The 55039-nt window shown below is 72.6% G+C and carries 54 protein-coding genes and 2 pseudogenes (2 of these 56 only partly in view); 19 read left to right on the forward strand and 37 right to left on the reverse strand.

Features of this window, described 5'->3' with window-relative positions:
* The 7 genes from yicI to ACZ6TB_RS19610 form a co-directional block, all read right to left on the reverse strand.
* Positions 1–1101: the start of an alpha-xylosidase gene (yicI, locus tag ACZ6TB_RS19580; RefSeq protein ID WP_465555931.1), read on the reverse strand. Its footprint begins 1143 nt before the window's first position; only the first 1101 of its 2244 coding nucleotides appear in the window; the start codon lies at positions 1099–1101; its stop codon lies off the left edge, out of view.
* Between the two features lie 9 nt (positions 1102–1110).
* Positions 1111–1992 (reverse strand): carbohydrate ABC transporter permease, encoded by an 882-nt coding sequence (locus ACZ6TB_RS19585; protein ID WP_465555932.1) that lies wholly within the window; start codon positions 1990–1992, stop codon positions 1111–1113.
* Between the two features lies 1 nt (position 1993).
* A complete protein-coding gene (locus ACZ6TB_RS19590; RefSeq protein ID WP_465555933.1) occupies positions 1994–2887 on the reverse strand; it encodes a carbohydrate ABC transporter permease in 894 nt (297 codons plus the stop codon).
* A 100-nt stretch (positions 2888–2987) separates the two neighbouring features.
* The gene (locus ACZ6TB_RS19595; protein ID WP_465555934.1) at positions 2988–4301 is read right to left on the reverse strand and encodes an ABC transporter substrate-binding protein; all 1314 of its coding nucleotides are present in this window, start codon (positions 4299–4301) and stop codon (positions 2988–2990) included.
* A gap of 800 nt (positions 4302–5101) precedes the next feature.
* The gene (locus tag ACZ6TB_RS19600) at positions 5102–6109 is read right to left on the reverse strand and encodes a LacI family DNA-binding transcriptional regulator (RefSeq protein WP_465555935.1); all 1008 of its coding nucleotides are present in this window, start codon (positions 6107–6109) and stop codon (positions 5102–5104) included.
* Between the two features lie 71 nt (positions 6110–6180).
* Positions 6181–8997 carry a beta-galactosidase gene (locus ACZ6TB_RS19605; RefSeq protein ID WP_465555936.1) on the reverse strand — a complete coding sequence of 939 codons (2817 nt, stop codon included), beginning with the start codon at positions 8995–8997 and terminating at the stop codon, positions 6181–6183.
* Positions 8998–9064: 67 nt separating this feature from the next.
* Positions 9065–11992, reverse strand: a complete 2928-nt coding sequence (locus ACZ6TB_RS19610; protein WP_465555937.1) for a glycoside hydrolase family 3 protein — start codon at positions 11990–11992, stop codon at positions 9065–9067.
* 947 nt (positions 11993–12939) lie between these two features.
* Between ACZ6TB_RS19610 and ACZ6TB_RS19615 the strand changes: the two genes are divergently transcribed.
* The gene (locus ACZ6TB_RS19615; protein ID WP_465555938.1) at positions 12940–13557 is read left to right on the forward strand and encodes an ATP-binding protein; all 618 of its coding nucleotides are present in this window, start codon (positions 12940–12942) and stop codon (positions 13555–13557) included.
* The gene (locus ACZ6TB_RS19620; protein ID WP_465555939.1) at positions 13523–13843 is read left to right on the forward strand and encodes an STAS domain-containing protein; all 321 of its coding nucleotides are present in this window, start codon (positions 13523–13525) and stop codon (positions 13841–13843) included. The genes ACZ6TB_RS19615 and ACZ6TB_RS19620 overlap by 35 nt, the downstream gene beginning before the upstream one ends.
* A gap of 42 nt (positions 13844–13885) precedes the next feature.
* Here the strand turns inward: ACZ6TB_RS19620 and ACZ6TB_RS19625 are convergent, their stop codons facing one another.
* From ACZ6TB_RS19625 to ACZ6TB_RS19660, 8 genes are read right to left on the reverse strand one after another with little or no spacing between them, the layout of a single operon-like run.
* On the reverse strand, positions 13886–14326 hold the full coding sequence (locus tag ACZ6TB_RS19625; RefSeq protein ID WP_465555940.1) for an SRPBCC family protein: 441 nt from the start codon (positions 14324–14326) through the stop codon (positions 13886–13888).
* A 24-nt stretch (positions 14327–14350) separates the two neighbouring features.
* The gene (locus ACZ6TB_RS19630; RefSeq protein WP_465555941.1) at positions 14351–15370 is read right to left on the reverse strand and encodes a sensor histidine kinase; all 1020 of its coding nucleotides are present in this window, start codon (positions 15368–15370) and stop codon (positions 14351–14353) included.
* Positions 15367–16056, reverse strand: coding sequence for a response regulator transcription factor (locus tag ACZ6TB_RS19635; protein WP_465556060.1), 690 nt, complete (start codon positions 16054–16056; stop codon positions 15367–15369). The genes ACZ6TB_RS19630 and ACZ6TB_RS19635 overlap by 4 nt, the downstream gene beginning before the upstream one ends.
* Before the next feature lie 10 nt (positions 16057–16066).
* A complete protein-coding gene (locus tag ACZ6TB_RS19640; RefSeq protein ID WP_465555942.1) occupies positions 16067–16459 on the reverse strand; it encodes a hypothetical protein in 393 nt (130 codons plus the stop codon).
* Positions 16456–17739, reverse strand: a complete 1284-nt coding sequence (locus tag ACZ6TB_RS19645; RefSeq protein ID WP_465555943.1) for a molybdopterin-dependent oxidoreductase — start codon at positions 17737–17739, stop codon at positions 16456–16458. The genes ACZ6TB_RS19640 and ACZ6TB_RS19645 overlap by 4 nt, the downstream gene beginning before the upstream one ends.
* Positions 17712–18329: a class I SAM-dependent methyltransferase gene (locus ACZ6TB_RS19650; protein WP_465555944.1), complete on the reverse strand. Its 618-nt coding sequence runs from the start codon at positions 18327–18329 to the stop codon at positions 17712–17714. The genes ACZ6TB_RS19645 and ACZ6TB_RS19650 overlap by 28 nt, the downstream gene beginning before the upstream one ends.
* Positions 18326–18988, reverse strand: coding sequence for a TIGR04282 family arsenosugar biosynthesis glycosyltransferase (locus tag ACZ6TB_RS19655; RefSeq protein ID WP_465555945.1), 663 nt, complete (start codon positions 18986–18988; stop codon positions 18326–18328). Before ACZ6TB_RS19655 ends, ACZ6TB_RS19650 begins: the two co-directional genes overlap by 4 nt.
* Positions 18985–19644, reverse strand: a complete 660-nt coding sequence (locus ACZ6TB_RS19660; protein WP_465555946.1) for a glycosyltransferase family 2 protein — start codon at positions 19642–19644, stop codon at positions 18985–18987. The genes ACZ6TB_RS19655 and ACZ6TB_RS19660 overlap by 4 nt, the downstream gene beginning before the upstream one ends.
* 113 nt (positions 19645–19757) lie before the next feature.
* Here ACZ6TB_RS19660 and ACZ6TB_RS19665 point away from each other — a divergent pair, with 113 nt between their 5' ends.
* Positions 19758–20807: an NAD-dependent epimerase/dehydratase family protein gene (locus ACZ6TB_RS19665; protein ID WP_465555947.1), complete on the forward strand. Its 1050-nt coding sequence runs from the start codon at positions 19758–19760 to the stop codon at positions 20805–20807.
* Positions 20804–22156, forward strand: coding sequence for a hypothetical protein (locus ACZ6TB_RS19670; protein WP_465555948.1), 1353 nt, complete (start codon positions 20804–20806; stop codon positions 22154–22156). Before ACZ6TB_RS19665 ends, ACZ6TB_RS19670 begins: the two co-directional genes overlap by 4 nt.
* Here the strand turns inward: ACZ6TB_RS19670 and ACZ6TB_RS19675 are convergent.
* Positions 22143–22691, reverse strand: coding sequence for a CGNR zinc finger domain-containing protein (locus ACZ6TB_RS19675; protein WP_465555949.1), 549 nt, complete (start codon positions 22689–22691; stop codon positions 22143–22145). The two genes, ACZ6TB_RS19670 and ACZ6TB_RS19675, sit on opposite strands and share 14 nt — an antisense overlap.
* Positions 22692–22778: 87 nt before the next feature.
* Between ACZ6TB_RS19675 and ACZ6TB_RS19680 the strand changes: the two genes are divergently transcribed.
* Complete coding sequence (locus tag ACZ6TB_RS19680; RefSeq protein ID WP_465555950.1) at positions 22779–23699, forward strand: DMT family transporter; 921 nt, start codon at positions 22779–22781, stop codon at positions 23697–23699.
* A gap of 101 nt (positions 23700–23800) precedes the next feature.
* A pseudogene (locus ACZ6TB_RS19685) lies at positions 23801–24307 on the forward strand (GNAT family N-acetyltransferase); the annotation flags it as partial.
* A gap of 177 nt (positions 24308–24484) precedes the next feature.
* On the opposite strand, the pseudogene ACZ6TB_RS19690 reads toward ACZ6TB_RS19685, so the two are convergent.
* A pseudogene (locus ACZ6TB_RS19690) lies at positions 24485–25321 on the reverse strand (helix-turn-helix transcriptional regulator); the annotation flags it as partial.
* 20 nt (positions 25322–25341) lie between these two features.
* Here ACZ6TB_RS19690 and ACZ6TB_RS19695 point away from each other — a divergent pair.
* Complete coding sequence (locus tag ACZ6TB_RS19695; protein ID WP_465555951.1) at positions 25342–26064, forward strand: SDR family oxidoreductase; 723 nt, start codon at positions 25342–25344, stop codon at positions 26062–26064.
* 103 nt (positions 26065–26167) lie between these two features.
* On the opposite strand, the gene ACZ6TB_RS19700 is transcribed toward ACZ6TB_RS19695, so the two are convergent.
* Positions 26168–26632 (reverse strand): hypothetical protein, encoded by a 465-nt coding sequence (locus tag ACZ6TB_RS19700; RefSeq protein WP_465555952.1) that lies wholly within the window; start codon positions 26630–26632, stop codon positions 26168–26170.
* A 263-nt stretch (positions 26633–26895) separates the two neighbouring features.
* Here ACZ6TB_RS19700 and mraY point away from each other — a divergent pair, with 263 nt between their 5' ends.
* The gene (mraY, locus tag ACZ6TB_RS19705; RefSeq protein WP_465555953.1) at positions 26896–27999 is read left to right on the forward strand and encodes a phospho-N-acetylmuramoyl-pentapeptide-transferase; all 1104 of its coding nucleotides are present in this window, start codon (positions 26896–26898) and stop codon (positions 27997–27999) included.
* Between the two features lie 58 nt (positions 28000–28057).
* Here the strand turns inward: mraY and ACZ6TB_RS19710 are convergent, their stop codons facing one another.
* Positions 28058–29248: a PP2C family protein-serine/threonine phosphatase gene (locus tag ACZ6TB_RS19710; RefSeq protein WP_465555954.1), complete on the reverse strand. Its 1191-nt coding sequence runs from the start codon at positions 29246–29248 to the stop codon at positions 28058–28060.
* Between the two features lie 166 nt (positions 29249–29414).
* Between ACZ6TB_RS19710 and ACZ6TB_RS19715 the strand changes: the two genes are divergently transcribed.
* Positions 29415–30869, forward strand: coding sequence for a hypothetical protein (locus tag ACZ6TB_RS19715; protein ID WP_465555955.1), 1455 nt, complete (start codon positions 29415–29417; stop codon positions 30867–30869).
* A gap of 73 nt (positions 30870–30942) precedes the next feature.
* On the opposite strand, the gene ACZ6TB_RS19720 is transcribed toward ACZ6TB_RS19715, so the two are convergent.
* Entirely contained in the window at positions 30943–32073 is a 1131-nt protein-coding gene (locus tag ACZ6TB_RS19720) for a hypothetical protein (protein ID WP_465555956.1), read from the reverse strand.
* Between the two features lie 104 nt (positions 32074–32177).
* Between ACZ6TB_RS19720 and ACZ6TB_RS19725 the strand changes: the two genes are divergently transcribed.
* Positions 32178–33365, forward strand: coding sequence for a hypothetical protein (locus tag ACZ6TB_RS19725; protein WP_465555957.1), 1188 nt, complete (start codon positions 32178–32180; stop codon positions 33363–33365).
* 20 nt (positions 33366–33385) lie between these two features.
* Here the strand turns inward: ACZ6TB_RS19725 and ACZ6TB_RS19730 are convergent, their stop codons facing one another.
* The 3 genes from ACZ6TB_RS19730 to ACZ6TB_RS19740 all read right to left on the reverse strand — a co-directional run bounded on the left by ACZ6TB_RS19730 (position 33386) and on the right by ACZ6TB_RS19740 (position 35793).
* Positions 33386–33874, reverse strand: a complete 489-nt coding sequence (locus ACZ6TB_RS19730) for a hypothetical protein (protein WP_465555958.1) — start codon at positions 33872–33874, stop codon at positions 33386–33388.
* 72 nt (positions 33875–33946) lie between these two features.
* The gene (locus ACZ6TB_RS19735; RefSeq protein WP_465555959.1) at positions 33947–34612 is read right to left on the reverse strand and encodes a response regulator; all 666 of its coding nucleotides are present in this window, start codon (positions 34610–34612) and stop codon (positions 33947–33949) included.
* Positions 34609–35793 (reverse strand): sensor histidine kinase, encoded by a 1185-nt coding sequence (locus ACZ6TB_RS19740; RefSeq protein ID WP_465555960.1) that lies wholly within the window; start codon positions 35791–35793, stop codon positions 34609–34611. Before ACZ6TB_RS19740 ends, ACZ6TB_RS19735 begins: the two co-directional genes overlap by 4 nt.
* Before the next feature lie 144 nt (positions 35794–35937).
* Between ACZ6TB_RS19740 and ACZ6TB_RS19745 the strand changes: the two genes are divergently transcribed.
* The 3 genes from ACZ6TB_RS19745 to ACZ6TB_RS19755 all read left to right on the forward strand — a co-directional run bounded on the left by ACZ6TB_RS19745 (position 35938) and on the right by ACZ6TB_RS19755 (position 39257).
* Positions 35938–36594, forward strand: coding sequence for an ABC transporter ATP-binding protein (locus ACZ6TB_RS19745; protein WP_465555961.1), 657 nt, complete (start codon positions 35938–35940; stop codon positions 36592–36594).
* Positions 36591–38924: an ABC transporter permease gene (locus ACZ6TB_RS19750; protein WP_465555962.1), complete on the forward strand. Its 2334-nt coding sequence runs from the start codon at positions 36591–36593 to the stop codon at positions 38922–38924. The genes ACZ6TB_RS19745 and ACZ6TB_RS19750 overlap by 4 nt, the downstream gene beginning before the upstream one ends.
* Positions 38925–39122: 198 nt before the next feature.
* On the forward strand, positions 39123–39257 hold the full coding sequence (locus tag ACZ6TB_RS19755) for a hypothetical protein (RefSeq protein WP_465555963.1): 135 nt from the start codon (positions 39123–39125) through the stop codon (positions 39255–39257).
* Between the two features lie 100 nt (positions 39258–39357).
* Here ACZ6TB_RS19755 and ACZ6TB_RS19760 read toward each other — a convergent pair whose 3' ends face one another.
* The 4 genes from ACZ6TB_RS19760 to ACZ6TB_RS19775 are packed head-to-tail and all read right to left on the reverse strand — an operon-like array spanning position 39358 to position 42140.
* On the reverse strand, positions 39358–40155 hold the full coding sequence (locus ACZ6TB_RS19760) for an ABC transporter permease (protein ID WP_465555964.1): 798 nt from the start codon (positions 40153–40155) through the stop codon (positions 39358–39360).
* Positions 40142–41050: an ABC transporter ATP-binding protein gene (locus ACZ6TB_RS19765; protein WP_465556061.1), complete on the reverse strand. Its 909-nt coding sequence runs from the start codon at positions 41048–41050 to the stop codon at positions 40142–40144. The genes ACZ6TB_RS19760 and ACZ6TB_RS19765 overlap by 14 nt, the downstream gene beginning before the upstream one ends.
* 5 nt (positions 41051–41055) lie before the next feature.
* On the reverse strand, positions 41056–41853 hold the full coding sequence (locus tag ACZ6TB_RS19770; protein ID WP_465555965.1) for a hypothetical protein: 798 nt from the start codon (positions 41851–41853) through the stop codon (positions 41056–41058).
* Positions 41850–42140, reverse strand: a complete 291-nt coding sequence (locus ACZ6TB_RS19775) for a PadR family transcriptional regulator (protein WP_465555966.1) — start codon at positions 42138–42140, stop codon at positions 41850–41852. The genes ACZ6TB_RS19770 and ACZ6TB_RS19775 overlap by 4 nt, the downstream gene beginning before the upstream one ends.
* 155 nt (positions 42141–42295) lie before the next feature.
* Here ACZ6TB_RS19775 and ACZ6TB_RS19780 point away from each other — a divergent pair, with 155 nt between their 5' ends.
* Positions 42296–42421 (forward strand): hypothetical protein, encoded by a 126-nt coding sequence (locus ACZ6TB_RS19780; RefSeq protein WP_465555967.1) that lies wholly within the window; start codon positions 42296–42298, stop codon positions 42419–42421.
* On the opposite strand, the gene ACZ6TB_RS19785 is transcribed toward ACZ6TB_RS19780, so the two are convergent.
* Positions 42418–43206, reverse strand: coding sequence for an ABC transporter permease (locus tag ACZ6TB_RS19785; protein ID WP_465555968.1), 789 nt, complete (start codon positions 43204–43206; stop codon positions 42418–42420). The two genes, ACZ6TB_RS19780 and ACZ6TB_RS19785, sit on opposite strands and share 4 nt — an antisense overlap.
* A complete protein-coding gene (locus tag ACZ6TB_RS19790) occupies positions 43206–43928 on the reverse strand; it encodes an ABC transporter ATP-binding protein (RefSeq protein ID WP_465555969.1) in 723 nt (240 codons plus the stop codon). Before ACZ6TB_RS19790 ends, ACZ6TB_RS19785 begins: the two co-directional genes overlap by 1 nt.
* Before the next feature lie 123 nt (positions 43929–44051).
* Here ACZ6TB_RS19790 and ACZ6TB_RS19795 point away from each other — a divergent pair, with 123 nt between their 5' ends.
* Both ACZ6TB_RS19795 and ACZ6TB_RS19800 read left to right on the forward strand, forming a co-directional pair.
* On the forward strand, positions 44052–45446 hold the full coding sequence (locus ACZ6TB_RS19795; RefSeq protein ID WP_465555970.1) for a sensor histidine kinase: 1395 nt from the start codon (positions 44052–44054) through the stop codon (positions 45444–45446).
* Positions 45443–46093 carry a response regulator gene (locus tag ACZ6TB_RS19800; protein ID WP_465555971.1) on the forward strand — a complete coding sequence of 217 codons (651 nt, stop codon included), beginning with the start codon at positions 45443–45445 and terminating at the stop codon, positions 46091–46093. Before ACZ6TB_RS19795 ends, ACZ6TB_RS19800 begins: the two co-directional genes overlap by 4 nt.
* 105 nt (positions 46094–46198) lie before the next feature.
* On the opposite strand, the gene ACZ6TB_RS19805 is transcribed toward ACZ6TB_RS19800, so the two are convergent.
* The 7 genes from ACZ6TB_RS19805 to ACZ6TB_RS19835 form a co-directional block, all read right to left on the reverse strand.
* Positions 46199–46795 (reverse strand): hypothetical protein, encoded by a 597-nt coding sequence (locus ACZ6TB_RS19805; protein WP_465555972.1) that lies wholly within the window; start codon positions 46793–46795, stop codon positions 46199–46201.
* A 166-nt stretch (positions 46796–46961) separates the two neighbouring features.
* Positions 46962–47273: a helix-turn-helix domain-containing protein gene (locus ACZ6TB_RS19810; protein ID WP_465556062.1), complete on the reverse strand. Its 312-nt coding sequence runs from the start codon at positions 47271–47273 to the stop codon at positions 46962–46964.
* A gap of 40 nt (positions 47274–47313) precedes the next feature.
* Positions 47314–48054, reverse strand: a complete 741-nt coding sequence (locus tag ACZ6TB_RS19815; protein ID WP_465555973.1) for a COG4705 family protein — start codon at positions 48052–48054, stop codon at positions 47314–47316.
* 23 nt (positions 48055–48077) lie between these two features.
* Complete coding sequence (locus ACZ6TB_RS19820; RefSeq protein WP_465555974.1) at positions 48078–48875, reverse strand: COG4705 family protein; 798 nt, start codon at positions 48873–48875, stop codon at positions 48078–48080.
* Between the two features lie 50 nt (positions 48876–48925).
* Positions 48926–49990, reverse strand: coding sequence for an ABC transporter permease (locus ACZ6TB_RS19825; protein WP_465555975.1), 1065 nt, complete (start codon positions 49988–49990; stop codon positions 48926–48928).
* Positions 49987–50874 (reverse strand): ABC transporter ATP-binding protein, encoded by an 888-nt coding sequence (locus tag ACZ6TB_RS19830; RefSeq protein WP_465555976.1) that lies wholly within the window; start codon positions 50872–50874, stop codon positions 49987–49989. The genes ACZ6TB_RS19825 and ACZ6TB_RS19830 overlap by 4 nt, the downstream gene beginning before the upstream one ends.
* Positions 50871–51284: a GntR family transcriptional regulator gene (locus ACZ6TB_RS19835; RefSeq protein ID WP_465555977.1), complete on the reverse strand. Its 414-nt coding sequence runs from the start codon at positions 51282–51284 to the stop codon at positions 50871–50873. Before ACZ6TB_RS19835 ends, ACZ6TB_RS19830 begins: the two co-directional genes overlap by 4 nt.
* A 107-nt stretch (positions 51285–51391) precedes the next feature.
* On the opposite strand from ACZ6TB_RS19835, the gene ACZ6TB_RS19840 reads away from it, so the two are divergent.
* From ACZ6TB_RS19840 to ACZ6TB_RS19850, 3 genes are read left to right on the forward strand one after another with little or no spacing between them, the layout of a single operon-like run.
* The gene (locus tag ACZ6TB_RS19840) at positions 51392–51802 is read left to right on the forward strand and encodes a GntR family transcriptional regulator (RefSeq protein WP_465555978.1); all 411 of its coding nucleotides are present in this window, start codon (positions 51392–51394) and stop codon (positions 51800–51802) included.
* The gene (locus tag ACZ6TB_RS19845) at positions 51786–52676 is read left to right on the forward strand and encodes an ABC transporter ATP-binding protein (RefSeq protein ID WP_465555979.1); all 891 of its coding nucleotides are present in this window, start codon (positions 51786–51788) and stop codon (positions 52674–52676) included. The genes ACZ6TB_RS19840 and ACZ6TB_RS19845 overlap by 17 nt, the downstream gene beginning before the upstream one ends.
* A complete protein-coding gene (locus ACZ6TB_RS19850) occupies positions 52673–53623 on the forward strand; it encodes a hypothetical protein (RefSeq protein ID WP_465555980.1) in 951 nt (316 codons plus the stop codon). The genes ACZ6TB_RS19845 and ACZ6TB_RS19850 overlap by 4 nt, the downstream gene beginning before the upstream one ends.
* Positions 53624–53644: 21 nt before the next feature.
* Here the strand turns inward: ACZ6TB_RS19850 and ACZ6TB_RS19855 are convergent, their stop codons facing one another.
* Positions 53645–55039 carry the 3' portion of an MFS transporter gene (locus ACZ6TB_RS19855; RefSeq protein ID WP_465555981.1) on the reverse strand. The gene runs 195 nt beyond the window's last position, so only the last 1395 of its 1590 coding nucleotides appear in the window; its start codon lies beyond the right edge, outside the window; its stop codon occupies positions 53645–53647.

Below are 55039 nucleotides of genomic sequence, written 5' to 3' on the forward strand. Positions count from 1 at the left end.
GTCGCCGTTCGCGCGTCGCACGAGGTAACCGTGGAGCCGGCCCTCTTCGAAGAGAGCGGAGCGCTGAGCGATGTACGGGTTGATCCACAGGCACGTGCGCAGGCCCCGGTCGGAGAGGCGCTTGAGCATGCCCGGCGGGTCGGGGAAGATCCGCGGGTCCCACTCGAAGTCGCACCAGTGGAACTCGCGCATCCAGAACGTGTCGAAGTGGAACACGCTCAGCGGCAGGTCGCGCGACGCCATCCCGTCGACGAACTGGGTGACCGTCTCCTCGTCGTAGGGCGTGGTGAACGAGGTGGTCAGCCACAGGCCGAACGACCAGGCCGGCGGGAGGGCCGGACGGCCGGTGAGCGCGGTGTACTTGCGGAGGATGTCGGCCGGCGTCGGTCCGTAGATCACGACGTAGGACAGCGTCTGCCCGGGCACGCTGAACTGGGTCCGGGAGACCATCTCGCTGGCCACCTCGAACGAGACCCGTCCCGGATTGTCGACCAGGACGCCGTACCCCTTGTTGGTCAGGTAGAAGGGCACGTTCTTGTAGGCCTGCTCGCTGCTGGTGCCGCCGTCCTCGTTCCAGATGTCGATGCTCTGGCCGTTCTTGACGAACGGCCCGAACCGCTCCCCCAGCCCGTAAACGGCTTCACCCACCCCAAGATCCAATTGCTCGTGTACGTACTGAGCACCGTCCCGGGTGTCGACGATCCCGATGCCTTTCCAGCCACTGCCGGTGAGCCGCCTGCCATCGGCGAGGAAGTCGAGTCCCCACTCGTCGCCGGCCTTGAACCGCGCCGTCAGCGAGCCCGAGGTGATCTCGTGCTCGGTGATCGTGACCGGGTGCTCCTCGCGGTTCAGGGCGAAGTTCGGTCCTCGGACGGCGCCGCCGAGAAAGTGCCCGATGGTCACGCGGATGACGTCCGGCGCGGGCGCTTCGGCCCGGATCGTGATGATCGGGGCGTCCAGGGTGTCGCTGCGGCTCTTCACCGTGCGGGCGGTGGCGAACGCGGTCAGCGTCTCCCCGTCCGACTCGGTGTCGTGCAGCTGTGCCGGGTGCAGCACGGTGAACCCATCGCGCTTGTGCCAGTAGCCGTCGGTGAACTTCATGCGTATCCCTTACTTGATGGCGCCGGCAGTGATGCCGCGGGTCAACGTGCGCTGGAAGATCAGGAAGAACAACATCGCGGGCACGATGCCGATCAGGGCCGAGGCGCTGGTCGTGGTCGCGTCCATGAGGCGGTCGCCCTGGAGCACGCCGAGGGCCACCGGCACGGTCTGCTTGTCGTTCGAGATTAGGAAGACCAGCGGCAGGAAGAACTCGTTCCAGGTCCAGATGAAGAAGAACGTGAACAGCACGCCGAGCGTGGGCCGGCTGACCGGGACCACGACGCGCCACAGGGTCCGCCACTTCCCGGCGCCATCGACGGAGGCGGCGTCCAGCAGCTCGGTCGGGAACTCGGCGTACACACTGGTCAGCAGGTACGTCCCGAAGGCGCTCTGGATGACGGTGAAGATGATGATGATCGAGATCAGGTTGTCGTACAGCCCCACCTGCTTGGACAGGTAGTACAGCGGGTAGACCAGCACCTCTTGCGGCAGCAGGTTCGCGACCAGGAAGAACACCAGGAACCAGATGCGGCCCTTGACCTTCCCGATCCCCAGCGCGTACGCGTTGAGAATGCTCAGCAGGACGCCCAGAACCGCGACGACGATGCTGGTGATGAAGCTGTTCCAGAGCTTCTGGCCGAAGTGGACGCGGTTCCAGAAGTTGACGATCCCGTCCCAGTAGAAGTGGGCGGGCAACGACAGCGGTCCGTGGCTGGCGTAGTCGGCCGGGCTCTTGAACGCGTTGATCGCGACGACCAGCAACGGGGCGACGGTCAGCAGGAGCAGGATCAACAGCACGATCAGGATGGCGAAGCGTACGGGATTGCGCCGCTTCTGGGGTTTGATCGTGTTCTTTTCTTCCACGGCTGCGGGGGCAGCGGTCAGGGTCATGTCAGGCTCCGGCCTTCTCGGCCCGGTTCTGCAGCCGCAGGAACACGAACGCCAGCACGATGATCATCACGGTGAGCACGGTCGAGATCGCCGAGCCGTAGCCGACCTGGGCCTTCTCGAAGAAGTTCTTGTACGCGAAGTACGACGGCACCAGCGTCGCGTTGCTCGGGCCGCCCCGGGTCAGCACGAAGATCGGGCCGAAGATCTTGAGCGCGGCGATCGTGGTGGTCACCAGGACCACGTAGAACTCCGGCCGGATCATGTAGACCGTGATCTTGCGGAAGCGCTGCCACCAGCTCGCGCCGTCGAGGTCGGCGGCCTCGTAGAGCGAGGGGTCGATGCGCTGGAGACCGGACATGAACATCACGATCGGGTAGCCCAGCTGGAACCAGATCATGATCGCCATGACGCTGTAGAGCGCGTACTTCGGGTCGCCGAGCCAGTTCTTGGCCAGCCCGTTCAGCCCGATCGAGTCGAGGATCTTGTTGAGCGCCCCGTAGTCGGGGTGCAGGATCCAGCCCCACACGATGCCGGTGACGGCGACGGGGATGACCTGCGGAATGTAGAACCCGGACCGGAAGACCGAGGCCCACCGGTTGCTGAAGTGCTTCGCGATGTAGTCGAACAGCACCGCCGCCAGCACCAGGCCGAGCAGCGTCGGCACCACCGCCATGGCCAGGATCAGCAGGATGATGTGCCCGAAGGACGACCAGAACAGGGTGTCCTTGAACAGCCGGGTGTAGTTGTCGAAGCCGATCCACGTCTGGTCGCCGACGCCGTTCCAGCGGGTGAAGCTGGTGTACACCGTCATGATCAGCGGGACCACGATGATCGCCAGGGATGCCACGATCCCCGGGATCAGGTAGACCGCGTAGCCGCTCTTCTTGCCGGCCATCAGGTGACGTCCCTTCTTTCCTGGGGTTACCCGCGTCCTTCCGGGGTAACCCGTGCCCGGCGGGCGGCGACGCCTGGGGTGCCGCCGCCCGCGCGGAACGTCACTTGCCGAGGTCGGCGAGGTTCTCGTTGTACGGCTTCGCGATCTCGTCGAGGAACGCCGGCGGGGTCTTCGAGCCGTTGATCAGGCCCTGCACGCCGCCGACCAGCACGTCGTAGTAGCCGGGGGCCGGCCAGTCCGGGTAGAACGCGAGACCGTCCGCGCCGGAGATCTTGTTGAAGTTGTCGATCAGTTCCTTGTTCTTGGGGTCGGTGATCGCCGAGGCGTCGGCCGCCACCGGGACGCCGCCGCTGTTGCCGAGCAGGTTCTGGATCTCCGGCGACATGGTGATGTCGATGAAGTCGTACGCGAGCGACTTGGCCTTGCTCTTCTCCGGCACCACCCAGAGGTTGCCGCTCGAACCCGGGTGCAGCTTGTTGCCCGGGAAGAGGAACGTGCCCCACTGGAAGTTCTTGACCTCGCTGGCGAACCGGCCGTACCACCAGCTGCCGGAGATCAGGATCGGGAACTTGCCCTGCTCCCAGGCGACGCCCATGTCCTCGGCCTTGATGCCGGCCGAGTTCTTGGCGATGTAGCCCTTGTTGACCCAGTCCGAGAACGTGGTGGCGCCGTAGGTGAGCTGCGGGCCGTGGAAGTCGACCTTGTTCTTGTAGAGCTGGTAGTCGTCCACGAACGAGCGGTCGGCCTGCGACAGGGCGAGCTCGTAGAAGATCTGCTGGGCCGGGTACTCGGCGCCGCCGACGCTCAGCGGGGTCACGCCCTTGCCCTTGAACGCGTCCATCACCTTGGTGAACTCGTCCAGAGTGGTCGGCACCTGCAGGTTGTACTTCTTGAACATGTCCTGGTTGTAGTAGACCATCACGTACTCGCCGTAGTTCGGAACGCCGAACCACTTGCCCGAGCCCATGATGCCCTGGTCGTCGTACTTGGCCGTGGTCTGCAGGCTGGCGCTCAGCTTCTTGTCCCAGCCGCGGCTGGTGGCCTCGCTGCTGAGGTCGGTGAGCAGGCCCTGCTTCGACAGGAGGCCGGCGGTCGCGTTGCCCTTGTTGTACTCGAGGATGTCGGGCGCGCTGTCGGAGTTGAGGATCATCTGGGCGTTCTGCTGGATCTGCTCGAAGGACTTCTCCTCGAACTTCACCGTGACGCCCGGGTGCTTCTGCTTGAAGATGTCGATCGCCTTGTTCCAGGCGACACCCATGGCGCTGGTCGGACCCTCGTAGTGCCAGAGGGTGAGGGTCTTCGCGTCGCTGCCGCTGTCCTTGTCGTCCGAGCCGGAACCGCTGCATGCGGTCAGCGCGAGAGACGTGGCCAGCAAGAATGCACCGGCGGCAGCGCCGGCTCGTTTTCTGAACATGCCGTCCTCCGGGTGGGCTCCGTCGAAGCGCTTCGACGCGGGACTTTCCGGTGACGTTAGGGTTCGCCGCACATGGATGTCAACGGTGTGACGAAGAGATTTCGCAACGATCGGATCCCGGCCCCACCGGCCCGCTGAACTCGGCACAAAGCCACCCGTCGATGGCTCACCGCGCCACACCCCACCCTAGCGGCGAGACCTCCCCCAGACCGCCGATCATGCCCAGCCGGCCCGCGATGTCCCCCATTCGATCACCGCCGGAGGCGGGAGATGGGAGCGCGCCCAGGTCCGAGATCGCCATGATCCGCGGGACGTGCCGGCCTTGCGGGACGCGCCGGCCTCGCGAGACGCGCCGGCCTCGCGAGACGTGCCGGTCTCACGAGACATGCCGCGCCCCGGGGGGACGGCAGCGCGCGGAGGCGACGGGGCCCTGCCGGGGGCGGCAGCGCCCCGAGAGGAGGGCGTCCCGAGACGACAGACGGACGAACAGGAACGACACCGCACGCGACAGGAGCGCACGGCGACGACAGCGAGCGAGAAACGACACGCGGGAGCTGCACCGCACGAGCTGGGATCGCCCGAGACGCCGGGCGCGGGAACGGCGGCGTGCAGCACAACGGCCACGCGCAAGGCAAGAAGGGCGGCGATCGGCGGCGGGTGAGGTGGGCGCCAGACGGTGAGCGGCGCCGGGTGGTGAGCGGCGCCGGGTGGTGGGCGGCGCCGGGTGGTGGGCGGCGCCGGGTGGTGGGCGGCGCCGGGTGGTGGGCGGCGCCGGGTGGTGGGCGGCGCCGGACGGTGGGTCAGGGGTGTGGGGGTGCGCAGCTCTCGCGCTCGACGAGGGTGGGTGGGAGCAGGCGGATCGGCTCGGTGTGGCGGCCGTCGAGGAGTTTCATCACGGTTTCCACGGCCAGGCCGCCCACGTCGTGGGAAGGGATGTCCACCGAGGTCAGCGGGATCGGCATGGAGAGGGCCACGTCGCGGGGGCAGACGGCGACCAGGGAGATGTCCTCGGGCACTCGGCGGCCGGTGGCCCGGAGCTGGTCGAGCAGGGGGCGCAGCGCCTCTTCGTTGTGGACCACCAGCGCGGTCACGCCGTCCAGCTCGGCGTCGATGTCGGCCAGGCAGGTGCGGACGCCGTCCTGGCCGGGCTCGCACGGATGGGTCATCGTCTCCAGGCCGAGCTCGGCCGACGCCTCGGTGAAGCCGGCCAGGAAACGCTCCGCGTAGCTGGTGCCGCGGCGGTAGACCGACGGCGACGGGCCGACCAGCGCGATCTTGCGGTGGCCGTGCCAGGACAGGTGGCGGAGCGTCTCCTTCGCGGCGGCGGCGAAGTCGAGGTCGACGCAGACGATGCCGTCGGGGTTCTGCGGGAGGCCGATCAGCACGGACGGCTGTTTCAGGCGGCGCAACGCGGGGATGCGCACGTCGTCCTTCTCCACGTCCATGACGATGAGCGCGTCGACCATGGTCGAGTGCGCGACCCGCTCGAGGCCGGTCGTGCCCTCGTCCTTGGTCAGCAGCAGCACGTCGTGGTTGTGCGTGCGGGCGGCCGTCACCACGGCGGTCGCGAACTGCATGATGACCGGCACGTTGACGTCCACCCGCAGCGGCACCACGAGCGCGACCACGTTGGTCTTGCTGCTGGCCAGCGCCCGGGCGCCGGCGTGCGGATGAAATCCCAGCTCGGCGATGGCGGCCTGAACCCGGGCCCGGGTCTGCGCCGAGATCGGTCGCCGCCCGCTCAGCACGTACGACACCGTGCTGGGCGAGACCCCGGCAGCCCGGGCGACGTCGTTGATCGTCGGCATCGGCCCTCCCCACGTGACCCGATCGTTCCCCATCATGCGCCCTTCGCCAGGAATCCTAACTACCTACTTGATCAATTGGGCACGTCCCGAACGGGCACACCTCCGCGCTGTGACCCGGCGACGACCAGATGCGGGGTCGCCACGGTCGACGGCTTCTCGGCGATCACGGCCAGGGCGAGCGTGTTTCGCCCGTTCTGGTGGAGCAGGCCGGCGGGCAGCACGAAGTCGGTCTGCGGGCCGATCGCCGCGCCGTACTGACCCAGGTTCCAGCCGTTCAGGTACAGGATCACGCGGTAGCCGGCCGGGATCGGGCCGTCGAACCGCAGCGCCACCGACGTGTCCTGACCCTCGGGCAGGCGTACGTCAAATCCTGTCCGCAGCCAGCTCACCCCCGCCCCGACGGACGAGGACGCCGCCGGCCACCCGCGGTCGGAGTAACCGGGCAGACTCCAGCCATAACGCTCCCCGTAAAGGCCACCGTTGTTGAGCCCGCCCCGAGCCGGATCGACCCGAGCCTGACCCTGGATCTTCCAAGAGATCGACGAGACGCCGTCCACCGACGCTCCGACGAGGCCTCGCGGCTGGCGGAACCGGCTGTCCTCGGCGGTCCAATCATCGTTGTTGCCCATGTTTTGCACCACGACCGAAAGTACGGCCGTTTTGCCCGGTTTGATCAGCCCGGCGGGTATGGCGAAGTGGCCGGCGCCCGGCGACGGATTGCCCGGCGCGTCGGAATCGGCCTGCACCCCACCAGCGGCGCTCCCGAGATACTGCCCGTTCAGCCAGACGAGATAGTCCCCGCGCTTGCCGGTGATCGCGTTGAGATCGACCGTCGTCTCGGCGCCGGTCCCGGTGAACCGCCCGCGGTACCAGACGCTGCCGGCGTGGTAGCCGTACTCGTCGCTGAACAGCACCGGCTGGGTGAGCGGCGCGAACGTGCTGAGGCTCGTCGACTTGTCGGCCACCGTCCAGCGCGAGTCGTCGAACCCCGGCCGGGCCTCGGGCGCCTCGGCCATCTGCCGCCACCCGCTCAACGCGGGCAGCGAAACCCCGCGGGGGCCGGGCAGGCTGCCTTCGCGAGAGCCACTTGCGGACGTACGGGTGAGGAGCACCCGGTTGTTGACCAAGATTGCCCGAGCGGTGGTGAAGACCTCGATCGCCCCGGCCGACGCGGTGTCGGCTCGCAGGGAGGCGACCCCGTGCGCGACCGTGGCCGAGCGGACCAGCGACGTGCCCCGCACCAGCACGGGCCCCGAAGCGGTGTCGACCCGCCAGAGCTGCGCGGCCGTGTCGTCGGTGCCGAGCAGGAGCAGCATCGGACGCCGCCCGCCCCCGCTGATCAGCACACGCGCCAGCCCCTGGTGCCGGTAGTCGAGGCGGAGATCGCCCCCGGCGTACGAGGACCGGACGTCGCCGGAGAGAACCTTGACCGAGGGTGACGCGGAATACCGCAGCACGGTCGTCCCGGCAGTGCCCGGCGACCCGTAGAGGACCGCGACGTCCCGGCCACCGATCGCGGCGGTCGTGAGCAGCTCGGACGACGAGGTCACCAGCCGCTGCCCGCCCAGGTCGGCCCCGGCGAGCAGCACCTTCGCGTCGTGCCCCGGCAACGTCAGCGGCAACTCGTACCCGCCGAGCGAGACGGTGGACGACACCGGCGCCGTGGAACCGTTGCGCACCAGCACGAACTGCGTGCCGGTGTCGGGGTTGGCCCGCGCGGCCGTCTCGAGCCCGGCCGCTGCCGGCGCCGCCGAAGCGTCGGTCTTGGTGAGCGCCGGGACGGCCTGCAGGAAGTAGCCCTGGCGCTTGTACTCGAAGTACTTGCCGGTCAGCTGCCGCGCCTCGTCGATGGCGGCCCCGTAGTCGTACGAGGTGTAGACGTCGTTGGGTTGCCCGAGCCAGCCCCAGTTCGTCCCGCCGAAGCCCATGTAGTAGTTGAACGCGGTCGCCCCGCTGAGGATCAGGTTCCCCTTCTGGAAGTACTTCGTGTACTGCGTGCCGGTCAGGTCGTTGCAGGCGTCGTAGCCCGCGTTGTTGAGGTCGATCGCGCCGCCCTGGTACTCGGCCGCGAAGACCGGCGCGTCGTCGCGGACCCGCTCGGTGACGCCGGCGCCCCACGGGCCCCACGTCGTGCCGGCGGCCTGGCACTCGAACGACTGCGGGTAGTCGTCGACGCCCGGTATCTGCACCGCGCCCGGGCCCGATCCCCAGGTGGACGACCAGGATCCGGCGTCGCAGCAGTCGTTCGTGGTGATCGGCACGTCGATGCCGTCGGCGCGGGCCGTGTCCTGCAGGTCCTGCATGTAGACGGCGTCGGTGTTCACCGCGTACTCGTTCTCGACGTTGTAGAGCAGGACCGAGCCGCCCCGGGTGACCTGGTGCCGGGCGAGGATCGGGTTGATGTGCGCGAGCCACTCGTGATAGGCCGCCGTGTAGCCGGGATCGCTGCTGCGCGCGCGGCCGGGCACGGTCTTGAGCCAGGCGGGGAAGCCGCCGCCGCTCGTCTCGGCGTTGATGTAGGGACCGGGCCTTGCCACCACATAGAGACCGACCTCCTCAGCCGTGCGGAGCAGCCGGTCGACGTCGCGGACGCCGGTGAAGTCGTACTTGCCCGGGGCCGGCGAGTGGTAGGCCCAGGAGAAGTAGACCGAGACGGCGTTGAAGCCGGCTGCCTTTTCCTTCTCGAGGATGTCTCGCCAAAGGTCGATGCTGGGCAGCCGAAAGTAGTGAAATTCCGCCGCCTGAAGTACTACGCGGCGGCCGTCGAGCATGAGCGAGTATCGGTCGTACGTGACGCGGTGGGCGGGCGTCGCGGACGACGGGGCGGCGAAACCGGCAAGGCCGGCCGCCGCCAGGACAACTGCGAGCAGGATACGGCGGATTCTCATGCGAAGCCTCTCAGGACTCTCGGTGACCCGCCCGCCGGCTGACCAGGCCGGCGGGCGGGTTCCCCTCTCACCGAATGGAGAATGTGGACAGGCGCAGCGCGTCACCGAACACCAGGTAGACGTCGTGCCTGCCGCCGGCCTTGGCCAGCGTCGCCGTCGTGGTGGCGTACTTGTAGACGTCACCCGTGGCGGCCACCGGCGCGGTGCCGAGCAGCCGGCCGGCCGGCGAGTCGAGGCGCACCTCGACGGTCGTGGCGGTCAGCGAGGCGGTGCTCGCCGTGAAGGTCGTGCCGGCCCGCAGGTCGGCGCCCTTGAACGCGATCCAGTCGCCGGCCTTCGACGACCCGACCGCGGTGCCCGCCGCCTTCGACTGATCCACGAGCTTGACCGCCGGGGCGTACGCGTCGAAGTTCTCCGCCCTGGTCTCCCGCGAGAGATCGCGGGCCGGGATGGTCTCCCCGCGCACGTTCCAGGTGAGGCGCTGGCGGATGTCGCTCGACGAAGAGCCGATCATGATGTCGTACGCGGAGGACTCCACGACCCAGCGGCTGCGCGTGACGTCCCAGTGCTTCAGGTCGTCCGTGGTCAGCTTCAGCGAGACGGTCCTCGTCTGACCGGCCTTGAGGTGCACCCGGTCGAACGAGCGCAGCTGCTTGACCGCCGTGGTGTCGCGCGAGGTGCGCTGGTGGGTGTACAGCTGAACGACCTCGTCGCCGTCGCGCCGGCCGGTGTTGGTCACGGTGAAGGTGACCTTGCCGTGCCCGATGCTGGGCTTGCCGTACTTGAAGGAGGTGTACGACAGGCCGTAGCCGAACGGGTAGAGCGGCGTCTGCTTGCTGTAGAGGTAGGTCTGGCCCGACGAGATGATGTCGTAGTTCAGCAGGTCGGCCGGGAGCTGGCTGTCGCTGCGGTACCACGTCTGGGTCAGCCGCCCGGCCGGGTTGTAGTCGCCGTAGAGCACGTCGGCGATCGCGTGCCCGGTCTCGGCGCCCGCGTGCGTCGTCCACACGATGCCGGGGACGTTCTGCTGCTCCCAGGTGATCGTGTCGGGGTAGCTGGTCTGCAGCACGACGATCGTGTGCGGGTTGACCGCGCGGACGGCCTTGACCAGGGCCTCCTGGCCGGCGCCGAGCGCCATCGTGGTGCGGTCGTGCGCCTCGCGGCCGTTGATGAACGGCTGGCTGCCGACCACGAGCACGGCGGTGTCGGCGGTCCTGGCGGCGGCGACCGCCTCGTCGATGCCGCTGCGGAGCACCTCCTTGCCGAACTTCGCGGCGCCCGCGGCGTCCGGGGAGCCCAGGGCCAGCTTGCCGTCGGCGCCGACGGTGAGGTACTTGTTCGGGCCGAACCAGCTCTCGGTCGTCTCGTAACCGGCGTAGCGGATCGCGACCGTGCCGTCGGCCTGCGGCTCGAGCTTGAACTGCTGCTGCACGAACCACCCGTTGGGCTGATCGTCCCGGGTGATGAACGGGCCCCAGTTGTAGCCGAGGTACTTGCCGCTCGCGACGTTCTTGAGGGTCAGCACGTCCTGGCCCCAGTCGTCGGCGTCGAACTGCGCGGCCGTCGTCGCGCTGTCGGCGGTGACCGCCACGGCGTCGGCGTCGGTGGTGCCGGTCGAGGTCAGGTACTTGCCGGTGGCCACGTCCCTGAGGGCGATCCGGTCCGAGCCGGTCGAGCTCACGACGCTGCCGGCCTTGGCCTTGATCCCGTCGACCGCCGTCACCTGGTAGGGCAGCTTTCCGCCGTACCAGTCGCTGTAGAGGGTGTCGGCGAGCGGGCCGACCACCGCGACCTTCCCGCCCGGCTTCAGCGGCAGCGCGCTGCCCTGGTTCTTCAGCAGCACCATGGCCTTGTCGGCGGTCTCGCGCGCGAGACGCTGGTTGGCGGGGCTGTTGATGACCTCGGGGCCGATCTTGCCGTACCGGCCGCCGTCGGGGTCGAACTCGCCGAGCCGGAAGCGGATGCTGAGCGCCTGCCCGGCCGCCACGTCGATGTCGTGGACGGTGAGCAGCCCCTGGTCGAGCGCCTGCTTGATGGCGGTGACGGTGGGCGTGCCGTTCGCGTCGTCGACGGTGAAGGCGTTGAGCCCGGCCTTGATCACGGCGGCGTTCGCCTCGGCCTGGGTGGCGTAGTACTTCTGCGAGCCGGTGAGGTTGTAGGGGGCGTACGCGTCGGAGACGTTGAAGAGCGGGTAGTCGCTCCAGCTCCGCTCGATCGTCGCCAGGTCCGGGTCCACCGTGGCCGGACGCCCGTTGACCAGGTTGTACGAGGCCATCACGCCGGTGGCGGCGTCGGCGGCCAGCGCGGGGCGGAAGGCCTCGCGGTCGTACTCGTTGAGCACCCGCGGCGGCACGTTGGACGAGGTGACGTCGCGGCCGGCCTCGTTGTTGTAGGCCAGGTAGTGCTTCAGCGTCGGCGCCGCCTTGAGGTGCGCGGGGTCGCCGCCCTCGAGGCCGTTGCCGTAGGCGGTCGAGATCGCGCCGGTGAGCAGCGGGTCCTCGGAGTAGCCCTCCTCGTTGCGGCCCCAGCGGGGGTCGCGCAGCAGGTTCACCACCGGCGCCCAGAGGTTGAGGCCGAAGACGCGGGGGTTCTTGGCGTTGAAGCCACGGGCCTCGTCGCCGACCGCTTCGCCGACCCGCCGGATCAGGTTCGGGTCCCAGGTGCTGGCCATGCCGACCGGCTGGGCGAAGGAGGTGCCGTCGGCCTGCACGACCGCGCCGTTGTTGTCGATGTCGTTCGACCAGGCGACGCCGTGCAGGGCCTCGGTGCCGGCCTTGAAGAGGTTGATGCCGAGCCGCGGGATGGCCGGCTGGTACTGGTGCAGGAGCGAGATCTTCTCATCCAGCGTGAGCCGCCCGACGAGGTCGTCGACGCGGGCCTGCAACGGCAGATGTGGATCACGGAACGGATAGGCCGGGTCCGCGTGCGCGGCGCCCGGAATGGCGGGCGCGAGCAGCAGCGCGGCCGCCAACATCGGCAGGAAACGCCTTCGCATGGGCGATTCTCCTCATCGAAGGATCTATTTGTAAGAACGGCGAATCACCTGCTCAGCGCGTTGCGTGCCGGAGCAGGACGGTATTGAATCGCATTGTCGAAGCGCTTCGATTGTCGGCGGTATCGCTCACGATAGATGTCCCCCGATCCCGTGTCCACACCCGAATCGAAATCCGCCGGTAACATCGATGGAGATCATCCCGGGGCTGGGTCTGCGCCGCCCCGTGGGCGTGCTCCGGGAGGCCGGGCGGCTGCGGGCCGCGGGCGGTGTCGCGGCGGCAACGGCCGGCGTTGTGGGCGGCAACGGCCGGCGGCGCGGGCGGCAACGGCCGGCGGTGTCGCGGCGGCAACGGCCGGCGGTGTCGCGGCGGCAACGGCCGGCGGTGTCGCGGCGGCAACGGCCGGCGGTGTCGCGGCGGCAACGGCCGGCGGCGTGGACGGCAGGCGGCAGCGCCGGCGTCGGTGGGTGGCTCAGGGCGGCGGGCGGCAGCGCCGGCGTCGGTGGGTGGCTCATGGCGGCGGGCGTCCGTCTCAGCGGTCGACTCGCGCTAGGCGGGCTTCCTGCATGCGGGACGACAGCGCCGCCTCGATGGCCTGGGCGGTGTCCCTTCCCAGGATCCGCCGGCCGTGGTCCCGCCACGACTTCGGGCCGCACCCGGGCGGCGGGTCCAGCACATGCGTCGACGCCAACGTGCGTCCCAGCGGTTCTGCGTGCTTCCGCGGGCCGTCCTATCGTCCATCTCACGTCGGTCACTCGGGTCGGCGCCGTCAACTTGCGTCGGTCGTGGCCGATTGCCAACGCGGCCTCGGCGGAGCCCTACCCTGCGTCGCAACCTCGGCGGGGACGGCGCGCGGGGGGCTTTCCGTTGCCGGTAAGCCAATGTTGTCCCAGGACAACGAGGGTTTGGGCGATCTTGCGCGGACTTGGCCGAGGTCTATGGTTACCGCATGTCCCGCCCATTCGGCGCGGCGCATGGTGACCTGTTCGCCCAGAACTTCGCCGGCGATCAGGTGACCGCGTTGCGCCACGCCGTCGCTCGGCTGGCCGCCAACGCCGGCCTGCGCGACCACGCACTCGAAGGCTTTGTCACGGCGGTTCACGAGCTGGTGATCAACGCGGTGCGCCACGGTGGCGGTCACGGATCGCTGCGGATGCACGGTGACGACGACAGCCTGATCTGCGAGGTGCGCGACCACGGCCCGGGTTTCGCGGGCGAGGTGCCGGCGTCGAGCGGGCCGCCGCCGGCCGATGTGCCCGGTGGCCGGGGCCTGCTGATGGCACGCCTGCTCACCGACACCCTGCTGATCAGCAACGGGCCCGGCGGCGTCACGGTCACCGTGACCGCCTGCCTGCCGGGCAAGAGGGCCGACAACAGACCCGACAGCAGGCCCGACAGCACGCTCGACAACAGGCTCGACAGCCGACTCGACAGCCGACTCGACAACAGGCTCGACAGCCGACTCGAGAGGCCCGAGAACAGGCATGACAACAGGCATGAGACGAGGCATGACACCGAGTTAGGAAAGGATCATGGCCACCGAGGCAACCTGCCCGCATGCGATTGACCGGGATGGCGCCACCAGCACGGTCGTCCTCACCGGAGAGCTCGATCTGAACGTCAGCGAGCACCTGAGCACGATCCTGCTCGAAGAAGTGCGGCGACCGGCGACCAGCACCGTGCGCGCCGATCTGAGCGGCGTCACGTTCATCGACTCGACCGCGATCAACGCGTTCGTCGCCGCCTACCGCGGCGCCCGGGATCGGGGCCGGTGCTTCGTCGTGACCGGCTCGCACGGACAGGTCGGCGAGGTTCTCGCCATCGCCGGCATCCTGCCGACGCTCTCACCGTGACGCGGCGGTCAGCTCGATCGTGAGCCGCGGCCACAAGCGACCTCAGCGCCGCTCGAGGATCTGCTTCAGCGCCTTCAGGTCCTTCTCGTTGGCGCGGCGCATCGCGGCCGCCATCAACGGCGCGGTCACGTTCGCGAAGCCGGCCGGCTCGCCCCGGTTCCGCAACGTCATCCGGGTCCTCCCGCCCTCGACCGGCTGCCAGGCGTAGGTGGTCTCCATCGGGAACGGCCCCTGCGCGGTCCGCATCACCAGCCGCTCGCCGGGCACGAGCTCCTTCACCTCGTACGTGTAGGCCAGCCGCCGCCCGAGGAACCGCGCCACGAAGTCCATCCGCGATCCGACCGCCACGGGCGAAGGGGTCCGCCACTCCACCGAGTCGATGTTGGCGTACCACAGCGGGGCGTTCGAGGGGTCACCCGCGTACGCCGCGACCTCCGCGCACGGGCGGTCGATCACGATCTCGGTCAGCACGTCGACGCTCACCAGGACATCCTGCACCCGCCGGGGTCAGCCGGCCGGCAGGCGTACCTCGAATCGGCATCCGCGGCCGATGTTGCGTACGCCCACCCGCCCGCCGTGCGCCTCGACCAGCCCGCGCACGATCGCCAGGCCCAGCCCGCCGCCGCCCGCGCCCGAGCCGCCGCTGTCCGGGGTGCGGGCGCGCTCGCCGCGGAAGGCGATGTCGAAGACCCGGTCGAGGTCGGCGTCGGGGATGCCGCCGCAGGTGTCGGAGACGGTCAGCCACACCCCGTCGCGCTCGCGGCCGGCGTCGATGTGCACGGTGCCGTCGGCCGGGGTGTAGCGGACCGAGTTGATCAGCAGGTTGGTGACGACGCGGGCGAGCTCCCGTTCGCTGCCGCGCACGGTCGGCCAGCCGCTCTCGGCCGCCACCAGGGTGATCTTCTTGCCGGCGGCGAGCGGCGCCACGCCGGCGATCGCGTCCGAGACCACCTCGCGCAACGGCACGGTCGTGGGGATCAGGCGCAGCGCGCCCGCGTTGATCCGGGACAGCTCGAACAGGTCGTCGACCAGGCGCGTCATCCGGCCGGTCTCCACCCGCAGGCGCCGGTGGTACTCGGCGACGGTCGCCGGGTCGGCCACCACCCCGTCCTCGAGCGCCTCGGCCATCGCCCGCATGCCGGCCAGCGGCGTACGCAGGTCGTGCGAGACCCACGCGACCAGCTCGCGCCGGCCGGCCTCGAGCCGCCGCTCGCGGGCGCGGGCCTGCTGGGCCCAGATCGCCGAGGCGGCCAGCCGGCGGCCGAAGATCGCGCCGACGGCCAGGCTGACCACAGCGGCGGCGCACACGGTGAGCAGCACGACCCGCATGTCGTGGCCGGAGAGGAACATGGCCCGGGCGACCGTGACCACGCCGGCGACCACGGCCAGCACGGTCACCGTCAGCAGCACGACGACGTGGGTGAGGATCGACCGGCCGCGCAGCAGCCGCAGCACCGCGGCGCCGGCCACGCCGACGACCGCGCCGGCGGCGAGCGCGTAGAGGCCGATGAGCAGGGTGTCCTTCATGAGACCTCGTAGCGGTAGCCGACGCCCCACACGGTGCGGATCCGGCGGGGCTCGGCCGGATCGGCCTCGATCTTCTCGCGCAGGCGCCGGACGTGGACGGTCACGGTGGACTGGTCGCCGAACTGCCAGCCCCACACCCGGTCCAGCAGGTCGGCGCGCGACCAGGCCCGGCCGGGGTGGCACAGCAGGAAAACCAGCAGGTCGAACTCGCGCACGGTCAGCGACAGCGGCACGCCGCCGAGCCCGGCCAGCCGGCGGGCGGTGTCGACGATGAGCCCGGCGTCGCTGATCATCGCGGGCGGCGGCGGGTCGGTGGCGGGCGCCACCCGGCGCAGCACCGACCGGATCCGCAGCACCAGCTCCCGCGGCGAGAACGGCTTGGTCACGTAGTCGTCGGCGCCCACCTCGAGGCCGAGCACCCGGTCGGCCTCCTCGCCCAGCGCGGTCAGCATGATCACCGGCAGGTCGGGCAGCTGCCGCCGCAACCGCCGGCACACCTCGATGCCGTCGATGCCGGGCATCATCAGGTCGAGCACGACGAGGTCGGGCCGCTCGGCGGCGACGGCCGCCAACCCGTCGGCGCCGTCGCCCGCCAGCCGCACCTCGCAGCCGTCCTGCTCCAGGTAGCGGCGCACGACGTCGCTCACGGTCGGATCGTCGTCGACCACCAGCACCCGATGTCCCACCCCGGTCACGCTACCCACCCCCGGGTCCCCGCGGCCTTGCGAACTTCTTACGGACGACCACGCGCGCCGCCGAGACCAGCGCGAGGACCAGCAGGATCAGCGCGAACCCGCGCCCGTAGTGCAGCGGCAGCACCGACGGGTTGTCCGCGGGCCGGCCGAAACCGAGCACCAGCGGCAGCGCCACCACCCCGAGCGCGGCCACGATCAGCGCGACGAGCCGGGTCCAGCGGCCCCTCCGGGCGAGCAGCGCCCCGGCGAGCAGCACCAGCGGCATCCAGAGCGCATCGTGCACCACCAGCACCGCGACGAGGAACACCAGCACACCGATCTGCGGGAGAACACCGCTCATGGCGTACGCGATGAGCACCGCACCCGCCACGATGAGGGTGACCCTCGTCTTCATCGTGGCCCCCGCACGGTGAGCCGGCCGACCCACTTGGTCTGCAGGACGCCGGGCCGGTTCGGCGCGATCAGCCGGGCCGGGTAGCCGTGGTCGGGATGCAGCACCTCGCCGCCGAGCCGCAGCGCGATCAGGGTGAGCGGGTCGCGGGCGTGCTCGGCGGCGACGGTCGACGTCCGGTAGCGGCCGCGCCGCTCCAGCGACTCGACCAGCACCGTGGCGTGCTCCGGATCGGCGCCGGCCAGGGTGACCAGGTCGCGCAGCCGCACGCCGGTCCAGGTGGCGCCGGAGCTCCAGCCCTCGACGCAGGCGATCGGCAGGTGGGCGGTGTGCTGCGGCAGGGCGCCGAGCGCGGCGAGGTCGAGCGTGGTCTCCCCGGCCGGGCCGGCGACCACCAGGCGGTAGGCGGCGGCGTCCACCGCGATCCCGGCCGCGGCCGCGGTCTTGTTGACCGGCAGGCCCTGCGGCCCCACGCCGGGCCGCCGTGGGGCGAGCAGCCCGAGACCGGACAGCGGCCGGACGGTCTGACCGACCGTGGTGACCGTGATGAGCCCGGCCGCGGCGGCGACACCGGCCAGCAGCTCGCGGCGGGTGGGCCGATCGCTCGCGGGCTCGGGCTCCGGCTTCGGCTCCGGCTCCGGCTCGGGCTTCGGCTCGAGATCGGCCGGGGCCGGCTGATCGGGCGCGGGCGCGGGCGCGGACGCGGACCGACGGCGGCGCAGCGCCTCGCGGATCACCGGCAACTGGACGCCGAGGTGCACCAGCAGGGCGCCGGTCACCAGCCAGGCCACCCAGTAGTGACCGGTCGTGAAGAAGAACGGCATCGGGGCGTACCAGTGCGTGATGTTCAGAATTCCGCTGATCACCTGGAAGAGCGCGGCCGCCACCAGCAGCGCGACCCCGGCCCGTTCCGCCGCGTGCGCGATCGAGCGCACCGCCGGCAACGTGAACAGCCGCGGATACACCGACCACAGCTTGACCCCGAGCATCGGCACGCAGGCCAGCCCGGTCGCGACGTGGATGCCCTGGGTGAACCGGTACAGCCCCACCGGCCGCGACGGCCACCAGAACCAGCCCGGCGGGTGCTGGATCAGGTGGCTGAGCAGGCCGGTCACGAAGCAGATCGCGAACGCGACGCCGAGCGCGACCCCGAGCAGGCTGGTGAGCCGGGCCGACCGCAACGGCGACGGGAACGCGTCGTCCCGGAACGGGCCGCGCCGCGGCGGCGCCGATCCCCATTCCCATGCGCGCCGGGTCAGCGCGACGACAGTGTCGCGAACCATCGGCCCGCCTCCGTCCAGGTGCCGAGCACCCGCATCGCCGTCGCGGTGGCGAGGGCGTCCAGATCGTCGACCGGCACCGACGCCCACGCGAGCACACCGTGATCGCCCTGCACCACCGCCGTCCCCGACCAGCCGGCCGTGCCGGGAGCGGTCACCTCGGCGTGCACCCGGCCGCCGGGCCCGAGCAGGCGACGGCACCGGCGCAGCAGCCGGGCGGGGTCGCCGCCGATGCCGATGTTGCCGTCGGCCAGCAGCACGTGCTGCCAGCGGCCGGTGCCGGGAAGCGGCTCGAAGACGTCCCGGCGCAGCGCGGTCGCGCCGCGGCGCCGGGCCAGCCGCACGGCGGTCTCGCTGATGTCGATGCCGAGCACGGGACAGCCCCGGCGGGCGAGCTGGCCGGCGAGGCGGCCGGGACCGCAGCCGACGTCCAGCGTCGGGCCGGTGCAGCGGGCGAGCAGGTTCGCGTCGCCGGGCAGATCGTCGCGGCACCAGGCGGCCGGGTCGAAGCGCTGCTCCCGGCCGGTGCGGTGGCGGATGGTGACGGGGGCGGCCCGGCGGAACAGGGCGTCGAACACCACGGCCGCGCTCACCCCCGCACCGCCGCCGTGACCGCGACCTCGGCCGCGACCTCGGACTTCACCAAGCCCGGGAAGCGGCGGCCGGGCGGGCACAGCGCGGCCACCGCGTGCGCGTCCGCCGCCGTGTCGACGTCGCGCAGCACGGGCAGTCCGGTCACGCGCAGCCCCCGGCGGAGCAGCGCGGCATAGGTACGCGGCCCGGTCGTCGCCGTCGAGGTCGGTATGTCGCGCAGCACCGTGGCGTGGCCGGGCTCGCGCAGGCCCAGCGCCCACCAGCCGCCGTCCTCCGCGAGCCCCAGCACCGCGTCGGGACCGCCCGGCTCGCGCAGCAGCCGCAGGGCCGCGCCGACCTGGCCGGCGGTGAGCTGCGGGGTGTCCATGCCGACCAGCAGCGTCGCCGTGCCCGGGGTGCGCGTGTCGGCGAACGCGTGAGCGAGCCGCTCGCCCAGCGGGCCGCCCCGCTGGAGCCCGGTCCGCCAGCCCGGCGGCGCCGGCAGCGGGACGTCGGTGACCAGCACGCGGTCGGCGGTCGCGGCGCCCACCGCGTCGAGGGTGTCGGCCAGCGCCGCCGCGGCCACCCGGGCGGCCTGCGCGGGCGTGCACGGCGGGCACAGGCGGGTCTTGACCCGGCCGGGGACCGGGGCCTTCGCGAGCACCACGACGCGGCTCATCCGGCCAGCACCCGGCTCATGTCGCGGACCGCCCGGGCCGTCCCGAGCACCGATCCGGTCACCTTCGAGCGGGTGCCGGCCGCCCGGGGCAGGTAGTCCACGTCGATCTCGGCGACCCGCCAGCCGGCCCGCCCGGCCGCGATCAGCAGCTCGAGCGGGTAGCCGAAACGGCGGTCGCGCAGGCCGAGGGCGAGCAGGTCGTCGCGGCGCACGGCGCGCATCGGCCCGATGTCGTGGACGTGAAGCCCGGTGGTGCGGCGCACCCGGCGGGCCAGGATCGCGTTGCCGGCCCGGGCGTGCAACGGCCACACCCCGCGCGCGGCGGGCCGGCGGCGACCGGCGGCGAGCTCGGCCCGGCCCTCGCGCACCGGCCGGGCCACCGCCGGCAGCTGCGCCGGATCGAACGAGCCGTCGGCGTCCATCACGCACACCAGGCCGTCGTCCGGGTCGGCGGCGAGAACCCCGGCGTGCACCGCGGCGCCGTACCCCGGCTCGGCCACGGTGATCACCTCGGCGCCGTGCTCGCGGGCGACCACGGCCGAGCCGTCGGTGGAGCCGTTGTCGACGACGATCGCCCGGTACCCGGCCGGCATCCGGGCCAGCAGGGCGGGCAGGGCCGGGGCCTCGTTCCGGCAGGGCAGCACCACATCGGTCATGGCTCCGACGCTAGGAACGAGCGACCCGGAAAGGGCTTACGCGCCGATGACAAACCCTTACGAACCGCTGACGTCGGCCCCGTTCGGCCCGGCCGCGCCCTAGCGTCGGCGCCGTGACTCACGTACTCGTGACCGGCGGCGCCGGCTTCATCGGAACCCATGTCGTGCACGCGCTGACCGCCGCCGGCGGCGACGTGACCGTCCTCGACTCGGGCCACCCGGCCGCGCACCGGGAGCCGCCGCCGGCCGACATCGCCGGCGCCCCGGTGCGGCGGGGCGACCTGCGTGACCCGGCGGTGGTCGACGCCGCGCTGGCCGGCGTCGACGTGGTGGTCCACCAGGCGGCGATGGTCGGCCTCGGGGTCGACTTGGACGACCTGCCCGACTACGTCGGCTGCAACGATCTCGCTACCGCCGTCCTGCTCGCCCGGATGGCCCGCGCCGGGGTGAGCCGGCTGGTGCTGGCGAGCTCGATGGTGGTCTACGGCGAGGGCGGCTACTCGTGCGCGCAGCACGGCCCGGTGCGGCCCGGTCCGCGGGTCGTCGCCGACCTCGCCGCCGGCCGCTTCGAGCCGCCGTGCCCGCGGTGCGGCGAGCCGCTCGTGCCGGCCCTGGTCGGCGAGGACGCGCCGCTCGACCCCCGCAGCGTGTACGCGGCCACCAAGGTCGCCCAGGAACACCTCGCCGCCGCCTGGGCCCGGCAGACCGGCGGCGCCGTGGTGGGGCTGCGCTACCACAACGTCTACGGGCCGGGGATGCCCCGCGACACGCCCTACAGCGGCGTCGCGGCGATCTTCCGATCCGCCGTGGCGGCCGGCCGGCCGCCACGGGTCTTCGAGGACGGCGGTCAGCGCCGCGACTTCGTCCACGTCCGGGACGTCGCCGCCGCGAACCTCGCCGCGGTCTCGGCAACCGAGTCGCTCGGTGGCTGGCGGCCGTACAACGTGGCTTCGGGCCGGCCGGCCACCGTGGGCGAGGTCGCCGCCCAGCTGTCCCGGGCGGCTGACGGCCCGGTGCCGGTGACCACGGGCGAGTTCCGGCTCGGCGACGTCCGGCACATCGTGGCCGACCCCGGCCGGGCCGCCGCCGAGCTCGGCTTCCGGGCCCGCATCGGCCTGGCCGAGGGCGTCGCCGAGTTCGCCACTGCCCCGCTGCGCGGATGACCGGGGTTCGGCTCCGCCCCACTGCTTCGATGACCCGGACGACCACGGTTCGCGGCGACCTCGTCGCCGCGGCGGGCGCCGGGGCGCTGCTGGTGGTCGCGGCGGTCACGGGCGGGATTCTCGGGTTGGCCGGCCATCCGGTCCACGCGGGCGCCGCTCCCCTGTTCGCGCACTGGCTCCCGCATCTCGGCCCGGGCACCCCGCTCGCGGTCGCGGTGGCGGTGCTGGTCTGCCGGTACGGGCCGTGGCTCGCGGCCCGGTTGCGGTGGCGGACGCTGCTGGCCGTCTCCTACCTGACCGCCGTCGCCTGGACCCTGTCGCTCGCGCTGGTCGACGGCTGGCAGCGAGGCGTGGCGGGCCGCCTCACCACCGGCCCCGAGTACCTGGCCGAGGTGCCCGGGGTGACCGGCGTGCCCGCGATGCTGCGCGGCTTCACCGCCCGGATCCTGGACCACCAGCCCGACTCGTGGACCACCCACGTCGCCGGCCATCCCCCGGGCGCCCTGCTGGTCTTCGTCGGGCTCGACCGGCTGGGCCTGTCCGGCGGCGCCTGGGCGGGGCTGTTGTGCATCGCGGCCGGCGCGCTCACCGCGGTCGCCGTGCCGGCCACGGTCCGGCTGACCGCCTCGGAGCGGGCGGGACGGGCCGCGGCGCCGTTCGTGGCCCTGTTCCCCGGCGCGATCTGGGTCGGTGTCTCGGCCGACGGCCTGTTCGCCGGGGTCACCGCGACCGGGATCGCCCTTCTCGCGTACGGCATGGCGCGCCGGTCCGGGATCGCGGCGTTCGGCGGCGGCCTGCTGCTCGGTTGCGGCGTCTACCTCTCGTACGGGCTGGTGCTGATCGCCGCGATCGTGGCCGCCGTGGTCCTGACCGTCCCGGGCGGCCGCCGCACGGCCGGGTGGGCGGCGGCCGGCGTGGCCGTCGTCGTGGCGGCGTTCACCGCGGCCGGCTTCGACTGGCCGACCGGCTATCACCTGGTGACGCGGCGGTATTACCAGGGGCTGGCGGCCCATCGCCCGTACGCCTACTGGGTCTGGGCCAACCTCGCGGCCGTCGCCGTCGCCGCCGGCGCGATGGCCGCCGTGATCCTTCGCCGCGCGCTGCCGCGCCTCCGCCTCCGGACGGACGGCGGGGGCGCCTGGTTGCTGCCGATCGCCGCCGCGGCCGCGATGCTGGCCGCCGACCTGACCGGCTACAGCAAGGCCGAGGTCGAGCGCATCTGGCTGCCGTTCGCGGTGTGGCTCATGGCCGGCGCCGCGCTGGTGCCGAGCCGGCCGCGCCGCCACTGGCTGATCGCGCAGGCCGCGGTCGCCCTGCTGGTCAACCACCTCCTGCTCACGGTCTGGTGACTCCCGGCCCGCCCGGCGCCGGGCGGTGACGGTCGCGGAACGTGGCGATCTTGGCGCGGTTGCCGCAGTTGGCCATCGCGCACCAGCGTCGTGAGGTGTTGCGCGAACCGTCGATGAAGACCCACCGGCAGTCGTCCCCGCGGCACGCCTTGACCCGCGCCCAGCCCGGCCGCGCCGTGGCTCGCAGCAGCGCCGCCACCGTGGCGGCGCCGATGTCCCGCGCGAGATCGCCGGGCGCTTCGGCACGCAGGGTCGGGTCCCCGCCCAGATCGAGGCGCAGGGTCAGCCCGTCGAGGCCCGAGATCGCGCTCAGGTCGGGCTCGATGCCGTTGTTGCGCAGGGCCAGCCCCCGGATCAGGACGCGCAGCGAGCGAAGCGTGGCGACGCTCTCCACCGCCGACCCGTGCGGGCCGTCCCACCAGGCACGGACCGATTCGGCGTCGGCGAGCTCGTCGTGGTCGCCGTGGGCGGTGTTGGCCACGGCGATCAGCAACTCCTCGTCGCCGAGGCCGGGCCGGAAGGTCGGAGGTGCCATGTAACCACCGTACCGCGTTTATCGGTTGACGGGTCCCGTAACCGGTGTAACGGTTAAGGCGGTTACTACTTGAGGGGGAAGCTGGAGATGGCGCGTACCGGGGAACCGATGCTGCTGCTCTCGGCCGCGGTCTACGGCGTCAGCACCACCGTGGTGCCCGGCCTGGCGTTCCTGTTCGGCGACCTGGGCCTGGCCCGTACCAGCGCCTCCAGCGGCAGCCTGCTGCTGGCCGCCGAGCCGTTGCTCTCGGTGCTGCTGGCCGTGGTCGTGCTGCGGGAACGGCTGCCCGGCCGGGCGGTGATCGCGCTGGTCCTCGGCCTCGCCGGCGGCGCCCTCGTCGCCTTCGAACCCGGCGCCTCCGGCGGCGGCACGACCCTCGGCAACGCGCTGGTGCTGCTCGCGGTGGTGGCCGCCGCGCTGTTCCTGGTCGCCACCCGCCGCTTCAACGACGACGGTGACGGGCTGCACGCGAGCGCCTGGCAGAGCACCGGCGGCGCGCTCAGCGTGCTCCCCTTCGTGGCCGCGTCCTGGGCCACCGGCGGCACCCGCCTCGACACCGTCGGCGCGGCCGGCTGGGCGGCCTGCGTCGCCGTGGTCATCTGCGGCGCGGTCGGCAGCGTCACCTTCAACCGGGGCATCGCGCGGGTGCCCGCGGCCCGGGCGGGACAGCTGGGCAACCTGACCCCCGTCGTCGGCACCCTGACCGCGGTCGTGTTCCTCGGCGACCGTCCCTCGTTGCCGCAACTGATCGGCGGCGCGGGGATCCTCGGCGGCCTCGCTCTCCTGCTGTACGAGCGTCACGAACCCACACTCGAGCCGGTAAGCACAAGGAGCACACCATGTCCGAGCTGTTCTGCGACATCACCCTCGCCGGCCGCATCGAGCGCGCCGAGGCCCGGTTCATCGGCGCCTGCAGCGACGCCGCCCGGCGACGCACCCACCGCGCCGGTTTCGCCACCGCGATCGCCGGCGGGCTGGCCAGCTTCGCCGAGCCCGACTCGCCACTGAACAAGGTGGCCGGTCTCGGCTTCGCCGGGCCGCCCGATCCGGCCGCCCTCGACGCGATCGAGCGCGACTTCGCCGCGCACGGCGCGCCGGTTCAGGCCGAGGTGTCCAGCCTCGCCGATCCCGCGCTGCTCGGCCTGCTCGCCGGGCGCGGCTACCGGCTGGTCTCGTTCGAGAACGTCCTCGGCCGTACGCTCGGCGACGTCGCACCGGCGGAGGCCCCGCCCGGCGTCGACGTCCGCCCGAGCGGCGACGACGAGTTCGACACGTGGCTCGACGTCGTGGTCGAGGCGTCCCTGCATCCCGACACCGAAGGGGTGCCCTGGTACGAGGACTTCTCGCGCGACGTCCTCGAGAACGCCGAGCGTGACGCGGCCGGCCTGACCCGGCGTTATCTGGCCCGGTTCGGCGGCGCGCCGGCCGGCGGCGGAAGCATGCACATCGCCGACGGCATCGCCCAGCTGACCGGCGCCGGCACCGCGCCCGCGTTCCGCCGGCGCGGCATCCAGAGCGCCCTGCTGGCCGCCCGGCTCGCCGACGCGGCCGCGGCCGGCTGCGACATCGCGGTCATCACCGTCCAGCCCGGCTCGAAGTCGCAGCAGAACGCCCAGCGCCGCGGCTTCGACCTGCTCTACGCGCGGGCCGTGCTGTCCTGGGAGCCGGCCGCGGCGGACTGCCAGGAGGCGAGCAGCCGGAGGCTCGCCTCGGACGGCGACCCGGGCTCCGCGGTAGGTGATCAGCGTCTGGTCGGGATCGCCGGGCGCCCGCAGCGCCTCCTGCCCGAGCAGCATCCGGCCGGCGATCGGGTGGTGGACCTCGTAGCCCACATGGGACTTGTCGCCGACCGGGTGCTCGGCCCACAACTGCCGGAACAGCGGGCTGTGCAGGGACAGCTCGCCGACCAGCTCGGCCAGCAGCGGATCGTGCGGGTGGCGGCCGGCGTCGAGGCGCAGGAACGCCACGATGTCGCGCGCCTTCCGCCGCCGGTCAGCGAACAGCGCGCCCACGTTCTCGTCGAGCAGGACCAGGCGGGCGAAGTTGCGCTGCCGGGGCGGCAGCGCCGGGAAGTCGGCGATCAGGGCGGCGCCGAGCGCGTTCCAGGCGAGCACGTCGGTGCGCCGGCCGACGACGAACGCCGGAACGTCGGTCATGGCGTCGACGAGCCGGCGAAGCTGGGGACGGACACGTTGCGGCGCCGGCGGCCGGCGTGACTCCCGGGCCGGGCGGGCCAGGTTTCGCAGGTGCGCGCGTTCGTCGTCGGCCAGGCGGAGGGCGTTCGCGACGGCGTCAAGCACGGCGTCCGAGACGTGCCGGCCGCGGCCCTGTTCGAGGCGGACGTAGTAGTCGACGCTGACCCCGGCCAGCTGGGCGATCTCTTCCCGGCGCAGGCCGGGGACCCGGCGCCGGGTGGCCAGCGGCGGCAATCCGACGTCCTCGGGGCGCAGGCGTGCCCGCCGGGAACGCAGGAACTCGCCCATCGTGGTGTGGCCGTCCATGCGGCCAGTATGGCCAGTCGGCGCCGGACGCGCCTGGTACTGCCGGACCCAGGTTAGGGGCGCCCACGGTGGAACGGTGCTCTGGGTAACCGTCGCGGGCCGGCGCAAGGTGGCGAAGACAGGAGCCATCGACGCGAACGGAGTACGACATGATGGACGTGACCACGAGCACGGCGCTGGTGACCGGCGCCAACCGCGGCATCGGACGGGCGATCGTCCAGGAGCTGCTCGACCAGGGCGCCAGGAAGGTGTACGCGACGGCCCGCCGGACCGAGACACTTGGCGACCTCGCGAACGACCCCCGGGCGGTCGCCCTGCGGCTGGACATCACCGACCCGGACAGCATCGCCGCCGCAACGGCCGCCGCCGACGACGTCACCCTGCTGGTCAACAACGGCGGGTCGCTCGCGTTCGCCGACCTGCTCACCGGCGACCTCGCGGCGATCCACGCGGACCTGGCCACCAACTACTTCGGCACGCTCGCCGTCACCCGCGCGTTCGTCCCGGTGCTGCGGGACAACGGCGGCGGCGCGATCGTCAACATGCTGAGCCTGGTGGCGCTGGGCGCGGTGCGCGGCATGGGCGGCTACAGCGTGTCCAAGGCCGCCGCCGCGTCGATGACCCAGGCCGTGCGAGCCCAGGTGGCCGGCATGGCCATCACCGTGCACGGCGTCTTCCCCGGCGCGGTGGACACCGACATGATCCGGGCGTTCCCGATCCCGAAGACGAGCCCGCAAGACGTAGCCCGAGCGATCCTGGACGGCGTGGCGGCGGGCGACGAGGACATCTTCCCCGACACCATGGCCCGCGACGGCCACCAGGCGTGGCGAGACGACCCGAAGACGCTCGAACGCCGGATGGCCGCCATGTGAGCCCGCGGGGCAGCCCGGCTCCGACCTCGTCACGCTGGGCGGTTACTCCGCCGGGGTTCGCGCAGATGACCACGGCGGGTCCACGCCGGCCCGCCGCATCTGATCATCGATGAATTCCGCAGTGCGCCGCCCGGCCGGCGTGTTCATAGCGTTCGAAGGCGGCGGCGTGGCGGGCGTCTTGCTGGCTGCTGTGTTCGGTCTGGGCTTGGCGCAGCTCGGCGCGGCGCTTAACCCGCTCGGCGACGACCAGGTTGCGGCCGCCGATCAGCAGCGCGGCGACGCCGGAGGCGCCGGCGGCGAACGTGAACGCGGTCTTGACCGCGTCGATGCGCAGCTTCGCCCGGTCGGTGGAGGCGGCGCCGTCCGCCTCGTGCAGCAGGAAGATCAGCACTGCTGTGCCGGCGCCGAGGACCACGACGGCCCCGGCCGCGACGATCCAGCCACGGATCGGTGTGGACACGTCCGGGTCGGCAGGACGGGCGGGGCGGTTGCGCCACGTCCGCATGATCCGGGTCAGCAGCACCGCGCCGACGGCCGCGGCCCGGCTGGTGGTGAATTTGCTGCTCACGCGCCCAACATATGGCCTCGTCGATCCGCGCGGCGCCGTTGCCGTCGGGCGAGTCCATCGGGCGCCGGCGGCTCGGCGGATCGGCCCCGAAGCGGTGACCGTTGCTGACCTGCAGTTGGGCGGCGGTGTCGGTGAGCCGTGACCAGGCGCTTTGAGGTTCGGAGCGGCTCCGCTTGCGGTCGGGTGGCAAGCTCGTGTCCCATGACTGGTGATCTCGCGAAGGACCTTCGGGCCGGTCGACCGGATCTTGTGGAAGCGTGCCCGTGAGGGCGGTCATCGTCGCGGCGGCAGTCGCGTTCATCGTCTCCCTGTTCGGCACCCCGGTGGCGATCCGCGTGTTCACCGCGCTCAAGGCCGGCCAGCCGATTCGATCCATCGGGCTCGCCAGCAATGAGGGCAAGCAGGGCATGCCCACGATGGGCGGCGTCGTCTTCATCGTGGCGACCGTCCTCGCCTACGTCGCCGGGCACATCGCCCTGACCACCCTGCCCGACCGGCAGATCGCGCAGGAGGGGCCGACCATGACGGCGCTCGTCCTGCTCGGGCTGTTCGTCTTCTGCGGCGTGGTCGGCTTCCTCGACGATTTCCTGAAGGTGCGCCGGCGCAACTCCGACGGCCTGTCCGCCAGAGGCAAGCTGCTCGGCCAGGCGATCGTCGGCTCCGGCTTCGGCATCGCCGCCCTCTACGTGGCCAGCACCAACGGCCAGACCGTGGCCAGCGAGCACATCTCGTTCATCCGCGACGTCAGCTGGCTCGACGTCGGCAAGGTCGGCTCGGTGATCGTGTTCGTCTTCGTGATCACGGCGATGTCGAACGGCGTGAACCTCACCGACGGCCTCGACGGCCTGGCCACCGGCGCGTCGGTCCTGGTGCTCGGCGCGTACGCGCTGGTCGGTTTCTGGCAGTACCGGCACTGGTGCGGTGACACCGACTACGTGCTGCACAACACGTACTGCTATCAGGTCCGTGATCCGCTGGAGATCGCAATGATCGCGGCGGCGGCGGCCGCCGCGTGCGTGGGCTTCCTGTGGTGGAACACGTCCCCAGCGCGGATCATCATGGGCGACGTGGGCGCGCTCGGGCTCGGTGCCCTGATCGGCGGGCTCGCGGTGGCCACCCGCACCACGCTGCTGTCGATTCTGATCGGCGGGCTCTTCGTCCTCATCACGGTGACCTGGGTGATCCAGATTGTCTCGTTCCGGACCACCGGCAGGCGTGTCTTCCGGATGGTGCCGTTGCACCATCATTTCGAGCTCGCCGGGTGGAGCGAGGTCAATATTGTGGTCCGGTTCTGGATCGTGGCAGGCGTCTGCGTGGCGGCCGGCCTGGGCCTGTTCTACTCGGAATTCCTGGCGGCCGTCGGATGAAGCCCCGCGACAAGCCGGTGACGTCGACGTCCCGGCCCCGGCCTCGCCCAACGCCTCCCTACGACGGGTCGCGCGGCACGCCGATCGCCATCAGGGCGGTGTCGTCCTCCAGGCCCGGCCCGAAGCCGTCGAGCAGCTCGACGAAGGCGTCGACGGCGGCCGCGGCGCCGGCCGGGGCCAGGTCGTTCGCGAACTTGGTCACGGCCTCCACCCCGTACCGCGGGTCGGTGGTCGTGCCGCCCCGGACCCGGGCCTCGGTGAGGCCGTCGGTGTAGAGCACGAGGGTGTCGCCGGGACCCAGGGTCACGGTGGTGTTCGTGTACGTCGAGCCGGGGAAGACGCCGACCAGGCGGCCCTTGGTGCGGTGGTACTCGGCGCCGCCGCCGGCGCGCAGCAGCAGCGGCTCGGGGTGTCCCCCGCTGGCGATCACGGCACGGACGCCGCCGGCGCCGGGGGTGAGGATGCCGAACACCACCGTGCAGTACCGGGCGTCGTGACGATATTCCTGGTAGAGCACCTGGTTGAGGTTGCGCAGGACGGCGGCGGGGTCCGGGTCGTAGACCGCCGCGGCCCGCAGCGTGTACCGGGCCAGGGCGGTCACCGCGGCCGCCTCGACGCCCTTGCCGCTGACGTCGCCGAGGACGAATCCCCAGCGGCCGTCGTCGAGCGGGAACAGGTCGTAGAAGTCGCCACCGACCTCGTCGGCCGACGCCATCCGGTAGTGCGCCGCCGTCTCCAGGCCGGGCGGGGCCGGCAGGACCGACGGCAGTAGGCTGCGTTGCAGGTCGGAGACCAGGTGGCGGAGCCGTTCGCCTTCCCGCACGGCCGCCTCGCGCTCGGCGTCGGCGGTCCGGCGGGCATGCAGAAGCTCCTGCTCGTACGCCCGGCGGTCGCGGCCGTCGAAGACGACGGTGCGGACCAGCGGCGGCTGCCGGACGTCGCCGGCGGACGGGCCCAGGGAGCTGATCAGGGCGGGGAACCGGGTGCCGTCCTTCGCCCGCAGATCCAGCGCGATTCCGCTGATCTCCCCCTGCATGGTCAGCAACGGGGCGAAATGCGTCTCGTAGTAGATCCGGGCGCCCACCGTGAGCAACTGGCCGAACCGGGCCTGCCCGACGATCTCGTCCCGCGCATAGCCGAGCCAGCCCAGCAGGGTGGCGTTGACCTTGACGATCGTGCCGTCGGGCGTCGTCGTCAGGCAGCCGCAGGGTGCGTTCTCGTAGAGATCGTCGGCGTTGTCATCGAGCACTGCGGGCAACCCTGCTTGTCCTGTTCAGCCGCCGGGTCGGCACAGCGATGGGGTGGGCGCGGACCCCTCCGGCCGGATCCAGCCACCACGATATCCCGGCGTCCGGGGGCCGGCACGCCGGCTGCGGGTCAGCGTCGCCGGGCGTCGATCCCTACCATCGACGGTCATGCGTGCTAAACGGATCTTGACCGGGTTGGTGGCCGTCGCGCTGCTGGCGGCGCCGCTGCCGGCACGGGCGGACGCCGCCTCGTTCGACAACGGCACCGTCGGCTTCTCCGAGGGGTCGGCGACGGCCGGGCTGGCCGACCGCCTCGACCGGATGGACGCGTATGCCGGTGAGCGCAAGCCGATGCTGCGGCTCGACCTGAACTGGTGGGGCGTGCAGGAATGCGCGGGTTGCACGCCGGACTTCTCGAGCCTCGACCCGATCGTCGACGCGGCCGCCGCCCGCGATATCCGGGTGCTGCTGATCCTCACCTACGCCCCGCCGTGGGCCAACGGCAATCACGACGACGACCATTGGTTTCCCGTACGCGACACCGACTGGACCGGCATCGTCGACGCCACCGTGGCGCACTTCGCCGGCAAGGTGCAGGCCTACGAGGTGTGGAACGAGCCGAACTTCGTGAGCATGGGCGACTACGGCGACGGCAGTGTCGCCGCCCGCCGGCTGCGGTACTGGCAGCTGGTCGCGATCGCGCACGAGCGGGTGCACGCGGGCTGCCCGGGCTGCGTGGTGCTGGCCGGCGCGTCCGGCGCCGGGACCCCGACCGGCGGGACGAGCAACGACAACGAGTCCGCGGCGTGGCTGGAGTGGGCCTACGCCAACGGCTACGGCGCCGTCTTCAACGCGGTGGCTCACCACCCGTACGCGCCCTGGAGTGTCGGTCTTGGCCCTTCCTACCCGGAATGTTCCACGCCGCGCTGGTGGAACATGTTCGGGCCGCCCGACGAGAAGTGCGGTGAGCTGGCCGCCGTCCGCGCCGTGATGGTCCGGCACGGCGACGGCGCCAAGAAGATCTGGGCGACCGAGTTCGGCTATCCCTCGACCGGCACCGGGATCACCGCCGCGCAACGGCGGGACAATCTCGAGGAGGGCGTACGGAACTGGCGCGCGCTCGACTACACCGGTCCCCTGTTCCTGTTCTCCTTCGCCGACAGCCCGCGCCCGGACTGCGCCGGCAACCCCGACCCGGAATGCCATTTCGGCCTGGTCGACACGGCCGGAAACGCCAAGCAGCCCGCGTACGACGGGGTGCAGCTCGCGCTGACCGACACCCGCCTGGAGAGCCTCGCGCCGGGCCGGTCCCTGCATCGGACGTCGGCGTTGCGATCGAGCCTGGGACGGTTCGAGCTCTGGCTGCAGGGCGACGGGAATCTGGTGCTCTATCAGGGCGCGACGGTGCTGTGGAAGGTGGTCGACCGGCACGGCGTGCGGCTGACCAACCAGACCGACGGCAGCCTCGCGCTGTTCGACGTCAACGGCAAGAAGGTGTGGAGCACGCCCACCGCCGGAAAGGGCGCCTCGAACCTGATCCTGCAGAACGACGGGAACCTGGTCCTGTATCCGAACACCACCCCGGCCAAGGCGTCCTGGGCCTCGAACACCTGCTGCCACTAGCGGCACGAGGGTGCCACGGACCGAAGCCGTGGCACCCTCGCTATCTCATCCGGCAGAGCTCACCCCACTACGCTCATCCGGCGATGCGGAAGGCGATCGCGGACGACTGGCCGGTGGTCCCGTCCCATTGGCTGCCCACCGCCCACTCGGTGGTGGCGTCCGCCGCGGTGACCGCGCTGAGCAGCGGTATGCCGACGCCGCCGGTCACCGTCACCGGCGTGACCGACCAGGCCGTGCCGTTCCAGTGGGCCAGTGCGGGCTTGCTCGCGTCGTCGGCCGCGGCGCCGGTCACCCAGACGTCGGTGGCCGAGCGGGCGGTCACGCCGCTCAGGTTCGTCAACGGCGGGGCCGTGACGGTGTTCCACGCGGTGCCGTTCCAGCGGAGAACGAACGCGCTGCCGCTGGTGCCGACGCCGACCGCCCAGGCGTCCGTCGCCGAGAGCGCCGCCACGTCGTACAGGAAAGTGCTGCCGTTGTTCGGACTCGGCACCTGGGTCCACGCCGTGCCGTCGAAGTGCAGGATCGTGGATTGCCGGACCCGGTTGCCGTACGGGAGGTTCAGCGAGTAGCCGACCGCCCAGACGTCCCGGGTCGAGACGCCGTCGACCGCGGTCAGGAAGTTGGTGCGGGTGCCCGCGCTCGGCGTCGGCACGGCGCTCCACGCGGTGCCGTTCCAGTGCATCGCCAGCGTCTTGCGGAAGGTCGAGCCGGTGCTCGCGGTCTGCCCGACCGCCCAGGCGTCGCTCGCCGAGAACGCCTTGACCGCGGAGAACTCGGTGTCGGCGCCGGCCGGCCTCGGGACGGCCTGCCGGCTCCACGCCGTGCCGTTCCAGCGCAGGGCGACGGCCGACTTCGCCCCGCCGCCGGCCGCCGTCGAGTTGCCGACGGCCACCGCGGAGGTGGCCGAGGTGGCGTCGACGCCGCTCAGGTCCGCCCAGTTGTTCGCGTTACCGCCGAGCAGGTCCGGGCTCGGGAACACGCTCCATCGCGTGCCGTTGAAGCGCTGGACGACGCCGTTGCCGTTGCCGCCGACGGCCCATCCGTCGGACGGCGAGACGGCGTCGACGGCGAGGAACCCGCCGAAGAAGCCGGTCGATGCCGCCGGGACCTGGGTCGCGGTCGAGGCCCAGGCCGGGCCGCCGGTCGCGAACACGACGCCGAGAGCCACGGCCGAACCGGCCGCCCCCATGAGTGCCTTTCTCACGTCATCCCCCCTCTGTGGATGCCCGACCATGCCATCGAGCGCTGAAGCGGCCCTGAAATCGCGCTTTCAGTGCCGCTTCAGGACTCGCGCGCAAGCTCGCCGCCATGAACCGATTACTCAGCCCCGCAGTGGGCGCGGCCGTCGCCCTCGCGGCCGGCAGCGCCCTCGCGGCGCCGGCGTGGGTGGCCACGCCGACCCCCGACCAGGCCCCCCAGGGGGTGCCGTTCACCAACGTGTTCAACGCCGTCAGCGCCCGGACCAGCACCGACGCGTGGGCGGTCGGCACCTTCGAGCGGGCGAACGACGACGACGGCTCGGCCATCCTGGCCGAGCACTGGAACGGCACGGCGTGGACGGCGCTGCCCACGCCCAACGTCTTCCGTTTCAACGAGAAGCTGAATGCCGTGTCCGCCTCGGCCGCGAACGACGTCTGGGCGGTCGGCTCGACCAACATGACCGGCTTCGCGCACACCGACCCGATCACGGCCCACTACGACGGCCAGGCCTGGAGCCTGGTGCCGGTGCCGGCCACCACCGGCGGATCGAAGTCGATCCTGTTCGGCGTCGCGAACCTGGGCGGCGGCAACGTCTGGGCGGTCGGCCGCAGCGAGGCCAACCGGGCGCTGATCGAGCACTGGAACGGCACAGCCTGGACGATCATCCCGGCCCCGGTCCCGAAGGTGCCGGCCGGCAACACGTTCGTCGGCACCACCCTGAACGGCATCTCGGCCCGCAACGCCAACGACATCTGGGCGGTCGGCTACACCCAGGGCGCCCAGGGGACGAACGCCAACAAGTTCACGCTGACGATGCACTGGAACGGCTCGGCCTGGACGATCCTGCCCAGCCCGAACCCGGCCGTGCCCACCCCCGCCGGCACCACTCAGGTCCTCAACAGCGTCGTGACGATCGCCGCCAACGACGCCTGGGCCGTCGGCGGCACGTCGGACATTTCCGGCTTCCAGCCGGCGCGCCCGATCGCGATGCACTGGAACGGCACGACGTGGTCCCTGTCGGCGCTGCCGAACATCGGCAACGGCGGGATCGCGTCGGTCACGGCGAATTCGCCGACGAGCGTCTGGACGGCCGGCGGCCCCGGCGACACCGGAACCGTGCTGCACTGGAACGGCACGTCATGGGCGCAGGACACCACCGTCCCGACCGGCCCGGCCGGCACCACCACGCTGCGTAGCATCAACGCGGTGCCGGGCTCGGCGAACGAGGTCTGGACGGTCGGCAACAGCCTGCCGGCCGACGGCGTGAGCCGCACCTTCGCGGCGCATCGCTCCTGACCCGTGCGGTCCGGCCCACCTCACGCCGTGGGCCGGACCGTACGCCGCCGCGCGGCCGCGATCACCGCGAGCGCGCACCCCGAGGCGATGAGGCCGATCCACGCGCCCTGGGCGACACCGAGAACCCACAGATGGCCGGCCACCCCGGCCATCGTCTCGCGGGTCACGTACACGGGCAGGCTGAGCCCCGCACCTCGTTCCCGCCACTCGGCCCGCATCAGGGGGTCGCCCTCGACCGAGGCGCGGAACGCGGCCAGCAGCAGCGCGCCGCCGAGCGCCGCGCCCAGGCCGCTGCCCACCCCCGACCATGCGCCGGCCCGCAACCCGGAACGCCAGCGCCCGGTCCGGGCGGTGACCCGGGCGGCGACGATGGCGGTGGTGACGCCGACGACGGCCCACGTGACGTTGTCCAGCACACCCCGGGCGGCGGCCGTCGACACCGTATGGGGCGTGAGGTTGTTGAAGGCGATCTCGGCGATCCACCACGGCGGCGATCGCCACCGCGCCACTCACCGCCACGACAGCGGGGCGCACCCAGCTCGGACCGGCGACCGTGCCCACGGCGGTGATGGTAGCCGGGGCTACTCCCCCGGGCTCACCAGGCCCGTCTCGTAGGCGAGCACCACCGCCTGGACGCGGTCGCGCAGGCCGAGCTTGGCCAGGATGCGCACCACGTGCGTCTTGACCGTCGCCTCGGCGAGGTACAGACGGGCGGCCAGCTCGGCGTTGCTGAGGCCGTGGGCGAGCAGGCGCAGCACCTCACGCTCGCGCGGGGTGAGCCGTTGCAGGACGCGGTGCGCGGGCACGGCCGCCTCGTCGCGCCGGGCGTAGCGCTCGACGAGGCGGCGGGTGATCGCGGGCGCCAGCAGGGCGTCTCCGCTCCGGACCGTCCGGACGGCGGCCACCAGCTGGTCCGGTGGCAGGTCCTTGAGCAGGAAGCCGCTGGCCCCGGCCCGCAGCGCGGCGTACACGTATTCGTCGAGGTCGAACGTGGTGAGGATGAGGATCCGCGGTTCCACCGGGTCGCCGGTGAGCAGGGCCCGGGTCGCGGCCAGCCCGTCGAGCCCGGGCATCCGGATGTCCATCAGCACGACATCGGGCTCGGTGCGCCGGACCGCGTCCACCGCCTCGGCCCCGGTGCCGGCCTCGGCCACCACGGAGATCCCGGCCGCGTTCAGGATCATCCGGAAGCCGGTGCGGACCAGGGCGTGGTCGTCGGCGATCACGACCCGCGTCGGCTCGGTCATGCGCCGGCCAGCGGCAGCGTCGCACACACCCGGTAGCCGCCGGTGAGCCGCCGCCCGGTGTGCAGGGTGCCGCCGTGGACGGCGACCCGTTCCCGCAGGCCGGCCAGACCGTAGCCGGCGTCGTGCGGCGCCGCGTCCGCCGCCGGGCCGGCGTCGGTCACCTCGACCCGCAGCTGGGCGGGCGCGTACTCGACGACGACCGACGCGGCGGCGCCGGCCGCGTGCTTGAGGGTGTTGGTGAGGGCCTCCTGGGTGATCCGGTACGCGGTCAGGCCGACGCTTTCCGGGACGGCTCGCCGTTCGCCGACGACCCGGTAGTCCACGGACACGCCGGTGTCCCGGATCCGGCCGATCAGCTCCGGCACCTCGTCGAGGCCGGGCAGCGGCGCCAGCTCCGCGTCGGCGCCTGCCGTCAAAGCGCCCAGCACGCCGCGCAGCTCGACGAGCGCCGTCCGGCCGCTGGTCTCGACCGCGAGCATGGCCTCGCGTACGTCCTCCTGGGTCTCACCCAGCACCGTGCGCGCCGCGCCCGCCTGAATGACCATCATGCTGACGTGGTGGGTGACCACGTCGTGCAGTTCCCGGGCGAGCTGCGCGCGTTCCCGGGCGGCCGCCGCGCGCAGTGCCTCGGCCCGCTCGTGGTCGCGGACCTCCCGGTCCCGGTCGGCGCGGCGGCGGCGGACCCGGACCCCGGCGGCGGCCAGCGCGATCGGCAGCAGGATCAGGACGCCCACCCACGCGTTGGGCAGGTTGGGCAGCGCCGCGTTCTGGAACAGCACCACCAGCATCGCGGCCGCGACCGGCAGGCTGATCAGCGTGGCCCGCCGGTGCGGGCTGTGGGCCGCGGCGCTGTAGATCGCGACACCGAGCACGACGCAGGCGATGAACACCACGTCCGGATTGATCAGCAGCGCGGGCGCCGTTCCGGCGGTCGCCAGCCAGAGCGCGGGTAGCGGGTACCGCCGGCGCAGCGCCAGCGGCGGCGCGGCCAGGGCGGCCAGCAGGTAGGCCCCGGCGCCCCCGATCGTCAGGTCCTGCGCCAGCCGGCCGAGCGGCGACGGGCTCGGCCACTCGAGGATGAGGCCGACGCCGTTGCCGACGTACCGGAGCGCGGCGCCGGTGAGCACCAGCGCCAGCACGGCGTCCAGCGCCCAGCTTCGACGGGTGACCGCGGTGGACATCTCGCCATTGTGACCGAGGCGCCGGCCCGGATGCGTACAGCCCAGGACTACATCCTGAGGATGACACGGACACCGCGCCCGGTTGACGACCGCGGCGATCCCCGCTCCTAGCGTCGAGCCGACACCGGGAGCGGGGAGCGGACGATGATCGAGGTAGATGCGGTGAGCCGGCGGTACGACGGGGGATCGCCGGCGCTGCGCGAGGTGACGCTGAGCGTGCCGCCGGGCGAGGCGGTGGCGATCCTCGGGCCGTCGGGCAGCGGCAAGTCCACGCTGCTGAACCTGCTCGCCGGCCTGGACCGGCCGACATCCGGCACGGTCACCGTCGACGGGGTCCGGGTGGACGAGCTGAGCGAGGCGGCCTCGGCCCGCTACCGGCGGGCGAAGGTCGGCCTGGTCTTCCAGTTCTTCAACCTGCTCGACGACCTGACCGTCACCGACAACGTGGTCCTGCCCGCGTTGCTGGCCGGCATGGCACGGGCGGCGGCGCTGCGCCGGGCGGCCGATCTGCTCGGCACGCTCGGCATCACGGGGCAGGCGCGGGCGTACCCGGCCCGGTTGTCCGGGGGTGAACGGCAGCGGGTGGCGGTCGCCCGGGCCCTGATGAACCGCCCGGCCCTGCTGCTGGCCGACGAGCCGACCGGGGCTCTGGACAGCGCGGCCGGCGCCGACGTCCGCGACCTGCTGACCGAGTTGCACGCCGAAGGGCAGACCATCGTGCTGGTCACCCACGACCGGGCGCTGGCGGACGCGGTCGCCACCCGTACGGTCGAGCTGCTCGACGGCCGGGTGCGGTCATGAGCGGGCTGGGCCGGGTGGTGCGTTCGGGCGTACGCCGCCGGCGGCCGGCCACCCTCGTGATCGCACTGGCCGTGCTGGTGGCGGTGACGGCGGCCGTGCTCGCGGGCTCGCTGCTGGTCGCGTCCTCGGCGCCGTTCGACCATGCCTTCGCCCGGCGGCACGGCGCGCACCTGATCGGCCAGTTCGACGCGGCCAGGACCGGCCCGGGCCGGGTCGCCGCCTCGGCCCATGCCCCCGGGGTGACGGCAGCGGCCGGGCCGTTCCCGGTGGTCTCGGTCACGGTGCGGGACCAGCACCCCGGGACCGGTGCGCTGCCGCCGATGACCCTCGCCGGCCGGGCCGATCCGGGCGGCCCGGTGGACGCGATCGACCTGACCGCGGGCCGCTGGGTGCGCGGCCCCGGCGAGCTGGTGCTGTCCGCGGACGGCTCGCTGTACCCGCTCGGCGCCGTCCTGACCGTGCCGGACCTGCCGGGCCGCCCGGCGCTGACCGTGGTCGGCGTCGCCCGCTCGGTCAGCCGCAGCGCGGACGGCTGGGTGTCGCCGGCCGCTCTCACCGCGCCCACCGGCTACCAGATGCTGTACCGGTTCGCCGCCGCCGCGACCGACGCGCGGGTCGCCGCCGGCCGGGCCGCGATCGCCGCCACCATGCCGCCGGGCGCGCTCGCCGGCGCCCAGTCGTGGCTGGCCGTGAAGCACGCGGCCGACCGGAACACCGGCGTGTTCGTGCCGTTCCTGGCCGCGTTCGGCGTGCTCGGGCTGGCCATGTCGGTGCTCATCGCCGGTAACGTGGTGGCCGGCTCGGTCACGGCGAACACCCGCCGCATCGGCATTCTGAAGGCGCTCGGCGGCACCCCGGCCCAGGTGGTGCGGGCCTACGCCGGGCAGGCCCTGATCCCGGCCGCGATCGGCACCCTGCTGGGCGTCGTCGCCGGCAACGCCCTGGCCGTTCCGGTGCTGGACCGGACCGGCGCGGTCTACGGCACCCCGGCTTCCGGCGTCGCGCCCTGGGTCGATCTCGCGGTGGCCGCCGGGGTGCTCGGCGTCGTGGCCCTCACCGCGTGCGCCTGCGCCTGGCGGGCCGGCCGGCTGCGCACGGTCGAGGCGCTCACCGTGGGCCGGGCGCCGACCGGCTCGCGCGGGCTGCTCGCCGCGCGGCTGGCCGCGCGCCTGCCCGGCTCGCGAGCGGCCGGTCTGGGCCTGGCCCACCCGTTCGGCCGGCCGGCGCGGGCGCTCGGTCTGCTCGCGGCGGTGGCGTTCGGGACGGTCACGGTCACCTTCGCGCTCGGCCTGGGCGACTCGCTGAAGGACGTGCAGGCGGCGAAGAACCACAACAATGCCGACGTGCTGGTCGCGACCGGGGCCTCGCCGTACGGTCCACGGCTGATCGGTCCCTCGGGCGACCCGGCGCCGCCGGCCACCGCCACCCCGGCGCAGATCACCGCGGCGATCGACGCACAGCCGGGCACCGGCTCGTACTACGCCACGGCGCAGTCCATGGTCACGGTGGCCGGCGTCAGCGGGGCCGCCGATCTGTACGCCTTCCGCGGGGACGCGACCCGGGCCGGCTATCAGATGGTCGCCGGGCGGTGGTTCCGCGGGCCCGGCGAGGCGGTCACCGAAAGCACCTTCCTCGACGCCGCGGGCGCCCGGATCGGCGACACGGTCGTGCTGCTCGCGAACGGGCGCCCGGTGCCGGTGCGGATCGTCGGCGAGGTGTTCGACCCGCACACCGATCCGGAGGTGCTGGTCGACGGGGCGACGATGCCGTTTCTGACACCCGGCGCCTATCACGTCACGGTGCGGCCGGGGACGGACATCCCCGGTTACCTCGATCGGCTCGACGGCCTGCTGCGGCCGTACGGCGTCCTCGTCGCCGTTGATCTCGCGACCGGTCACAGCGGCACCATCGTGGCGCTCGACGCCCTGACCGGTCTTCTCACCCTCCTGCTGGTGGTGGTCGCCGCCCTGGGCGTGCTGAACACCGTTGTGCTCGACACCCGGGACCGCGCCCACGACATCGGCGTCGGCAAGGCGCTGGGCATGACGCCCCGCCAGACCGTCGGCATGGTGGTCGCCTCGGTCGTGCCGGTCGGGCTCGCCGGCGGGCTGATCGGCGCGCCGGCCGGCTACCTGCTGCACGCCGCGGTGACGCCGGCGATGGGCCACGCCATCGGGCTGCACCTGCCGGCCCGGGCGCTGCACGTCTACCGGTTCCCGGAGCTGGTGGCGCTGGTGGCGGCGGGCCTGGGCATCGCCGTGCTGGGCGCGCTGCTGCCGGCCGGGTGGGCGGCCCGCTCCCGGACCGTCACCGCGCTCCGCAGTGAATAGGTCCGGCGGCCGGCCCGGGACCGTCGAGGCCTGGGTCGACGACGCCATCCGCCGGCTCGCCGACCGGGACGCCGCCGCGGTGCTGCGCACGTACGCGGTGGCCGCGGCGACCGATCCCGAGGCCGCGCGCCGCATCGTCGAGCGGGTCATCGCGCCGGACCGCCGGCACCTCGCGACCCTCGTGCCGGGCGAACCCTCGTGCCGGGCGAACCCGCGCTCGCCGAAACGATCGCCGACATGGCGATCGCGGCGCTGTTCTTCCGGGTGCTCGGCCGGCAGCCGATCGACGCCACCCGGCACGCGGCGCTGCTGCACCTGCTGACGGCCCGCTAGCGCTCCCGCCGCTCAGGCGGCCTGGGTCGCGGCGGTGAAAATCACGCGGCCGGGTCGCGGCGGTGGAAGATCACGCGGCCGGGTCGCGGCCGGTGGAAAATCACGCGGCCGGGTCGCGGCGGCGCAGGATCAGGCCGCACGCGGCCACGCACCCGGCGATCCAGCCGAGCTGGACGGCCGCGCCGAGCAACAGGTCGCTCGACCCCGCGGGGTCGAACAGCCCGACCCAGTTCTGCCAGTAGTGGACCGGCAGGAACGCCGTGACGGGTTGGAGCGCCGCCTGCCCGTTGAGGATGCTGGCGACGACCACGAAGGCGATCGCGACGGCGAGGGCCTCGGCGCCGCGCGGCAGCAGCAGGCCGAGGGTGAAGGCGATCGCGGCCATGGCGAGCATGCACAGCAGCAGGTATCCGGTCGCGGCCGGCACCCGGGCCCCGGTGGCGCCCGCGGTGAGGTCGGCCGCGTCGATGATGTGGAACGGGTGCCAGCCGAAGAGCGCCCACCCGGTGGCCAGGCCGGCGGCGAACACGCAGGCGAGCGCGAGCACGGTGGCGATCGTGGTGGCGGCGAGCTTGGCCGTCAGCAGCCGGGCCCGGGTGACCGGGGCGACGTAGAGGTAGCGCAGAACGCCCCAGTCGCGGTCGGCCGACGCGATGGCGGTGGCCAGCAGCGCGACGACGATCGGCAGCAGGAGCGGGCCGATGAACTCGAGACTGGCCATGGCGTGGTTGAGGGCCGAGTACGGCGAGGCGCCGAACAGCCCGCCCTGGCTGCCGTTGCGGTGCCCGGCCGAGGAGGCGAACGACAGGCCGGCGGCGACCGGGACGGCGGCGAGACAGATCAGGGCGATGACGGTGCGCAGCCGCATCAGCTGGGTGGTGAGCTCAACGCGCAGCATGGTCGGGCCCCTCGGTCATGGCCAGGTAGGCGTCCTCGAGCGAGGCGCGGTCGGCGCTCGCGCCGGTGACCGTGACGCCGTCTCGGACCAGGGCCTCGACGAGCTTGCCGGCGGGCACGTCGGGAGCGGTCACGATCACGTCGCCGCCGCGGATCTCGGCGGAGGTGACAACGCCGGTGCGGCGCAGCACGGTCAGCGCCCGGCCGGGCTGGTCGGTGCTGATCCGGAAGGCGCCGGCGCCGCGCAGCAGGTCGTCGAGCCGGCCGGCGGTGACCAGCCGGCCGTGGTTGAGCACGACGATGTGGCTGGCCAGCGCCTGGACCTCGGCCAGCTGGTGGCTGGAGATGAGCACGGTGGCGCCGGCGGCGGCGCGGTCGGCGAGATGCTGCCGCAGGGCGCGGACCTCGGCCGGGTCGAGGCCGTTGGCCGGCTCGTCGAGGATCAGCACGTCGGGGCGGCGCATCAGGGCCTGGGCGAGCATGAGGCGCTGCTTCATGCCCATCGAGTAGCTCTTGACCTTGCGGTCGACGGCCGGGCCCAGGCCGGCCAGGTCGAGGGCGTCGGCGAGGCCGGGCGGGGGCCACGGCCGGCGGCTCGCGGCCCACAGCAGCCGCAGGTTCGCGGCGCCGGTCAGATGCGGCACGAACGCCGGGCCGTCGATCAGCACGCCCACCCGTTCCAGCACCGGAGCGCCGAGGCTCATCCGGGCGCCGGCGATCCGGACCGCGCCGGCGTCGGGCTTGGCCAGGCCGACCAGCATGCGCATGGTCGAGGTCTTCCCGGCGCCGTTCGGCCCGAGCAGCGCGCAGATCTGCCCGGCCCGGACGGTGAAGGCGAGCCGGTCGACCGCCGGCCGGCGACCGTAGCGTTTGGACAGACCCTGGGCGTCGATCATCGCGGTCACGCGGGCCGCCGCACGGCGAACGCGGCCAGGACGCTCGCGGCGGCCAGCGCCACGACGACGGCGATCCAGCTGGGCACGAACGGCGTGGCCAGCAGCCCGGTGTGCCCGTGGAATCCGGCCGGGTCCCCGGCGCGGATCCGCAGGCCCCACAACAGCGCGGCGACGGTGGCGACCGCCATGCCCGCGGCGACGGTTACGACGGCGACCGGCCGCAACCGGCCCGGCAGCCTCGCCGGCACGCGACGCAGGACGGCGATGACCGCCCCGGCGGTCGCGGCCACCACGACGATTCCGGTCACCGCGACGAGCAGGAACGCGACCATCCTCGGTGAGATCGGCCGGGCGAGCGCGAGGACGCCGAGCCAGACGCCGGCACCCGCCACCGGGACGGCCACGTACTTCCACGCCCCGGCGTCCCGGCCGCGCAGCAGCGCGACACCGGCCGGCGCCGCGGCGGCCACGAGCGCGAGCAGGGCCAGCGCCGCGGCCACGACCAGCAGCACGTACGGGCCTCGGCCGGCGCCGGTGAAGTCCTCGGCCAGCTTCGCGAAACCGATGCCGGCCACCGTGAACAGCCCGCCCGCCCACACCATCAGGCTCATCGGGGAATCGCCGGCCATCAGAACACCTCCGTGGGCGCGGGCGGCGCCGCCGATCGAGTCGGCGATCAACCGCGGATGACGGTGGACACGCAGGTCGCGCAGCAGCTGGGCGTACTCGTCGCCGTACCGGCGGCGCCAACCGGCCGGGTAGCAGGCCACCAGCGCGCGGACCAGCCGCGGGTCGCCGCTCATGCCGGGCCCGGCCGCAGGCGGTGCAGGCTCAGCGTGGCCAGATGCTGCATGCGGGTGGCCTGGGCGGTCAGCTCGGCCGCGCCGGCCGCGGTGATCCGATAGGGGCGGCGGCGTCCCTCGGCCGGCGTCGCCTCGATCAGGCCGCGCTCCTCCAGCCGTTGCAGGGCCGCGTACAGCGTGCCCGGCCCGAGCGTCACCCCGGCCTGCTCGGCGATGTCGGTGGTGATCGCGTACCCGTGCTTGTCGCCGTCCGCGAGGCTGGCCAGGATCAGAAAGCCCGGTTCCATCGTCTACTCCGTCCTCCGCTATATCGCCCAACGTACTACGCGGGACGATATAGCGGAAGGGGAAACCTGAGCGCGCGGCGCCCGCATGGCCGGCCGACATCACACCGGCCGACCGGACGGCGCTCAACCCGATCGGCGGCGCGTCGTTCATCGGCGTGCACGACCCGATCCACGTACGCGCCCTCGTCCCGCACGACGGCACGACCGAGGTCGCGCTCGTCTCGGCCGAGCCGTCGCTCGACCTGCTGCTGGATCGGCTGGGGGCGCGCTCGCCGGGCTAGACGTCGCGCCGGTGCTGCACCACCATCGCGGCCGCGATCACGACGGTCGGCCAGATCAGGTACGCGAGCCAGGCTTCCGTGGCCGACGTGTAGAGCGGATCGACGGCCGCGGGCGGCCCGTACGACTCCGTCAGGCGCTGCCAGGCCGGAATGAGCATCGCGTGGTGGAGCATCCGGGTGGTGTCCGAGCGGATACTCAGCAGTGTCGGCAGCATCACCAGCAGCACGATGCCGGTCACGTAGACCGTGCCGGCGTGCCGCAGCAGCACCGCGATGCCGAGGCCGACGAGGGCGCAGACCGGCCCGATCAGCGCCGCCGCCACCAGCGCGGGGACGGTTCCCGGGTCGGTGAGCGTCACGTTCGCGCCGCGGCCGGCCAGGGTTGTCTGGGCGACGGCGAACCCGGCCACCGAGCCGAGCACGCCGGCCACCGCCCACGGGACGGCGACCACGAGCGCCTTCGCCGCCAGCAACTCGGCGCGGGCCGGCACGGCGGCCGCCGTGACCCGGATCAGCCCGCTGCTGTACTCACTGAGCATGCCGGCGGCGCCGGCGCTGACCGCCACCACGACGAGCACCAGATAGCCGGCGATCGGGAAGCCGTCGGCGAGCGCGAAGCTGTGCGAGCGCTGCTCCGCGGGGCTGTAGTGCGGGAAGTTCGCGAAGTCGGCGTGCGACGCCACCGCCGCCGCGGCGGTCACCACCACCGTGGCCAGGGCCAGCGCCCACCAGGTGGAGCGCAGCGAGCGGGACTTGAGCCACTCGGACGCGATCAGATCACGCATCACGCGCCCCCGGCCCGGTAGTCGACGCTCGCCGCGGTGAGATCGAAGAACGCGTCCTCCAGCGAACCGCCGGGACCGGCCAGCTCGGTCACCGTGCCCGACGCCAGCAGCCGTCCCTGGCCGATGATGACGACCTCGTCCGCGGTGGCGGCCATCTCCGTGATCAGGTGGCTGGACAGGAACACCGTGCGCCCCTCGGCCGCGAGCCGCCGGAACAGGCCGCGGACCCAGCGCACGCCCTCCGGGTCCATCCCGTTCACCGGCTCGTCGAACAGCAGCACCGGCGGATCGCCGAGCAGGGCCGTGGCCACCCCGAGCCGCTGCCGCATGCCCAGCGAGTACGTGCCGACGCGCCGGCCCGCCACCTCGGCCAGGCCCACCTCGCCGAGCACCTCGTCGACCCGGCGGCGGGGCAAGCCGTTGCTGCGGGCCAGCGCGGCCAGGTGAACGACGGCGCTGCGTCCCGGGTGGGCCTGCTGCGCGTCGAGCAGGGCCCCGGCGTGCCGCAGCCCGCGTCGGTGCCGGCGGAACGGCACCCCGCCGATCGTGGCGTGCCCGCTCGTCGGCGCGTCCAGCCCGAGCAGCACCCGAAGCGTGGTCGTCTTGCCCGCGCCGTTCGGGCCGAGGAAGCCGGTCACCACTCCCGGCCGGGCGGTGAACGACAGGCCGGCCACCGCCGTGGTGGCGCCATAACGCTTGACCAACTCGTCAACTTCAATCATGCCGATACGGTTCCGCGGCCGCCCCGGTCTCGTCATCGGACCGGGGAACGCCCTCACCATCGACCGTGGTCGTCATACCGTGGTCGGATGTCGGCGGCGCCTCCCGTCGCTACCATCGGCCCCATGCAGGGCACACCGCGTCGTCGAGGGCTTACGTGGGTCGGCTGGGCCGGGCTGATCTGGTGCCTCGCCGCGTTCAGCGCGCTGCGCGGTTACACCGGCCTGCCCGGCCTGCCGAGCGGCCTGGCCGCCCGGCCGGCGTGGTGCTGGGCCCTGATCGCCGCGGCGCTCGTGCTCGGCGTCGCGTCACTCCGGCTGGCCCGCCCCCGGCCGCTGCTCGCCGTCAACCTCATGGTCGTCTCGGCCATCACGATCGTGCTCGCGGTCAGCCCGGGCGGCCTCGCCAGCTCCGTCGAGAGCGCGCTCACCCTGTTCCTGCTCGCCGCCGACGTCATGCTCGCCGCCGTCATCGTGACGCAACCGCCGTGGGCGTGGTTCGCCGCGATGGTCCCGGTGCTGGCGGCGCTGCCGGTGACCTCGGTCCTGCGGCGGCTGCTGCGTTATCCCGACGAGGGCGTCCCCCTGGGCCTCCAGCTGCCGTGGACGCTCTGGCTGGCGTACGCGGTGCTGCCGGCCCTGGTGGCCGCCTTGCTCGGCTTCTCGATCCGGCAGGCCCGTGAGTACGCGCGACGCCTCAGCGAGCAGACCGCGACCCAGGCGGTGATGACCGAGCGGCTGCGCATCTCGCGCGAGCTGCACGACCAGGTCGCGCACAGCGTGGGCGTCATCGCGCTGCAGGCGGGCGCGGCGGCCCGGGTCATGGACACGCAGCCCGAGCGCGCTCGGGAGGCGATGCGGGCGGTCGAGTTGACCAGCCGCGACACGCTGTCCGGGCTGCGCCGGGTCGTCGGCGGGCTGCGACAGCCGGGCGACCGGGCCGCCGGCACACCGCCTTTGCATCCCGCGCCGAGCCTGGCCGACGTGGAAGGGCTGGCCGCGACCACCGGCGACGCCGGCGTGACGGTCGAGCTCCGCTGGGTCGGCGATCGCCGGCCGCTGCCGGCCGAGGTCGAGTTGTCCGCCTACCGGATCATCCAGGAGTCGCTGACCAACGTGTTGCGTCACGCCGGGGCCGGGGCCTGCCGTGTCCGGGTCGAATACCGCCCGGCCGAGCTGGCCATCGACGTCTCCGACGACGGCGACGGCCACGGCGGCCGCAGCAGGAACGGCAACGGCAGGAGCGGCGCGATCGCGAGCGGCGGGATCGGAGGCGGGATCGGAGGCGGGACCGGTGGCGGAAGCGGGAGCGGCGGAGCCGGCAGCGGGAGCGGCGGGAGCGGGAGCGGCGGGAGCGGGAGCGGCGGAGCCGGGGACGCCGGGTCGGGCGGGTTCGGGCTGCTCGGTCTGCGGGAACGGGTCGCGCTGTTGCACGGCAGCATGACGGCGGGCGCGCGGGCGGAGGGTGGGTTCCGGGTGGCGGTGTCGTTGCCGCTCGAGCCGGAAGTGGTCGCGGCGTGACCGTTCGGGTGCTGCTCGCCGACGACCACGCGCTGGTGCGCACGGCGCTCACGATGGTTCTCGACGATGCCGAAGGGGTCGAGGTGGCCGGCGAGGCGAAGGACGGCGACGAGGCGGTCCGGCTGACCCGGGAGCTACGGCCCGATGTGGTGGTGATGGACATCCGGATGCCGGGCATGGACGGCATCGAGGCGACCCGCCGGATCACCGCCGAGCCCGAGCCGCCGCGGGTGCTCGCGCTCACCACGTTCGACGACGACGAATACGTCTACGGCGCGCTGAGCGCCGGGGCGTCGGGCCTCCTGGTCAAGGACATGGCGCTCGAGGACATCGTCGCCGCGATCCGGGTGGTCGCGGCCGGCGACGCGCTGATCGCGCCGAGCGTCACGCGCCGCCTCATCGAGATGGTGGTCCGCCATCCCGAGCCGCAGCGGAAAGCGCCGGCGCTGGACGCGTTGACCGAGCGGGAACGCGAAGTGCTCACGCTCATCGGCCAGGGCGCGTCGAACGCCGAGATCGCCGAGCGCATCCACGTCACGACCGCCACCGTGAAGAGCTACGTCAGCCGGCTGATGACCAAGCTCGCGGCCCGCGATCGGGTCCAGCTCGTCATCGTCGCCTACCGGACCGGCCTGGTGACCGCCTGATCCGGCGGCACGGGCCGCCCGCGACACTCACGGGCCGCCCGCGACACTCACGGGCGGCCCGTGGGCCTTGCCCGGGCCGCCCGGCCAGGCGGGCGGGCGGGCCGATTACTTGCCGGCGTGGGCGTTCTGGGTGAAGGTCGTCAGGTCGGCGCTCACGTCGTACATGACGTTCGCACCCGCCTTGGTGCCGAACACGTCGTAGGAGTTGTCCGGGTCCTTGCGCACGCTCGTCACCGTGATCGACGAGTCCTCGGCCTTGACCGCCGCCGTCACCTTCGCCAGCTCGTCCCCGGTCACCGCGGTGTCCTTCGACCCACCGCCGCCGTGGCCGTTGCCGCCGCCGCGGCCGGTGCTCTGGGTGAAGGTCGTCAGGTCGGCGCTCAAGTCGTACATGACGTTCGCGCCCGCCTTCGTGCCTAGCACGTCGTAGGAGTTGTCCGGGTCCCTGCGCACGCTCGTCACCGTGATCGACGAGTCCTTGGCCTTGACCGCCGCCGTCACCTTCGCCAGCTCGTCCCCGGTCACGGCGGCGTCGTTCGACCCGCCGCGGCCGGTGTCGTTCGTGGCGCCCGCCGAGGCGCCGGGTGCGGGTGTCGCGGCGTCGGCCATCGCCGAACCGCCGAGAACGACCAGCCCGGCCGCCACGACGCCGGCCGCGGCCAGCCCGGCGCGCTTGGCCACCTTGTTCGCATTCGTCGACACGAGATGTTCCCCTCGTTCCGCGGCCCGGCCGGATGCCGGTGCTGCTGGTAGCCCGACATTCGGCAGCGAACTTAGGAATGAGCTGTCAGGGACCTGGACCGGCCCTGGCATCGCGAACTCTTAGCCCAGCCGGGGCGAGCTTCTTAGCGAATACTTAGGCCGTTCTTCACGCCACCCAGTGATAGCGGTGCTCGGGGCGTCCGGTGGCGCCGTAGCGCAGGCGCATCTCGGCCGAGCCGTCGCGCGCCAGGGCGGCCAGGTAGCGCTGCGCGGTCGCCCGCGAGATGCCCAGTTCGTCGGCGATCTCGGCGATCTCGGCGGCCGTGCGCGGCTCGCCGGCGTGCCGCAGCGCCAGGCTGACCAGCCGCACCGTGACCGCGTTCTGTCCGTTCGGGACGGCCGGGTGGTCGTCCTCGTGCGGCAGCCGCCACAGCCGGTCGATCTCCTCCTGCACCAGGGTCCGCTCCCCCGCCACCACCCCGGCCAAGACACGCGGCCAAGGTGGCCGGCTGACCGGATCAGCCGGGAGGCCGAGCGCGCGCCCGCCGCGCCGCGGCCTCCAGGGACGGTTCGTCGCGGTGGCTGACGCTCAGATAGCCGATCACCAGCAGGATCGCGATCAGGCCGGCGACGTCGACGGCGATCCGGCCGCCCAGGGCGGCGCCGAGCGGGTCGGTGAGGACGTAGGCGGCCCAGAACGCGAACGTCGCGCCGACACCGAGGTACCGGTGGGCGGCCCAGACCGCCGCGACCGGCACGGCGACGGCGGCCCCGTTCGCGGTCACGGTCGCACCCAGGGCGAAGGTGAGGAACACCGCGACCCAGTAGAACGCCTCGCGGCGCGGGGTGTCGACGGTGTGGATCGACAGGGTTCGCTCCACGGCGTACCAGATCCCGAAGGTGGCCAGCAGCAGCGCGGCGAAGGCGACCGTGGCGGCCGCGGGGGTGACGCCGAAGATCTCGGTCAGGTTGTCCGCGACGAGCGGGCCGAACACGCCCATCGTCACCACGATCGCCCAGTACAGGCCCGGCAGGTACCGGTTCACCGACAGCTGCACCACCAGCACGGCCGCGAGCAGGGTGGAGATCAGCATGGTGGTGACGGCGAGGCCGAGAACCGGCCACAGAACGTCCGCGACGGCATTGCCCACGGGCGCCGCGAGGACCTTGATGATCCAGAAGTAGATCGTGACCTCGGGCGCTTTGCCGAGGTAACGGCGAAACGGTCGCTGCGAGTCGTCCGGCCATGCGCTGGGCATGACCGAACACTCGCAACGAACCCCTAAGAGATGGCTGAACGGGCCGGTACGGGAGCGTCCGTGCGGCGCACCGCCAGGTGGACGACGAGGGCCACGATGACCGCGGCCCAGGCGGCGGTGACCGGGCCGGTCCCCCACCCGAGCCCGCCCCGCGCGGTGGACACGCCCATCCAGTCGGCGAACGAGGCGCCCAGCGGGCGGGTGATCACGTAGGCGGCCCAGAACGCGGCGATCGCGTCGAGGCGGCCCGCGCGGAAGGCGAGCGCCGGCACGCCGATCGCCGCGGCGAACACGAAACCCGACAGCAGGTAGCCCCAGCCCCAGGTGGCCGCGGTCAGGTCGCCGGCGGCGGTGCCGAGCGCGAAGGTGACCAGCACGGTCGCCCAGTAGAACAGCTCCGGGCGGCCCCGGGTGACGGTGTGGATCGACAGCGTGCGCTCACTGCGGTACCAGGCGACCAGGACCACGACGAGACCGATCGCGAAGAAGGAGGTCGAGATGGCGTACGGGATCCCGAGCCCCACATGCAGAACGTCCGCCGCCATCGTCCCGAAGATGCTGACCATCACCACCGCGAACCAGTAGACGCCCGCCCGGTAGCGGCGCGCCCGCAGCTGGACGGCCAGCGCCACCGCCAGTCCGAGGGCTCCGGCGGCCACAGCCACCGGCGGGTCGATGGTGCGGGCCAGGAAGTCGGAGGCGGTCTCGCCCATCCCGGTGGTCAGCACCTTGATCACCCAGAACAGGGCGGTCACCTGCGGCACCTTCACGGCCAGCATTGCCGGGCCGTGCGGGCGCCAGGTCTGTTCGTCAACGGTCACGGCCGGAAGGCTCTCCGGCCGGACCTGAAAAAGCGCTGAATCGGCCGGGATCAACCCGCGCTGAGGTTGGTACGGCGGACGATCCACCAGACGGCGAGGACGGCCACCGCGGCGAGGCCCAGGTAGCCGGCGGCGAGGATCAGGTGGAACTCGGGGATCCGGCTGCCCGGCTGGTACTGCAGGTGCTGCTCGAGATGGTGGGACGTGTAGCAGCTGAGTATCGTGCCGGCGCCGTTGTCCGGCGGGCAGAGGCGTTCCAGCTCGACGCCGCTGAGCTGATGCCCGGTGGCGTCGTACGCGGCGGACGGACCGTCGATGCCGGACGAGATCAGTCCGCCCTTCACGAGCAGGGCGTTGCCGTGCAGCAGACCGTCGTCCGGGGCGCCGATCAGCCGGACCGCGGACAGTGGCTTCAACAGGGTCGGGTAGCGCCACCGGATGAGATAGCCCAGGCCGATGAAACCGGCAACGACCCCGAACACGGCGGGCAGCGTACGTCTGATCGCGGCCCCGAGTGCGACGCCGAGCGTGAACCAGCACAGGCTGATCGCGACCGGCAGCATCCCGGTGTTCACGAACGGGTTGTAATGGAAGAGGCTCCCCGGAGCGACCTGCGTCTCCAGGTGCTCGAGGTGGTCGCTGACCCCGGCCACGACCGCGGACACGGCCGCCACGAACAGGCCGAGCATGCTGAGCTTGGCCCACAGCCAGCGCGTCGGCGAGACGTCCTGGCTCCAGGCCAGCAGCAGGGTTCGCTGCTCGTGCTCCCGGGACAGCACCGGGACGCCGAGGAACACGCCGATCAGCAGCGGCATGTACTGCACCACCCACGACAGGGCGGCCATGGTCATGACCAGTGCCGAGGATCCGCCGAGCCGCTGGCCCTGCGGCGTGTCATCGGCGCAGAACGTCTCGTGGCACTGGTGCCACAGGTCGGTCAGCTCGATCGACAGGTAGGTCATCCAGCCGGCCAGGACCGCCGCCAGCACGAGCGTGGCGACGAGGGCCCAGCGATGCTGACGCCAGGTCAACCACAGCAGGCCGCGTACGCCACCGGCGGGCCCGAGGTCGTGCCGGCTGGTCGTGGGGGTCGGCGCTTCGGTCACCGGGCTCATGCTGCCGTCTCCAGTTCGTGGTGGGCCCTGGCCGACGCCTTGAGGTAGGTCAGGATCAGCTCGTCCAGGGTGAGGGGCTGGGCGGTCCAGCCCGGGGCGACGATGGCGTGCGCGGTCGTCTCCGCGGCCTTCCGCAGGACGAAGGTCGACTGCCGGCCGGTGTGCTGCGCCTGGACGATCGTGCCCGGGCCGGGCGGCTGGTCCGCGCGGGGTCCGGTGAGCCGCAGGTGGCAGTCGAGCAGGTCGTCGACGTCGCCGGTGAGCACCGGCCGGCCCGCGTCGAGCAGCAGCAGGTGGTCGCCGACGCCGCTGAGCTCGGCGATGATGTGGGTGGACAGCATGATGGTCAGGTCGCCGTCGGCGGCCTCGGCCATGAGCTCGCCGGTGACGTCGGTGCGGGCCACCGGGTCGAGGTTGGCGAGGGGCTCGTCCAGCAGCAGCACCGCGGGACGCGAGCCGAGGGCGACGGCGAGCGCGACCTGCGCCCGCTGCCCGCCGGACAGCTTGCCGCAGCGCCGGTCGAGCGGAATGTCGAAGCGCTCCAGCCACGACAGCGCCCGCCGCTGATCCCACACCTCGTTGGTGGACCGGCCGAAGCGGAGCATGTCGGTGACGCTGAAGTCCCGGTACAGCGGCTTGTCCTGGGCCAGGATCGCGACCCGGGCCGGCGACCGGCCCCTGACCACCGGCCGGCCGTGCACCAGCAACGAGCCGGAGGTGGCCGCCAGCGTACCGGCGATGATGCTCATCAGGGTCGACTTACCCGCGCCGTTCGCGCCGACCAGCGCGATGATGCGGCCGGCGGGCAGCGCGAAGCCGCAGTCCCGCAGCGCCCAGACATTGCCGTAGCGCCTGCTCAGCTCGCGGGCCTCGACGGCGCTCACGCGGCGCCGTCCTTCTGGCCGAGGCTCTTGTGCGCCGCGTTCTCCACGATCACGGAGGCGAGCAGCGCCTGGACGTCCTCGTCCTCGAGACCGGCCTCGCGGGCCTGGCCGAGCCATCGGGCCAGTCCGCCGCGCAGGCGGGCCATGACGTGCGGGTCGGTGTTGCCGAGCGTCCCGCTGATGAAGGTGCCGGCCCCCTGCCGCGCCTCGACCAGCCCGGAGAGCTCCAGCTCCCGGTAGGCCTTGAGCACGGTGGTGGGGTTGACCGTGCACGAGGTGACGACGCTGCGAACGGTGGGCAGCTGGTCCCCCGGTTGCAACGTCCCGATCCGCAGTCCTTCGCGTACCTGCCGAACCAGCTGCGCGTACGCGGGGACGCTGCTGGCCCGGTCGACATGAAAATCAATCACCCGCTAATTGTTACGGTAAACTAGAACACCAGTCAACCAACATGTCCTTGACTTTTCCGAAACCGCGCAACATGCTTCCACTAAGCAATTAGTGGAATGAGGTTTAGGTGATCGACTTCCAGCTCGACGACCGATCGGGTGTCGCCACCTACCTCCAGCTGGCACAGCAGGTCCGGCACGCCCTGCGGCTCGGCATGCTGCGGCCGGGCGACAAGCTGCCGACCGCCAAGGAGGTCGTCGCGAAGCTTGCGATCAACCCGAACACCGTGCTGAAGGCGTATCGCGAGCTCGAACGCGAAGGGCTGGTCGGCGCACGTCCCGGGCTCGGCACCTTCGTGCTGAAAACCCTTTCCCACCACGACCTGGCCGAGCAGGCGGAGCTCCAGCAGCAGTTGGCCCACTGGGTGTTCACCGCCCGCCGCCTCGGCCTGGTCGACGACGACATCGAAGCGATGTACCGCACGGTGATGCGCCAGGACGTCCAGGACACGGAGGGACTGCATGACACCCGCACTTGAGGCGACCCGCCTGGGCCGTCGCTACGGCCGGAAATGGGCCCTTCGGGACTGCTCGCTGAGCCTGCCGCAGGAGCGCGTCATCGGGCTGGTGGGGCCGAACGGCGCCGGCAAGACCACGTTGCTGAGTCTCGCCGTCGGTCTCCTGCGCCCCAGCGCCGGAGACGTGCGTGTCCTCGGACGGCCGCCGCGCACGGTGATCAGCGAGGTCGGCTTCGTGGCCCAGGACAAGCCGCTGTATCGCGGTCTCACCGTCGCCGAGACCCTGCGGATGGGCGGCTGGCTCAACCCGAGCTGGGACCAGGCGCTCGCCGAGAAGCGGATGGCCCGCGCCGACATCCCGCTTCGGCAGCGGGTCGGGCAGCTCTCCGGCGGCCAGCGCTCCCAGCTCGCGCTCGCGATCGCCCTCGGGAAACGACCGAGGCTGCTGCTGCTCGACGAGCCGGTGGCCGACCTCGACCCGTTGGCGCGCCGCGAATTCCTCAAGGTGCTGATGGAGGAGGTCGCCGACTCCGGCGTGACCGTGGTGCTCTCCTCGCACCTGCTCGCCGACGTCGAACGCACCTGCGAATACCTGGTTCTGCTGTCCGCCGCCCGCGTCCAGCTCGCCGACGACACCGAACAGCTGCTCGAGCAGCACCGAATCGTCACCGGTCCCCGGGGCGGTGCCGCCGCGGTGGAAGCCGGACATCAGGTGATCGACGCCGACTACACCGATCGGCAGGCCACTCTGCTGATCCGGACCCGCCGGCCGATCACCGACCCGGCCTGGACCGTACGGCCGGCCACGCTGGAAGAACTCGCCCTCGCCTACATGTCCGCGCCGACCACCGCGGCCATGGCCGCCCCGGCCGTCTCCCAGGAGATCCCCACATGACCCGGCTCAGCCTCCGGCTGGCACGTCCCCACATCCTAGCGTCCGCCGCCCTGTTTCTCGCCATCGCGCTGTACGCCGTACTGACCCGCCGGGCGATGTCCGGTTACCTGCACGCCTCCGGCCTGAGCGCCTGCCTCACCTCCGGCGCCGACTGCCAGGGTCTGGCCCGCAACTTCACCGACAAGTTCAGCGTCGTGATGACGTCCTATCGCCTGATCATCCTGGTACCGCTGCTGATCGGCATGTTCTGGGGCGGCCCGTTGATCGCCCGCGAGCTCGAGCAGGGCACCCATCGCCTGGCCTGGACCCAGTCGGTCGGCCGGGTCCGGTGGCTGGTAGTCAAACTCGGCGTCTATCTGCTCGGTGCCGTTGCCGTGGCGGCGGCCCTGACCTGGCTGATGACCTGGTGGTTCACGCCGATCGAAGGCCTTCAGGACGACTTCGGGCGGCTCAAACCGGAGGTCTTCGACTTCCGCGGGATCGTGCCCGTCGCCTATACGGTGTTCGCGTTCGCGCTCGGCGCCGCGGCCGGGGCGATCTTCAAACGAACCGTCCCCGCGATGGTCATCACGCTGGTCGCCTACCTGCCGATCAAGCTCGGCGTGCAGGCCCTGCGCGGTCACTTCCTGACTCCGCTGCAGGTGACCTATGCCTTCGGCACGACCAGCCCGCGCAGCAACAGCGGCGACTGGATCCTGAGCAGCGAAGTCATCAACCTCAACGGCCAGATCATGGGCAGCGCCGGCGTTTCGAGCCCCTGCGATGCCCTGGCCAGCCGGGCACAGGCCGAGGCCTGCGCCATCGAGCACGGCTACCGCTTCCTCGACACGTACCAGCCGCTCAGCCGCTTCTGGCCGCTTCAGCTCATCGAATCGGGCCTCTTCCTCGGCCTGTCGGTCGCCGTGCTGGCCCTGGCGGTGTGGTGGATCCTGCGCCGCACGGCCTGACCCGGCAACCGCCGTGCGCGCTCAGCTTCCGGCCGCGGCGGGGCACGGCGTTCCGCGGTCGAGCGTGTACCGGGCCTCGATGGTGTAGGTGCCGGCGGACGGGGCGACCAGCTCGGTCCAGGAGCCGCTGGGGGCGAGGCAGGCGCGCGGGCTCGCGTCGTCGTCGACCCCGTCGATGGCCAGCCACGGCGACCAGGCGATCCGCACCACGGCCGAGGCCGGGCCGGGAACCCGGACGGTGACGGCGGCCGGGCCCGCGTAGGTGACCGTCGCCGGCGCCGAGGCCAGCGGCAGGACGCCGGCCACCCGGTACACCTGCCAGCCGGCGTCCGCCCACACCAGGGGCAGCCAGTCCGGCCCGGCGGTGATGATCCGCGACTCGGCGACGCCGGCGCTGTCCGCCTCCGCGGCGGGCAGCACGACGTAGCCCACGCTCCAATTGCGCAGCCAGTCACGGTACGACGTGGCGGTCACGGTGCCGTCGTAGAACAGCGGGTTGCGTTCGACGTCGGCCTGCCGGTTCCAGCCCCGGGCCAGGTTGACATACGGGGCCACGCCGGCGGCCTCCCAGTGGGTGCGCAGCGGCACGACCTCGACCCGGCCGCGCTGGGCGTCCAGCCGGAGGAGCTCGGCGATCAACGGCCGGGCGTCGGCGCTGGTGCCGTCCACCGGGGCGGTGTGCACGAGGTCGGCGATCGGCTGGACCATCGTCCAGGCGGCGAGCGCGGCGGCCGACCCGTACGTGGCGATCGTCCGCCACCGGCGCGGCTGCTCGACGGCGGCGGCGCCGATCAGGATGACCGCGCCGGCCAGCAGCGCGAGCCGCTCGACGTTGCTGCCGATCGGCGTGGGTAGCAACCAGCACAGAGCGACGCCGGCGGCGTACACCCAGGCCCCGGCCCGGACCGTGCGCCACGACGGCGGAGCCAGCACGGCGACGGTGATCGCGGCGCCGACCGTGGTCACGGCCGCGAACGACGGGAAGGGCTGCACCCCGGTGAACGGGAACAGCAGGGCCGTCACCCCCACGACCACGGGCGGTCCCGGCGCGAGAAGGCAGGCGTGCCGCCGCCGGCCGGCCAGGAACAGCGCGGCGGCCAGAACCTCGACGAACACGCCGGCCACCGGGCTGCACAGGGTTGCGACCGTACCCAGCAGCGCCGCGACGACCGGGCGGCGCCGCTGCACGAAGGCGACGGCCATCAACGCGAACGTCATGCCGAGCAGATAGGTGACCCGCCCGGAGGCGAGGTTGCACCAGACCGCCAGCGCGAGCCAGAGTGCCGGCACCAGGGGGCGCCGGATGCCGGACCGGGTCAGACAGAGCCCGCCGAGCACCGCGCTGCCGACACAGGCGAGCACACCGGTGGTGCGCACGCCGAGCCACGCCATCAGAAACGGCGAGACGACGCTGTA

The sequence above is a fragment of the Actinoplanes sp. NPDC051537 genome, assembly GCF_055586105.1.

Excerpts from the sequence above, each read along its gene's own strand:
- ACZ6TB_RS19590 (WP_465555933.1), bottom strand. The coding sequence starts at position 2,887 with ATGGCCGGCAAGAAGAGCGGCTACGCGGTCTACCTGATCCCGGGGATC.
- ACZ6TB_RS19680 (WP_465555950.1), top strand. The coding sequence starts at position 22,779 with ATGGCGCGTACCGGGGAACCGATGCTGCTGCTCTCGGCCGCGGTCTAC.
- ACZ6TB_RS19785 (WP_465555968.1), bottom strand. The coding sequence starts at position 43,206 with ATGCGTGATCTGATCGCGTCCGAGTGGCTCAAGTCCCGCTCGCTGCGC.
- ACZ6TB_RS19775 (WP_465555966.1), bottom strand. The coding sequence starts at position 42,140 with ATGGAACCGGGCTTTCTGATCCTGGCCAGCCTCGCGGACGGCGACAAG.
- ACZ6TB_RS19600 (WP_465555935.1), bottom strand. The coding sequence starts at position 6,109 with ATGCCGACGATCAACGACGTCGCCCGGGCTGCCGGGGTCTCGCCCAGC.
- ACZ6TB_RS19660 (WP_465555946.1), bottom strand. The coding sequence starts at position 19,644 with ATGACCGATGTGGTGCTGCCCTGCCGGAACGAGGCCCCGGCCCTGCCC.
- ACZ6TB_RS19645 (WP_465555943.1), bottom strand. The coding sequence starts at position 17,739 with ATGGTTCGCGACACTGTCGTCGCGCTGACCCGGCGCGCATGGGAATGG.
- ACZ6TB_RS19825 (WP_465555975.1), bottom strand. The coding sequence starts at position 49,990 with ATGAGCCCGGTGACCGAAGCGCCGACCCCCACGACCAGCCGGCACGAC.
- ACZ6TB_RS19615 (WP_465555938.1), top strand. The coding sequence starts at position 12,940 with ATGTCCCGCCCATTCGGCGCGGCGCATGGTGACCTGTTCGCCCAGAAC.
- ACZ6TB_RS19735 (WP_465555959.1), bottom strand. The coding sequence starts at position 34,612 with ATGACCGAGCCGACGCGGGTCGTGATCGCCGACGACCACGCCCTGGTC.
- ACZ6TB_RS19725 (WP_465555957.1), top strand. The coding sequence starts at position 32,178 with ATGAACCGATTACTCAGCCCCGCAGTGGGCGCGGCCGTCGCCCTCGCG.
- ACZ6TB_RS19605 (WP_465555936.1), bottom strand. The coding sequence starts at position 8,997 with ATGAGAATCCGCCGTATCCTGCTCGCAGTTGTCCTGGCGGCGGCCGGC.
- ACZ6TB_RS19750 (WP_465555962.1), top strand. The coding sequence starts at position 36,591 with ATGAGCGGGCTGGGCCGGGTGGTGCGTTCGGGCGTACGCCGCCGGCGG.
- ACZ6TB_RS19655 (WP_465555945.1), bottom strand. The coding sequence starts at position 18,988 with ATGAGCCGCGTCGTGGTGCTCGCGAAGGCCCCGGTCCCCGGCCGGGTC.
- ACZ6TB_RS19745 (WP_465555961.1), top strand. The coding sequence starts at position 35,938 with ATGATCGAGGTAGATGCGGTGAGCCGGCGGTACGACGGGGGATCGCCG.
- ACZ6TB_RS19620 (WP_465555939.1), top strand. The coding sequence starts at position 13,523 with ATGGCCACCGAGGCAACCTGCCCGCATGCGATTGACCGGGATGGCGCC.
- ACZ6TB_RS19610 (WP_465555937.1), bottom strand. The coding sequence starts at position 11,992 with ATGCGAAGGCGTTTCCTGCCGATGTTGGCGGCCGCGCTGCTGCTCGCG.
- ACZ6TB_RS19765 (WP_465556061.1), bottom strand. The coding sequence starts at position 41,050 with ATGATCGACGCCCAGGGTCTGTCCAAACGCTACGGTCGCCGGCCGGCG.
- ACZ6TB_RS19585 (WP_465555932.1), bottom strand. The coding sequence starts at position 1,992 with ATGACCCTGACCGCTGCCCCCGCAGCCGTGGAAGAAAAGAACACGATC.
- ACZ6TB_RS19595 (WP_465555934.1), bottom strand. The coding sequence starts at position 4,301 with ATGTTCAGAAAACGAGCCGGCGCTGCCGCCGGTGCATTCTTGCTGGCC.
- ACZ6TB_RS19815 (WP_465555973.1), bottom strand. The coding sequence starts at position 48,054 with ATGCCCAGCGCATGGCCGGACGACTCGCAGCGACCGTTTCGCCGTTAC.
- ACZ6TB_RS19675 (WP_465555949.1), bottom strand. The coding sequence starts at position 22,691 with ATGGCACCTCCGACCTTCCGGCCCGGCCTCGGCGACGAGGAGTTGCTG.
- ACZ6TB_RS19850 (WP_465555980.1), top strand. The coding sequence starts at position 52,673 with ATGACCCGGCTCAGCCTCCGGCTGGCACGTCCCCACATCCTAGCGTCC.
- ACZ6TB_RS19760 (WP_465555964.1), bottom strand. The coding sequence starts at position 40,155 with ATGCTGCGCGTTGAGCTCACCACCCAGCTGATGCGGCTGCGCACCGTC.
- ACZ6TB_RS19845 (WP_465555979.1), top strand. The coding sequence starts at position 51,786 with ATGACACCCGCACTTGAGGCGACCCGCCTGGGCCGTCGCTACGGCCGG.
- ACZ6TB_RS19695 (WP_465555951.1), top strand. The coding sequence starts at position 25,342 with ATGATGGACGTGACCACGAGCACGGCGCTGGTGACCGGCGCCAACCGC.
- ACZ6TB_RS19715 (WP_465555955.1), top strand. The coding sequence starts at position 29,415 with ATGCGTGCTAAACGGATCTTGACCGGGTTGGTGGCCGTCGCGCTGCTG.
- ACZ6TB_RS19770 (WP_465555965.1), bottom strand. The coding sequence starts at position 41,853 with ATGAGCGGCGACCCGCGGCTGGTCCGCGCGCTGGTGGCCTGCTACCCG.
- ACZ6TB_RS19630 (WP_465555941.1), bottom strand. The coding sequence starts at position 15,370 with ATGAAGGACACCCTGCTCATCGGCCTCTACGCGCTCGCCGCCGGCGCG.
- ACZ6TB_RS19790 (WP_465555969.1), bottom strand. The coding sequence starts at position 43,928 with ATGATTGAAGTTGACGAGTTGGTCAAGCGTTATGGCGCCACCACGGCG.
- ACZ6TB_RS19670 (WP_465555948.1), top strand. The coding sequence starts at position 20,804 with ATGACCGGGGTTCGGCTCCGCCCCACTGCTTCGATGACCCGGACGACC.
- ACZ6TB_RS19640 (WP_465555942.1), bottom strand. The coding sequence starts at position 16,459 with ATGAAGACGAGGGTCACCCTCATCGTGGCGGGTGCGGTGCTCATCGCG.
- ACZ6TB_RS19795 (WP_465555970.1), top strand. The coding sequence starts at position 44,052 with ATGCAGGGCACACCGCGTCGTCGAGGGCTTACGTGGGTCGGCTGGGCC.
- ACZ6TB_RS19740 (WP_465555960.1), bottom strand. The coding sequence starts at position 35,793 with ATGTCCACCGCGGTCACCCGTCGAAGCTGGGCGCTGGACGCCGTGCTG.